Raw genomic sequence first — 57,671 nt, 5'->3', positions numbered from 1 at the left:
GAGGGGCTACAAAAGTCCTAAGTCCGTTAAGGGTCGTCCGTCTATTCTTGCGCCCAACCGTGTCAATCGTGAATTCACAGTTGACGCGCCAGACCGTGTATGGGTAACGGACATTACCTACATTCGAACATGGCAAGGTTGGCTGTATTTGGCAGTTGTATTAGATTTGCACTCGCGTGCAGTGGTTGGCTGGTCCATGAAACCTACGATTGCTAAAGAGCTGGTCTTGGATGCGTTGATGATGGCTGTATGGCGTCGCAAACCTAATCAGGAGGTGATCGTCCATTCAGATCAAGGTAGCCAATACGGCAGCGATGACTGGAAACGGTTTTGTGATGCCAATCAACTGTTGCCGAGTATGAGTCGTCGTGGCAATTGCTGGGACAACGCAGTGGCTGAGTCATTCTTCAGTTCTTTGAAAAAAGAACGAATTCGCAAGCGCATTTACAAAACCCGTGATCTGGCTCGGGCAGATGTATTTGATTACATAGAAGCTTTTTACAATCGAACCCGACGCCACAGCCATTTGGGTGGCGTTAGTCCAGAGGCGTTTGAACGCGCCTCAATTTGAGGCTTGAGTTTGTCTACAGTTGCGTGGGAAGTCCAAACACATGATTTAGGAGATAAGACCATGGCACAAGCAAAGACACTTACAACTACTGAAATTGATCGCTTGTTAACGTATATCAACACACGCAAGTACGCAGCTCGCAACAGATCAATGATGCTGCTAACACATTGGGCAGGTTTAAGAGTCGGCGAAGTGGCCTGCTTACGCTGGAGCGACGTCACAAAAAGCGATGGGCAGATTAAAGATGAGATCCGATTGCTGCCCGACATGACTAAAGGCCGTCATGCTCGCACTGTGTTTGTCAGCGTTAAACTAAAAGCAGAATTACAGGCCTACGCAGCACAAACAAAGTGTGTGGATCGCAACTACCCATTCTTTGCTAGCCAAAAAAGCATCAAGGCTGGCTTTAACGCGAACAGCTTGGCACAAACATTTGCCCTGCTCTACGAAGGTGCAGGACTTGAAGGCGCTAGCAGTCACAGCGGGCGAAGAACGTTTCTAACAAACCTGGCCAACAAAGGCACTGCTATCCACTTGCTCAAAACGCTAGCTGGCCATCGCAGTATTCAAACCACCGCCGCATATCTTTACAGCAGTCCTTCTCAACTCCGTGCTGTTGTAGAGTTAGTTTAAAATAAGTTAACTTTTGTAAGCTTAAAAGAGCAAGCTACAAAAACCAATAAGTAAGATCCCCTCTCCGATCTAGTTCAGACTTAATTCGTTATTTCCTGATTTGTCAAAACACCAGTCTGCTCTCGCCTGCGCATCATTTCATGCGACATGGCATCTAATTGATCGTTGCTAGACGCAAGCTTGGCCGCAGGATAAACATCCCACTCTTCTTGATTGATGTGTTCTTTGTAGGCCGCAGCAAAGGCATCTAGTGCTCCGTTATCGGCATCGTTGAACGCGTCCCAAGAGTTGACATCAGCATTCACCACCGACTCCAGTAATTGCTTCACGACGACCCAGCTTTTTTCCATTTCAATATGGTCTTGCTTGAGTCGAAGTACCAAAGCATCTAGCGAAGTGTCATTCAGGGCTAGGGCGACTGGGAACACATGCATCTCCTCGTCCAAGTGGTGATGCGGAGCCGCAATATCAAAATAACGAATGACGTCGGTGGCCGCCTTAGATGCGTGGCTGTCCCAGCCGTTTTCTAACAAATAGTGTCGTAGTGTGACGAGCAAAGCCAACATGCGTTCCACACGTTCGTGGCAAGCGCTGAGCATCTCAAACGGGGCTTCAAAACCAACGCTGGGGGATCGATGCCCAGGTAGACCAACGCCTACCGCAGCTGAATGAACCATGGTCAATCTCCCCAAACTTGAACGAATTGATGAGCCTCAGGCCGTGGCTTGAAAGGCTTACGCGAGCTCACGGTTCCGACATTTAAAAAACAAATCGCATGCTCGGAGCGATTGAGCTGCAAACCCGATCGGAACGATTGGGCCTTGAGCCCCTTACCGCTCGTCAGGCCCGTGCCGTAGCCCATGGCGTTGGCCAGCAGCATGAAGTTTTGCACCGCGCACCCGGCACTCAACACACGCTCATGCATGTCAATCTCTGGGTCGCCTTTGGCCGCATCCACGATCAACACCATCAGCAAGGGCGAGCGTCGCGCCTTGTCGCGGGCTTGTTCAAGTTGTTCATCGGTCGCGCTTGGATCGCGCTCACTGAGCGCTTGCACGAACAGCTCACCCAAGTCTTCTCTTTTGTGCGCAGGGATGACCAAGAATCGCCAAGGATTGATGAGGTCGTGGTCTGGTGCCGTCGACGCAGCCAAAAACAATTTTTCTATTTCTACAGCACTCGGCCCTGGCTCGATGAGCCGTTTTGGCAAGATGGTTTGTCGCGTGGCCATCACTTGGCTCACCATGAGCAGCTGATTCTCTTTCTCGACATCACTCATTCAAATGCTCCACATGTGGCGTAAAAGGACCCGTTCCGCTGTGAGTCGAACGCGATGCGGGCACAAAGTCGCCGCGCTGTACGTCGAACACATGGACCTCACCCTCTTCAATCACATAGTGCCAACCGTGCAGCTTCAAGCGCCCTGCCTCGACCTCGCGCCTGACCATCGGGTAGTCCATCAGCCGCTCCAGCTGCAACACCACCGACCGTTGCTCCGTGCGCAAGAGCGCCTCAGGGCAAGGTTGCACAGGTAACAAGGCTTCATCCACCAAGCGCAACCAGTTTTGCAATGCTTTGGCTTCTTCGGGTGCACCCTCGTAGGCTGTGCGTATGGCGCCGCAGTGGCTGTGGCCGCACACAATGATGCTTTTCACGTGCAGCATGAGGACAGCAAACTCAATCCCTGCCATGGTGCCGTGTAGACCATGCGAGCCGTCATAGGACGGGACCAATGCACCGACATTGCGCACGATGAACAACTCACCAGGCCCTGCCCCTGTCAGCAGATAGGGCACCAGCCGGGAATCAGAGCAGCCGATGAACAAAGTTTTGGGATGCTGTCCTTGCGCCACCAAGTCCTGAAACCGTTGTTGGTGCAACGGGAAATAGTCCGCGTGAAAACGCTGCAAGCGATGCAGCAGCTCATCAGAAGACTCCGGCGGCGCGGGTGGCATCATTGCACCAAGGACGAGGCGTCCCCATCCAGCTCAATCCCTGTGACATGCGCCAAGCCCACCAAGCGACGCATGTATTGCCCCAGCGCGGTGGCGCGGGACTGCCATTGCAAACGGGATGCAATTTGCGCCTTCAAGGTTTCAAAGTCTGGCAGATGCCCTAGGTTCACATCTAGCACATCGACAAGATGGAAACCAAACCGTGTGTGCACCAAGCGGGGGCGCAGACCGGTCCCTTGGCTGGACTCTTGCAGGTAGAACAGTTCTTTGGCGAACTCTGGCGCACAGTCGTTAGGGGTCAGCCAACCGAGTGCGCCGCCTTGCGCGCCCGTCGGGCAATTTGACAACTCGCCAGCCAACTGGGCAAAGCGCTCAGGGGCCACGTCTTTGTGCGACAACTCAAGCAAGGCAGCCTCTGCGCGTTGTGCCAACGCTTGCACATTCACACCGGGTGTGACGGCAAACAAAATGTGGCGTACCAAGCGCTCCTGACCCACGGTGAACTGGGCCTGATGTGCCTCGTAATACCGTTTGGCTTCTTCTTGTGTGGGTTGCGGCGAGACGACTTCGGTCTCAAGCATACGGTCCACGATGTCTTGCTGTTCAGCCAACAACGTCGGCGCCATCAAGCCCGTGTGCGGTGGCAAATGCCCGAGCCTGACCGCCTCTTGACGCAACAATTCGGAATAGGCCCGCTCACGCAAGGTTTCGTGATCCACGCTTTCGCCGGGCGCTTGCAAAGCAATGCCATTGATGCTGGCGATTGCGATCGCGGCAGCATCAACGCTCTGACAACCGCAAGAGCCACTGCCGCAGCCCTCTGACGTGTTGCTCTGGTTCTCATGGGAGGTATGAATCGTCATGGTGGAGTCCTGAATGTGTGGGGTGCGAAATTTCAACGACGGCTGAGTGGCACGCGGGGCGTCATGCCCATACGACGGCTGCGCACCAACTGGTACGGACGCACCACATAGGCTAAGGTACCAAAGCCACTCCAGACGTGCACCAGCCGCGTGAACGGGAAGATGAAGAAGATGCTCATGCCCAAGAACATGTGCGCCTTGAAGATCCAACTGGCTTCAGACAACAACTCCACCGCACCACCTCGGAAGGTGACGATGCGTTGCGCCCATTCAGCGAGCTTGAGCATCATGCCGCCATCCAGATGCTGTGCAGACAGCGGGATCGTGGCCAAGCCCAAAGCGAACTGAACCCACAGCAACACCAACAACACAATATCGCTCGGCTTGCTGTTCACACGGATGCGCACATCAAATAATCGGCGGTGCAACAGCACCGTTACCCCGATGAAACCCATCACGCCAAACACACCGCCAGAGACCATGGCCAACAGTTGCTTGTCGCCAGCCGTCACGAAGTGTTCATACATGAAGTGGGGCGTGAGCATGCCCACGCTGTGTCCGCCTAACAAAAACAACACGCCGACATGGAACAAGTTGCTACCCCAACGCAACTGACCGCTGCGCAGGAGTTGAGAAGAATCACTCTTCCATGTGTACTGATCGCGGTCGAAACGGATCAGACTTCCGAGCAAAAACACACTCAGTGCAATGTACGGGTAGAGGCCAAAAATGAAATGGTCAAAGTAGCTCATACTGAAACTCCCGGCGTGTGGCTGGATGCCTTTTTCACGAAATGAATGGGTTGGACATCACCCGGACGGGCCTGGCCACGCGTGCTACAGCCATCAAAGGCTTCGGGCTCGCTCCAGCTGTCGTCGAGTGACTCTTCCGCGGCTATCGCAACGGCTTGGGCTTTGTGACCTGCCAGCTCGAGCACGGCAGCCACCACCACGGCGTAGGGGCTTTCGCGTTTGAGCAAGGCACTGAAGATGGCGTTCAAGATGTGCGCCATTTCACCCAAGAATGCTTTGGCCACCTCAGGCGTTTGGGTTGAAGCGAACTCCAACACCACGCACAAATGGTCAGGCAACTCTTCAGGGGCAAGGAACAGGCCTGATTGCTCATACGTTTTGGTGAGATCGATCATGGCCGGACCACGGTCGCGAGAGTCGCCGTGCACATGTTCAAACAAGTGCAGACAAGTCGCACGGCCACGGTCGAAGGTCTCGACGTAGCGCGCCTCGGCATCCAATGTGTCGAGACGCAACAGGTGCGTGACCAAGGCTTGCAGTTCGGTGCGACGCGCCAAGCTAAGCGCGCCCTCTTCTTCGAGCACTGGCAACAGCAGGGGGAGTTGCTGACGCAGCTCAGCGTCCGGATACGACAGCAACTGCGACAACACGCGTAGGGAATAACGAATGGGTTTCATAGGAGCCTCGATTTAGACGACAGGTTGAATCGGAATCGTGCGGCGTTTGTCACCGCCAAACAAACTGGCATCGGACTGCCCATCAGAGCAACCATTGCCAAACGAGAAGCCGCAGCCACCACGCACATCAAAGGCGTTTTCTGCATATTCACGGTGCGAGCTTGGGATCACAAAGCGATCTTCGTAATTCGCGATGGCCATGATTTGGTACATCTCTTCGACTTGAGCGACGGTCAAACCGGTTTGCTCCAACACGGCATAGTTCTCGACACCATCCACATGTTTGCCGCGCTGGTAGGCGCGCATGGCCAACATGCGTTCGAGGGCACGGGTGACGGGGGCAATGTCGCCAGCGGTCAGCAAATTCGCCAAGTACTGGACGGGGATGCGCATTTGCGACACATCAGGCAACTCGCCGTTCATGCCGACATGGCCGGCATTGGCAGCCGCCGTGATGGGTGACAACGGTGGCACGTACCACACCATCGGGAGCGTCCGATATTCGGGGTGCAGTGGCAACGCGACTTTCCAATCAATCGCCATTTTGTAGACCGGACTGTTGCGCGCACCTTCGAGCCAAGACTCGGGGATGCCGTCTAAGCGGGCTTGCGCAATCACCTTGGGATCATGCGGGTTGAGGAAGATGTCGAGCTGGGCTTGGTACAAGTCCTTTTCGTTCTCCGTGCTCGCGGCTTCAGCGATGCGGTCTGCGTCATACAGCACCACACCGAGGTAGCGGATACGCCCCACGCAAGTTTCTGAACACACCGTGGGTTGACCCGCTTCGATGCGTGGAAAGCAGAAGATGCACTTCTCTGCCTTGCCACTTTGCCAGTTGTAATAAATCTTCTTGTAAGGGCAGCCGCTCACGCACATGCGCCAACCGCGACACTTGTCTTGGTCGATCAACACGATGCCGTCGTCTTCACGCTTGTAAATCGATCCTGACGGGCACGAGGCCACACAGGTCGGGTTCAAACAGTGTTCGCACAGGCGTGGCAAATACATCATGAAGGTGTTTTCAAACTGGCCGACCATCTCTTTTTGGACTTGGTCGAAGTTGGCGAGGTTGGCGTCTTTGCTACGCTTGCTAAATTCGCCGCCCAGAATCTCTTCCCAGTTAGGACCCCATTCGATCTTCTGCATGCGTTGACCTGTGATCAAGCTGCGTGGACGTGCCGTGGGGGTGGCCCTGGACTCGGGTGCACTTTGCAGGTGCTCGTAGTCATAAGTGAACGGTTCGTAGTAGTCGTCGATCTGAGGCATGTTTGGATTCGCAAAAATGCGCATCAACAGCTTCCACTTGCCACCCTGCTTGGGTTCGATCGAACCATCGGCCTTACGGGTCCAGCCACCATTCCATTTGTCTTGGTTTTCCCACTCTTTGGGGTAGCCAATGCCGGGCTTGGTCTCGACGTTGTTGAACCAAGCGTATTCCACGCCGGGACGGCTGGTCCACACGTTTTTACACGTGACCGAACAGGTGTGGCAACCGATGCATTTGTCCAGGTTCAGGACCATGGCAATTTGTGCGCGTATTTTCATATGTATCTCCTTCAAGCCTGAACCGTTGCAGGCGCTTCGTCATCTAACCAATCGACCTTGAGCATCTTGCGAACCACGACAAATTCGTCGCGGTTGGTGCCAATGGTTCCGTAGTAGTTGAAGCCGTAACTGAACTGGGCGTAGCCACCAATCATGTGGGTTGGCTTGGTCACGATGCGCGTCACTGAGTTGTGAATACCGCCCCGGATGCCGGTGATTTCCGAGCCCGGGGTGTTGATCGTTTTTTCCTGAGCGTGGTACATCATCACCATGCCACGATTGACACGTTGACTCACCACAGCACGGGCCGCAATCGCACCGTTGCTGTTGAACAATTCCACCCAGTCGTTGTCGACGATGCCTGCGCTCTTCGCATCATCTTCACTCAGCCAAATCACAGGCCCACCGCGGTTCAGCGTCAGCATGTGCAGGTTGTCGCTGTAGGTGCTGTGGATGCCCCACTTCTGGTGCGGTGTGATGAAGTTGAGTGAGATTTCCTTGTTGCCGTTGGGACGGCGATTGAGCATCTCGTCCACAGTTTTCAAGTCCACCGGTGGACGGTAGGTGGTCATGCCTTCACCAAAGGCCAACATCCAAGGATGGTCAAGATAGAACTGTTGACGACCCGTCAGCGTGCGCCATGGGATGTATTCGTGCACGTTGGTATAACCCGCGTTGTACGACACTTTTTCGCTCTCAAGTCCCGACCAAGTCGGCGAGCTGATGATCTTGCGCGGCTGCGCTTGGATATCGCGGAAACGAATTTTTTCGTCCTCGCGGTGCAAGGCCAAATGCGTGTGGTCACGCCCTGTGATCTTGCCCAACGCCTCCCAAGCCTTCACGGCGACATGGCCATTGGTCTCAGGCGCGAGTTGCAACACCACCTCACAGGCATCGATGTCGGTTTCGATCTTTGGCATACCCTGTGTCACGCCAGCGGCGCGAACCTTGCCATTGAGTTCACCCAGCTGATGCACTTCGTCGTCCGTGTTCCAACCAATGCCCTTGCCACCGTTGCCATGCTTCTCCAGCAGTGGCCCCAATGCGGTGAAGCGCTTGTAGGTGTTGGGGTAGTCGCGTTCGACGACATTGATCTGTGGCGCCGTCACGCCGGGGATCAGATCGCAATCGCCCTTGCTCCACTCTTGCACATCAAACGCTTGCGCCAATTCGGCAGGCGTGTCGTGCATGAGGGGGGTAAGCAGCAGCTCTTTTTCGACACCCAAATGACCGACGCACACTTCGCTGAAAGATTTGGCAAACCCTTTGTAGATCTCCCAATCGCTCTTGCTTTGCCACGCTGGATCCACCGCTGTCGACAAGGGGTGGATGAAGGGGTGCATGTCGCTGGTGTTGAGGTCGTTCTTTTCGTACCACGTGGCGGTGGGCAACACGATGTCTGAATACAAACAGGTGGTGCTCATGCGGAAGTCCAACGTGACCAGCAAGTCGAGTTTGCCTTCAGGCGCTTTGTCGTGCCAAATCACTTCGGTGGGTTTAGCCTCTTCAGCGCCCAAGTCTTTGCCCTGCACACCGTGTGAGGTGCCGAGCAGATGCTTGAGGAAATACTCATGGCCTTTGCCAGACGAACCCAAAATATTGGAACGCCACACAAACATGTTGCGCGGCCAGTTCAAGGGGTGGTCTGGGTCTTCGCAGCTCATCTTGAGACTGCCGTCTTTGAGCGATTTGACTGCGTACTCTTTGGGGTCCATGCCTTGGGCTTGGGCATCCTTGACCACCTGCATCGGGTTGGTTTGCAGTTGCGGTGCACTGGGCAACCAGCCCATGCGTTCAGCACGCACGTTGTAGTCGATCATGCTGCCGCCGAACTTGGTCTTGTCTGCCAAGGGCGACAAAATCTCCTCCACGCCAAGTCGTTCATAACGCCACTGGTCGGTGTGCGCGTAGAAGAAGCTGGTGCTGTTCATTTGGCGGGGTGGACGCACCCAATCCAAGGCGAACGCCAAAGCGGTCCAGCCAGTTTGAGGACGCAATTTTTCCTGACCCACGTAGTGCGCCCAACCGCCACCACTTTGACCGATACAGCCGCACATCATCAGCATGTTGATGATGCCGCGGTAGTTCATGTCACTGTGGTACCAATGGTTCATGGCCGCGCCGATGATGACCATGGACTTGCCGCGTGTCTTGTCCGCGTTGTCGGCAAACTGGCGTGCGACAGCGATCACTTGATCGCGTTTCACGCCAGTGATTTTTTCCTGCCATGCAGGTGTGTAAGGGGTATCGTCGTCGTAGCTGGCAGCTGCATCTTCGCCAGGCAGACCACGACCGACGCCGTAGTTGGCAGCCGTTAAGTCGAACACCGTGGCGACCAAGGCATAGCGCTCTTCACCGGCCTTGCCCAGTTTGATGCGACGCACGGGCACCTTGCGTACCAGCACATCGTCTACCGCGCTGGCTTGTTTGTTGGCGCTGAAGTTGGGGGTATCGATGCCGCCGAAATACGGGAAAGCGACCTCGCCCACTTCGTAGTCAGCGCCCTCACCTTCCATCAAGCTCAGTTTGAGCTTGACTTCATTGCCACCGCGCGCCTCTTTGTCCTCGAGGTTCCATTTACCTGCATCACTGCGGCCTTCGGCGCCCCAGCGGAAACCGATTGAACCGTTCGGCAAAACCATGCGGTCGGCCTGATCGAGTGCGACCGTTTTCCACTCGGGGTTGTTGTCTTGTCCGAGTTTGCCGTTGAAATCACTGGCTCGCAAATAGCGACCTGGCACCGTGACCTTGCGACCATCTGGCAGCGTGCGCTCTTCGAGTTGCACCAGGTTGGGCATGTCGGTGTAGCGACGCACGTAGTCGTCAAAATAAGCACTGCGCTTGTCAAAGTAGAACTCTTTGAGAATCACGTGGCCCATCGCCATAGCGATGGCAGCGTCGGTGCCTTGCTTGGGATGCATCCACAGATCGGCCAATTTGCTGATCTCGGCATAGTCGGGAGTGATAGCGACCGTCTTGGCACCTTTGTAGCGCACCTCGGTGAAGAAGTGAGCATCGGGCGTGCGCGTTTGCGGCACGTTGGAGCCCCACGCAATGATGAAAGTGGAGTTGTACCAATCTGCCGATTCAGGCACGTCGGTTTGCTCGCCCCAAACTTGGGGGCTGGAGGGCGGCAAATCGCAATACCAATCATAAAAGCTCATGCAAACGCCACCGATCAAAGACAGGTAACGGCTACCTGCGGCATAGCTGATCATGGACATAGCTGGGATCGGTGAAAAACCGATGATGCGGTCCGCGCCATATTGTTTGATGGTGTAGACGTTTGCGCTCGCGATGATCTGGTTGACCTCTTCCCACGTGCTGCGCACAAAGCCGCCCAAGCCACGCTGCTCTTGCCATTCAAGGCGAGCGTTGGGGTTTTCAACAATGCTGGTCCACGCATCAACCGGGCTCTTAGCCACGGCCAAAGCGGCACGCCAATGCTTGAGTAAGCGGGCACGGATCATGGGGTACTTAACGCGGTTAGCGCTGTACAAATACCAAGAATACGATGCGCCTCGGGCACAGCCGCGAGGCTCATGATTGGGTAGGTCTGGGCGTGTGCGTGGGTAATCGGTCTGTTGGGTTTCCCAAGTGACGATGCCGCCCTTGACATAGATCTTCCACGAACACGAACCGGTGCAGTTCACGCCGTGGGTGCTACGCACAATTTTGTCATGTGCCCAACGGTCACGGTAGGCGTCCTCCCATGTGCGGTCTTCGCCAGTGGTCACGCCGTGTCCACCAGAAAAAGCTTCCTTGGGGTTTGAAAAATAATTCAATCGATCCAGAAAATGACTCATAGGTTTCTCCAATACATTGGGGTCATGAACGACCCCTTTTCAAACAGCTTCAAGGGTTACGAATTTCGGCACCTGCACGCAGGTAGAACCACCAATTCAGGACAAGGCACAGCGTATAAAAAATAGCGAAGCCGTACATCGCGACTTCAGGCGTGCCCGCTTTGATCTGCTGACCAATCACCACCGGCGCGATGAAGGCGCCATAGGCAGCGATGGCCGATGTCCAGCCCAGCACAGGGCCGGCTTGTTGGCGGTCAAAGATCACAGCGATGGTGCGAAACGTCGAGCCGTTACCAATGCCACTGGCCGTGAACAGCAACACGAACAACAACATAAAGGTCAGAAAGTACTGCTCAGGCGATGCCGACTGGTAGGCCAACCACATCACATAGCCCACGCTGGCAGAGGCCACCACCATCACGGCCGAGATGATCTGCGTGACGATGGAACCACCCGTTTTGTCTGACAACCAACCACCAATAGGTCTGACCAAGGCGCCTACAAAAGGGCCAATCCAGGCATACGTCAGCGCGGAGGGGGCGTTGGGGTTTTTCAGGGTGTGCTGCAGCACGCCGCTGGCATCAGGCACATGGCTGATGCCGAAAATCACGGTGATGGAAAGAGGCAATGCCATCGAGAACCCAATGAAACTACCAAAGGTCACGATGTAGAGCACCGTCATAGACCACGTGTGTTTGTTCTTAAAAATAGCAAACTGTGCAGCGATGTTGTCCTTCATCGTGCCAAAGGCCGTGAGCTTCATCACCATCAACGTGCTCGCGATGATGAGCGGCATCGCCAGCCACATGTTGAGGATGCCCAAACCACTAGGGGCAGGCAGGTACAAATACAGACCGACACCAGCGGGGACAAACGACAAGGTATAGAGCCAGATAATTTTTAAGAAGGCAGGAATGGTGCCACCGATGTTGGGCGACACCGTGGTCAGGTTGTTCATGCCGAAATAGCAAGCCACCGACAACGGAACCAATGTCAAGACCCAAGCAAACCCTGCGTTTTGCACCCAAGTCGGCGTGCCAGCCACAATCTTGCCCAAGATCCAACCACTGTCTTTCACCAAGGTCATGGGCTCACCACCCAAGCTGCCGAACAAGCTCACCGTCATGACCAGCGGAATAACGATCTGCATGGTGGTCACGCCAAAGTTGCCCAAGCCGGCGTTCAATCCCAGTGCCGTGCCCTGCAAACGCTTAGGGAAGAAGGTACCGATGTTGGACATGGAGCTGGCAAAGTTGCCACCACCGACGCCAGACCAAAGTGCCATGAGCTGGAAGACCCACAACGGCCACTCGGGGTGCTGCAAGGCCATGCCCGTTCCCAACGCAGGCGCCAACAACATGGCAGTAGTCAAGAAAATAGTATTGCGGCCACCAGACAGACGGATCACGAACGACGCTGGAATGCGCATGGTGGCACCTGCCAAACCTGCAATCGCCGTGAGGCTGAATAGCTCAGCCTGCGTGAAAGGGAAACCCAAGTTAAGCATCTGCACCGTGATGATGCCCCACATGCCCCAGATGGCGAATCCGCACAAGAGCGCAGGCACCGAAATCCAAAGATTGCGGTAAGCAATGCGCTTGCCGGTGCTCTCCCAAAACGTCTCGTCTTCGGGACGCCAATCACTGATATCTGTGCCCTGAACGGCGTTGATGTTTTGTTTTGTGTTCATGTCCATCCTTGATAAATGAAGACTCAAGCCTGAAACGCAGACTCTGGATGGGGACGACCCATGACGCTAGTTTTGCGAACTTCCGTCCAATACATCCAGATGAGTGACACCCAGACCACGCCATACATCAACATGAAGGCGCTGCTGCGAATGCCTGTCAAATCAACCAACGCACCAAACAAAATTGGAAGGATGAAGCCACCCAAACCACCGGCCAGGCCCACGATGCCGCTGATGGCACCAATGTTGTGTGGATAGTCATCGGCGATGTACTTGAAAACACTGGCCTTGCCAAAGGCAAAGGCAATTCCGAGAATGAACATGATCGCGGTGAACATGTAGACGTTCAGGCCAAGTACGAACGTCTGTGGTCCTGTGACGGTGGCAATAGTGAATTCGGTTTGTGGATACGACAGCAAGAACAAACAGATCCAGCTAACCCAGAGCACCCACCAAGTCACAGCGTGCGCACCATACTTATCGCTGAGCACACCCCCCATCGCTCGCAGCACACCACCAGGGAGAGAGAAGCACGCAGCCAATAACGCCGCCACGCGAATGTCTAAACCGTATTCGCCGATGTAGTACTGCACCATCCACAAAGCCAACGCCACATACCCACCAAACACAATGCTGTAGTACTGGCAGTACTTGAGTACAACAGGGTCTTTGAGCGTTTTGAGTTGGTCTCTGAAAGACTCACGACTCGTCACCAAATGCGATGGTGCGCTGTAGCTAAATGACCAGAACACTACCACCGTACCAGCCATGATGGCGGCATACACCTGCGGAACCATCGTCCAACCAAAAGCAACCAGAATGACGGGAGCAATAAATTTATTAACAGCGGATCCAGAGTTGCCGGCGCCATACACACCCATGGCCATGCCTTGCTGCTTCTTAGGGAACCAACGCGCCACATAGGGTGTTCCCACAGAGAAAGAACCGCCGGCTAATCCGACAAACAACCCAATCACAAGAAACTGCCAATACGCCGTAGCGTAGGACATCAACCAAATCGCAGGGACTGTGGCCGACATCAACAAGGCCATGACGATACGACCACCATAACGGTCGGTCCAGATACCCAATGGCACCCGCACCAGCGAACCGGTCAGCACAGGCATCGCCATTAACAAGCCGAATTGGGTGGCATTGAGGTCCAGCATTTTTTTAATCGGGATGCCGATCACGCCGAACATCATCCACACCATGAAACAGACGGTAAAAGCCAAGGTGCTCACAATCAGCACCGACCATGCTTTGCGTTGTTGAATCAATTCATTTGTCATAACTACTCTCCAAACTCGTGCATGCAGTGTGGTTGTTTGGTGCAGTTTTGGGTATCCACCTGAAGACCACGTCACGCAAAGCAAAAGGAGGATGAAGGCCAAGCCCTCATCCTCCTTTAGGAGTATCGAAATTGATCTAGATCAACTCAAGCCATGCGTCGCTGCGAAGACTGCGATTTGTACGCGAGATGTCAGGTCCAGCTTCTTGAAAATGTGTTGGATATGAATCTTGACCGTGGTCTCTGCGATGTCTAAATCGCGGGCGATCTGTTTGTTACTGAGACTTTTTGCGATCAACAAAAAGATATCTTTCTCGCGTGGAGAAAGTTTGTCGAGCGACTGAATTGCTGCGGCCTTGCTGAAAGACATGATTCCGACAGCATCCGCCGTTGGATTCGCCGGATGGCGCATCGTTGATACCAATTTATTCAGCATCGAGGGGCTGATGACCGAATGTCCCTCGTGTACTTTGACAAGCGCATCACACAATTGGTCGGATTCAGATGTTTTGAGCAAATAGCCGTCGGCACCACTTTGCAAAGCCTTGGACAGATCTTCCTCGTCTTCACTCACGGTGAGCATCAAAATACGTAGATTGGGGCGATCCGATTTGAGTGATGCAATGGCGTCCACCCCTTTGACGCCTGGCAAATGGTTGTCAAGCAACAGCAAGTCCGGTTGCGTCTTAGCAAGCACCCGCAAAGCCTCGCCCACATCACCCGCCTCTCCGACGATTTCAAAACGATCATCTTGCGACAGCAATGCGATCAAGCCTCTGCGAAACAAAGGATGGTCATCGACCACGAGCAGTTGGATGGGTTCAGACATAAACATCACGACAGCGACGCTGTCTGTCCCTCTTTTAATTTTGAAGGCTTGGCGGCTGGCACACGCAGCGTCACGGTGGTGCCTTGGTCGACTTCAGAAACAACATCCACTTTGGCGCCAATCTGCTCGGCACGTTCACGCATGATTTTTAAACCCACCTGGAGTTCAGACCGGTTGTTACGTTCATCAAATCCAATGCCATCGTCTCGCACCACAAAACGCCATGGATCACCTTTGTGAATTTCAATCACAACGGCTTGAGCGTTGGCATGCTTACGGACGTTCGACAAGGCTTCTTGCAACACATGCAACACATGAATCTGTACATCTTGTGGCAGTGGTAGCCCGTCTCCAGACACCGTACGGCTCACCTGAAGACCGGTTTGGTGATGAAATTTTTGCAAGGTCTCCTGAACGGCGCGGTCGATGTCATCGGCTTGGGTACGCGTGCGGAAATGCAAGAGCAACTCCCGCACATCCGCAATGCTTTCCTTTAAGCCACTGTCGAGTTCGTTCAACGCAAAATCTGTTTTGTCACTGTTGTTTTTCGAAATAGCGGAACGGAGCAATTGAGCCTGAATCTTCAAAAATGCCAAGGACTGTGCAATCGAGTCATGCAACTCCCTTGCCAGCAATGACCGCTCACCTGCAATCGCGGCCTCGCGGTCCAAGGCCACCGCGCGCATCCCTTCGACAGCCGTGGCCAAGTGACTGGCCAGCGTGTCCATCAACTCGAACTCCTCTGCCGCCAAACTGACCTGGCTTTTATAGAACAAATTGATTTCACCCAACACCTTGTGGTGCATGCGCACAGGCACAGAGATCAAACTTTCATAACCGATGCGGGCGCAGTGTTGAAAGGGTGCGATGTCACTGTTGGTGATCGGGATCACCCGGGTACGGGCGTCTAGTTTTGGATTGCCACAGGCACAGGCGCCGGCCCTCAAACATTTCTCTTCCTCTTGCATAACCTGAGGGAATTGATCAGAAGCTAAGAGGAAAAATTTAGAAACATCTTCATCCGACCAGCGCAGAGCAATCGCATCCGCCTTCATCAATCGTCGCACGCGCTGCGCAAAGCCTTGTGTTAATTCACTGAGGTCGTTGGTTTGTGCAAGAAAAGCACTGACCCCATACAGACCTTCCAGCCGTTCTTTCTGCGCCGCGATGCGTTGGGTTTTGGCGATCACTTGGGCTTCGAGGTTGCCATACAAGGATTGCAAAGTGGCAGCCATGCGGTTAAAGCCAGAGGTGACTTGTCCAAATTCGTCGTTGGAAACCACATCCAGTCGCACTGAAAATTGTGCAGATTCAAGCTTTCGCAAGCCATCACGCAAATGGCTCAAAGGGTTGATGACGTACAAATAACCCGAGTAGAGCATGACAACCGCCCCAGCAATCGCCAACGCCATCATCACAATCTGAAACAAATTCAAAATCGCGGTCAAGCTTGACATCTGACTTTCGATCGACAACACAAAGCGATCAATCGCATTCAAAAAATTGACAGAATGTTCGACCAAGCGTTGGTGTTCCAAGGGCGGATGCACGGTAAAGCGCATCTTTTGATCGGACCACAGATGCGCTACTTCTGCGTAACGCGCATGCACAACGCTATCCCACGGAACAAACAACGGCCGAGCGGCATCACCGTTTTTGAGCACCGCCATGCTTTGGTCAAATTCACCGGTCAGTAACTGAATCTCTTGTTCTGGCAATTGAGCTTGCACAGCACTGGTCAGCCGCCAAGTTTGCATGCGCATGCGCCCTGCTTCGTTCAGCGCTGCTGCGCCCCCGCCCAGCTTCCAAGTCACCCACAGCGTAAGCCCGATGGAGATCAAGGCAATCACCAACAAGCCCGTGCCTATACGCACGAGTTTGGTTGACAGTGATGCGGTGTTTTTCATGCAGTTTTAACCGAAGCGCCCTTTTTTTTGCTTAATGAAAATCCCACGGTGCGAATCACCGCTGGTGGATCCTGTGCATCGGCCATCAAATCTGCCAGGGTCACGCTGTCCAGTTTTTCAAAAAAAACTTTCAAAGCATCTGCGAGAACATTTTTCAAACGACAACTGGGCATCAATGCACAGTGACTTACCCCATCTTGAATGCACTCAACGATCGAAAAATCACTCTCTGTTTTTCGAACAACTTCGCCAATCACGATCTCTGACGCAGGCCGCCCCAATCGAAGGCCACCGCCTCGCCCCCGACTGGTGATTAAATAGCCATCCGCCGCAAGCGTCATCACAATTTTGGTCAGATGACTTTTTGATATGTCATGTTGCTCTGCGATCTCCTGAATGGTTGCGGCGGTTTGCCGCGATTCGCTTTGTGCGCAGAACATCAGCACACGAAGACTGTAGTCGGTCCATTGGGTAAGTCGCATCGTTCAATAGTCCTAGTTCTTGAGGATGACCCCTCAAATATTCATTCTTAATGAATTTTATGCTGTGACCCGTTTTTAACCACACGAACCCAAGTAGCCACACTGCGTGCAATAGTCACAGCCATCCTTTCGAATCACTGCGTGCGCACCACAATCGGAACACTTTTTACCTTTCATGACGGTTTGGGGTGCCTCTGACGCAAACACGGTCGACGAGGTCGCCCCAACTTCGCCCAGTGCCGCAGGCAACGTGGACATTTCAGGGTGGGACACTCTCAGCGCCAAAATGTTCTGTACGGCGAAGGCAATGGCGGCCACTTCAGAGTCGTGCCAAAGCGGAATACGGGCGCCATCTTCACGCGTTTTGTGTCCATGACGTACCGGCCCTCTGTCCCATGCCACCTTGCACATGTCACTCAACGCGCGCTCTAGAAAACCACCACGTGCGGCAAGAGACAAAAGGCGCATGCTTGCTGTGATCCACTGTTGCGATTCACCGCTCTGACCCACAGGCATAAAAAACTCAATCGCGCGGTCCACGGTGCCATGGCCGTCTGCCCGCTTGACCGGTAGAAAGGACACGATGAGATACAGCGTCTTGTGCCCCTCATGGGTCCAATACTCGATTTTCTCAGCCACCGCACTCAACGCCCCTTTGGGACGGCTTTCGATCACGGTGCGCATCGGATCGGCGCCCAGGGCATCAACAGATGCAACGGGCTTGCTAGCTTCTGGCGCTGGCGTGAGTTCAAGCACAGAACCTAAGATGGCATTGGGTCGATACGTGGCTAATCCTTTGAGCCCAGCGCGCCAAGCTTGCAGATACAAGTCCTTGAAATCTTCATAGGGGTAATTGGCCGGCACATTCACCGTCTTAGAAATCGCAGTGTCTACAAAAGGTTGAACCGCTTCCATCATGGCGATGTGTTCATGGGCAGTCATCTCCAGCGCACCGACGAACTGTGCCGGTAAGTTATCCGTATCACCGCCCAGCGCACAGTACAAGCGCCAAGCATGATCCTGCACCTCGTATTCCGTGCGCGAGCCATCGGCTTCACGTTTTTTTCGTGTGTACATCCATGAAAACGCTGGCTCAATCCCATTCGATGCGTTGTCGGCGAAAGCCAAACTCACGGAGCCGGTGGGGGCAATCGACAACAAGTGGCTGTTGCGAATACCATGCTTGCGGATACTGGCTTTCAACGCATCGGGCAATCGACTCGCAAATGTCCCTTTGGCCAAATAAGTTGGCGCATCAAACAAGGCGAAGGCACCCTTCTCCCGCGCCAAGGCCACAGACGCTATGTAGGCCGCATCGCGCATGCACTCAGCGATACGTCGCGCCATGTCACGCCCTTCATCGGCGTTGTAGCGCAAGCCCAACATCACCAACGCATCACCCAAGCCAGTAAAACCCACGCCGATGCGGCGCTTGTCCTGCGCCTCTTGCTGTTGTTGCGGCAAGGGCCAGTGGGTCAGGTCCAAGACATTGTCCAAAGCCCGCACTTGCAAGGCCACGCTATTTGCAAAAGCTTCAAAGTCAAATTCTGCTTTGCCGCCGTGTCCGAATGGACGTCGAACAAACCGCGGCAGAATGACGGGGCCGAGGTCGCAACAACCGTAGGGCGGCAACGGTTGCTCACCACAAGGATTGGTGGCGCTGATGGACTCAATCGCTCGCAGGTTGTTATCTCGGTTGATCTGATCAAGAAACAAGATGCCAGGCTCCGCAAAGTCGTAGGCCGAGCACATGATCGTGTCCCAAAGCTCAGTCGCTCTTAAGGTCTGGTAGACCCACATCCCATCTTCACGTTGATGTGCGCCGTGTTGGCACAACTCTGCGCCGGGGTCTGCAATGTGCACCAAGTCCCAAGGGCCGTCATGCAGCACGGCGTCCATGAAGGTATCGCTCACCGCGACGGACACGTTGAAGTTGTTCCAACGACCCGGCGTCCGCTTGGCCGTGATGAACTCCATCACATCAGGATGGTCAATGCGCAGCACACCCATTTGCGCGCCGCGCCTCGCGCCCGCACTCTCTACAGTGGCGCATGAGTGGTCAAAAACATTGATATAGCTGCACGGCCCAGATGCCGTTGACGCCGTTCCCTTGACGCACGCCCCACGGGGTCGGATGCGAGAAAAGTCATACCCCACACCCCCGCCACGCCGCATGGTCTCTGCCGCCTCTCGCAGTGCTTCATAAATTCCGGGATAGCCGCTGCCGTCCACGCCTTGGATGCAATCGCCCACTGGCTGTACAAAACAGTTAATCAGTGTGGCTTGAATTCCTGTACCGGCCGCACTCATGATCCGGCCAGCACCAATGGCCCCTGCTTCTAGATTTTGACGGAATAAGACTTCAAATTCGGCACGGAGTTCCACCGGTTCTACGCTGGCCAACGCGCGGGCCACTCGGTCAAAGAGTTGACTGACGTTGTCCTCTCCTGGCTTGAGATATTTTTCTCGAAGCACATCCTTGCTGATCGGCTGTATCGGCATGGTAGAAATTGCATCCAACAAAACTTGGTGATCGACGTGACGGTTCATGCGTCCACTCCCTTCAGAGTTATATAACGGGTAATCAGTTGAAATAGGCATCCTGCGCACAAGACTAACGGGACATCGTTGATCTTGGCTTGCCATTGATCAAGCAACCATGCTTTACCAAGCAAATGTGTTTGCGCAAAATCTTTTCCGCCTCGCACCATGAGCCCCAGTTAGATCAAACAAACTTAGATTTTTAATTAAAACATTCATTAAACATGAATCTTATATGATAATAGATGCATTTCACATGAATCTTAAAGGATCTTTTATGACATCACAGACCACACAAAACTTTGCGAAGGCCGATCAGAGCTTGGGGCATCTGGCAATCCAAATTCCAGGTGCAACCGCCATTTTTAGAAAATTAAAGTTGGACTTTTGCTGCGGAGGGCAGCAGACATTAGCGAACGCTTGTGCTGAAAAGGGACTGAATACGAACCAGGTGTTAAGTGAAATCCAAGCACTCGAGCATCACGAGCTGCCACCCCTAACGTCCACATCCATCGAACTCATCGATCACATACTGGCGCGCTACCACGAGGTGCACCGACAACAACTGCCCGAGCTGATTCGCATGGCACGACGCGTGGAAGCCGTGCACCGTGAGCACCCACAAGTACCTACAGGTCTGGCGGATCAACTGGAGACCATGCAAGAAGAACTGCTAGAACACATGGCGAAAGAAGAGGCCATCCTGTTCCCACTTCTCAAATTAGGTCAGCACCCCATGGCCGTTAATCCCATCGGCATGATGCGCCTCGAACATATCAACCATGGCGCACAACTAGAAAAACTAGCCGAGCTCACCACACAGCATCAGCCACCAAGTGGCGCATGCAACACATGGCAGGCACTGTATGCAGGCACAGCAAGGTTGAACGAGGACCTGATCGAACACATCCACCTCGAAAACAACTATCTGTTTCCACAGTTTGAGCCAAGCGCCCAAACTAGCCATTGCGTATAAGCCCCCCATCACCGAGACCAATCTATGCCAAGTGAAGCAACTGACTGGATGAACTTAGCGCAGGCCGCTAGCTTGAAACCGTTAAAGATCAAAGGCCACACCCTTTTACCCATCGTTCAAGGCGGGATGGGCGTCGGTGTCTCCGCATCTGGACTGGCTTCAGCCGTCGCACGGATGGGCGGTATGGGCACCATCTCTGCGGTGGACCTACGTCGCCGCCATCCTGACTTGATGACGGAGACAAAGCACCTCGACAAAGAGCCAGATGCAGGCGAACGCATTGACAAGGTCAATCTGATTGCGCTCGACCGCGAAATAAAAATAGCCCACCAAAGTGCGAATGGCAAAGGCGCCATCGCCGTCAACATCATGAAAGCCTTGAGCGCCTATGAGGCCTACATCCACCAAGCATTAGACAGCGGTGCAGATGCGCTCGTCGTGGGTGCTGGCTTGCCTTTAGACCTTCCTGAGCTAGCACGTGACTACCCAAAAACTGCATTGATCCCCATCCTTTCCGATGCCCGTGGCGTTCAACTTCTGGTGCGCAAATGGGAAAAAAAAGGACGCTTGCCAGATGCCATCATCATCGAAAATCCACGACTGGCGGGTGGCCACCTAGGTGCCGCCAAAGTGGCTGACCTTGGGGATTCACGGTTTGATTTTGATGTGGTGATTCCCCAGGTACTTGAATTTTTCAAGACATCAGGGTTTGAACAAGAAATACCACTGATCGCAGCGGGCGGCGTCAACAGTCATGCACAAATTGCACAACTGCAAAGCTTAGGCGCCAGTGGCGTTCAACTTGGAACTGCATTTGCTGTCACAGAAGAATGTGATGCCTCGTTGGCTTTCAAAATGATTTTGGCCAAGGCGAAACCGCAAGACATCGTTGAATTTTTGAGCGTTGCAGGCTTGCCTGCCCGCGCGGTAAGGACGCCATGGTTGGACAAATACCTCCGCATATTGCCCATCCTGCAAGAGCGTGCACACGTCAAAGCGAAATGCAATATGTCGTTCGACTGCCTCCAGCACTGTGGCTTACGCGATGGCAATGGGAGCATAGGCCAGTTCTGCATTGATCAACAGTTGGGACATGCGCTTGACGGTGACACGCAACGTGGCCTCTTTTTCCGGGGTGCCGGTCTCTTGCCATTTGGTGAGCAAATACGAAGCGTGCCTGACCTCATTCGGCATTTGCTGACCCCGGTTGCCGTCGATCACACATGAAAATCATGGGGCTTTGACATGCGTCAACACCATCCATTTCAATTGACTAAAAAATAGTAGTTTTATAACTAGGAAAAAAAATGGGACATGCCTGCATACAAGTCATTTATGACGAGCACTCTTCAATCTCTGCCATTTTGAAATCGTTACGCATGATGATCAGACGCGGACCGCAAAATGAGCCAGAAATCTTCTTCGATGTGATGCGCGCCATGCTGTTTTATATTGATGAAGTACCTGAAAAGCAGCACCACCCCAAAGAAACGGCTTTCTTGTTTCCACCTGTGGCACAAAGATCACCGCAATGCGCCGAACTGATAGAACAGTTAGAAATGGATCATGAAAAAGGGGAAGCCTCGGTGCGTGAGCTTCAACACCTGCTGCTGGGTTGGGAAATATTAGGGGAATCACGTCGTCAAGCCTTCGAAGAAGCAACTTTGAAATTTGTAGACTTTTACAGTGAACATCTACTTCTTGAAGAGTCAATCATCATTCCTGAAGCCTTGTGGCATTCCCCCAAACCTCTAGACACTTTTCATAGCGCAGTTTGACGCTGCCGCTCGAACTCATAGGGGCTGAGTTGATCGAGGTGCTTATGGCGTCGAACTCGATTGTAGAAACCCTCGATGTAATCGAAGATGTCCGACTTAGCTTCAGCCCGAGTTTGGTAAATCCGCTTCTTGATTTGTTCGCTCTTCAAATTACTGAAGAACGATTCAGCAACCGCGTTATCCCAGCAGTTGCCTCGACGGCTCATGCTCGGGCTCAGTCGGTTGTCTTTGCACCAGCGGTTGAACTCATCGCTGCCAAATTGGCTACCCTGGTCAGAATGGATGATCACTGAGTCCTTTGGCCTTCTGCGCCACACCGCCATCGTCAATGCATCCAGCACCAAGCTCGTCTGCATGCGTGGGCCCATACTCCATCCCACCACCGCACGCGAATGCAAATCTAGTACAGCCGCCAAATACAGCCACCCTTCATGTGTGCGGATATACGTGATGTCCGTCACCCAAGCTTGGTCGGGTTCGTCGTGTTGGAACTGGCGCTGCAACTGGTTGGGCGCAACCAATGAAGGCTTGCCCACTTTGTACCTAGGGCGTTTGTAGCCTCGAACTGATTTGATTTGAGCCACACGCATCAGCCGCGCCACACGGTTTTCGCTACAAGCCACGCCAGCTTCACGCAGGTCACAGAAGATGCGCGGACTGCCGTAGATGCCCATGCTCTGGTCGTAGAACTCTTTGATCTTTGCCGTCAACACCTCATTGGCTCTTGCCCTTGCTGAGAGCGGCTCATGCAGCCAAGCGTAGTAGCCGCTGCGGTGAACTTTGAGAACGCGGCACATGCTGGTGAGTTTGAATTCGGATCGGTGGGCTTGAATAAATGCGTACTTCACCCGGACTGCTTTGCAAAGTACGCGGCGGCCTTTTTTAGGATATCGCGCTCCTCGGTAGTGCGTCTTAGCTCAGCCTTGAGCTTGGCCATCTCGGCTTGCAGCACCTTTAGATCGTTGGTAGATGGTTCATCAGCCTTTTTGAACTTACTGACCCACGTGTACAGAACACCTTCAGCAATGCCTAGTCGCTTGGCTACATCGACAACCGAGTGGCCTTTATCGATGACTTGTTTGACTGCCTCGTCTTTGAACTCAGGGGCATATTTCGCTCGTTGCATTTGCAATTCTCCATTTCAGTTTTGACATCATATTTGTCTACTGATTTGGGGGAATGCCAGTGGTCGCGATTAGCGCGAGCCAACATTTATTGACACTTCGGCAACCAACTAAAACGCCTGATCAAGAGGTTGAGTTCTTTTTCATCAAGACAGAACTACAGCCCGAAATTGAACCTTCGCGTGATCGGTCCATCACAAAGCAGGAGGCAGCAATCACCCAAGCAATTTCAGAAAAGCTACCCGCGACTATGGCTGCACCCTCTGCACCCACCGCTGAAGAATGGACATTTGCTTCCAAGTACACAAATAAAAACAGCAAAGGCTATCGCCATAGCTGGGGCCAGCAAGTTCGCAGCATGATGGGCACAGCTATTGAGGGACCTGATCAAGGTGAAGTGCGCTTTCGCATCGAGATAGCGCCAAACGGCACATTGGCAAAACTCGACACGCTATGGAGTACCTCAGCACATGCTGAAAAACTGGCTCGTAAAGCCATCCAAAACATGCCAGCATTGCCTCCTACTCCTACAGGCAAACCTTTGATTTTTGAGAAAACAATTTCGTTTTCCCCTTTTGCATCAGACGGCCCACCAACCTACAAAGACGACTGCCTGCCAGACACGCCTGCTTTTAAAAATCCGTTTGCTTGGGATGGCAAATCTGAGCAGGTGAAAGCTCAGCCCGCCCCCACAGAGCCTAAGCTTGACGCTCAGGCCATGGAAGAGTGCCTGCGACAGTTACCCAAAGACACATTGGAAGCCGAAATGGCGCGCGACCAACGCATCATGGACCAATGGGGCAGTAGCAAAACTGGCCGATGATGTGCTGATTAAACGCAGCAGGAATTTCCATCCTCTTTAATTCCTAGTGCCTTAAATATCTTCCCAGCTGGACAAAAGCCTGTAAATCCAGATTGAAACAAATTCAATCCAACAAATGCGCAAAGCCACAACCAGCTAGGCGAACTCAGATCAACTTGTCCATTTAAATGAGCAAGGGCTAAACCCAGGGTCACCATGAAGCCTGCCATGATGCTGATTAGTTTATTGACGGTCATTTTTCACTCCAATTAAAAATAAAACTATGCTCTCTAAAATTATTGAAGAGAGCGTCCCTCACCTTTTTCCTCAACCGTCTGTCCATCACGAATGTGATAGATGCGTTTGAAGGTTGGGATGATCTTTTCATCGTGTGTTACGACGATGATGGCTGTCTGTGCGAGACGGGCCATGTCATTCAGAATTCGAATCACAGAAAGAGCACGCTCGCTATCAAGAGGTGCTGTAGGCTCATCAGCCAGAATTACAGGCGGTTTGTTTGCCAACGCACGAGCAATAGACACTCGTTGCTGCTCACCACCAGATAGCTGAGATGGTTCAGCCTTTGCGCGGTGCAACACATCTAAAGATGTCAACAACTCAAGCGCCCGTTGCCTTGCAAGTTCATTGGGAACACCAGCCAACATTGGCAACAAAGCAACGTTATCTGTCACGTCCAAAAAAGGAATCAGATAAGGCGCTTGGAACACAAAACCAATACGATCGCGTCGCAAGGTTCGTAAATCTGGAATCTTCCATCCGTTGTCATAGATAACTTCATCGCCTAAAGTCATTCGCCCCGACGTGGGCTCAATGATGGCCCCCAAGCATTTGAGAAGCGTACTTTTACCTGAGCCAGAAGGGCCAACAAGTCCAACCACCTCACCCGCTGAAACTTGCATGTTGACGTTCTTCAAAGCCTCGACCGCAGTGTCTCCATGCCCATAGACTTTGCGTAGGTTTTCAATAAGGATGCCACCGGTTTTGTATGTCATTTCGTACACCTCAACTGATGGCCTGAGCCGGATCAACAAGTAAGGCAACACGAATAGCCATCGTGCTAGCCAATGCGCAGATTAGCATCGTGGCCCCAAAACCCACAATCGCATCTTGCGTCAGAAGCAAAACAAACTTAGGAAATACTGGCGCCCAAATCGTGGCAGCAACTTTGCCCACCACAAATCCAATCACACCTAAACCCAATGCTTGCTGCAAAATCATGGCCGCGATGGTGACGTTATGTGTACCGATCAATTTCAGAACAGCAATCTCTCGAATCTTCCCAAGTGTCATCGTGTAGATGATGAAAGCCACGATTGCGGCACTCACAACAGCAAGGATGACTAAAAACATACCAATTTGTTTGGCTGATGTTGCAATCAATTTTTCAATCAGGATTTCTTCCATGTCTGCGCGAGTGAATACGGTCAGATGCTTCCAGCGGCGAATAGGTTCAGCTACATGATCGGCAGACCACCCATCTGACACTCGCACTAAGACCGCATTGACATTACGACTACTGGTTTGTAAGTTTTGTACAGCTTCTAGCAAACCGGGTACTGCTGGCCTATTGAACGCACCATTTACGGCAGTTCGCACGCGGTCGTTCACGATTGCCTCGTTGTCTTTGAGGAACTGCGCTTCTTGCGCATCCTTAAGTGGAATGAAGACCATTGGGTCCCCGCCCGATGACACCATGCGACGTGTCAGTCCAACTACCTCATAGGTGTGGCGTCGGATCTCAACTTTGTCACCTATAGACAAACCACTTTTAATGTCGGCAACCGCCTCGTAGTGGCTAAGCATGAGGTGACGCCCAGCTAACAAATAGCTGGGTTGCCCCGGTAACCCCTTAGCTCCCGGCTCGATACCAACAACCATAGCTCTCGCCTCTTTACCGCCAACAGTTTTAACCTGCATGGTGAAGTAAGTGATGTTGGACGCCATGTCGACACCCGGCATTCCCGTGATGCTTCGAACCACATCGTCTTTGAGACTTGAGGCTTCTGCATATGGGCCTTGGGTGTCTTTTTGAACTACCCATAAATCAGCGCCGCTGTTGTTGAGCAGCGCCTGCGCATCATCAACCATGCCACGAAATACACCAGCCATTGTTAGCGTGACGCCAATCAGCAAGCCTAGACCTAGGCCTGTTAAAACAAACTTAGCCCAGCTGTGTTGAATGTCGCGTGCAGCGAGATTAATCATGGCTTAATCTTTTTAGCTAAAGCATCCACCACACGAAAGTTGGCACCTTCAGACAGTGCCTTTTCGCTATAAACAACCACGGTGTCACCTGAAGCCAGCCCTTGAATTGCCTGAACTCGACCATCAAGGCTGGCAGCGCCCCATTGGACTTGCACAAACTCAAGTCGGCCATCAATGACTCGCCAGACACCTGAACGACCTTGATAAGTTTGCACACTGGCTTGCGGTATGGCTAAGGCGTCCGTTGCTTCCTTTAAGTTAAGTGTGACTTCAGCCATTTCACCAATAGATAAAGATGGCGGCATTTGCTCAAAGGCAACCTGAGCAATTCGCTCTTCAGTTACAGCGTCAGCTTGTAGTTCCACCCGTTCAACCTTACCTAGGAGCGAGTGTTGAGGACTAGATCTCAGTACGATCTGCGCAGGCAACCCAACTTCAAGACCAGATGATCGCCCTTGGTCTACACGCAACTTGATCCATAAACTGGATGGATTAGCCAACCTAAGAACAGGTTGCCCAGCGACAACCGTGCTGCCCGATTCAGCATCTCTGCTAATTACGACGGCATCAGCTGGTGCTACCAATTTGGTGTTTTGCTTTTGCAAAGCAACCGCAGTTCGTTCAGCCTGCAAACGCAGGGTTTCTTGCTTAGCGGCTTGCAGGTTAGCTTGAGCAGCTTGATACGCCGCATCCGCAGATTGCAGCTCTTGATCTCGTCCCTCTAAAGCCGCAGAACTGATGAAATTTTGCTTTGCTAATTCTTCATAACGCTTCAAATTTGCGTTCGCAAGTTCTCGTCTTGCCTTGGTGTCAGCGACTTGAGCTTTACCAGCTATCTCCACGCTAGATGCTTTCGATAAAGCAGCTTCTTGTGCATTCAAGCGTTGGTCTAGATCGACTGGGTCCATTTCTGCCAGCAACTGACCTGCTTTTACCGCCTGACCCACATCCACGTGTACTCGCAACACACGACCAGCTACGGTTGGCCCCATAAGCCAACTTTGACGAGCCTCCACACTGCCGATTCCAAACACAGAGGGGGTTAGGCTCTCTTTTTTAACTTGGATGACAGTAACTTTTGTTGGTGCTAACGGTCCCATGCGAAAAGCCATGAAACCAATCGTGATTAGCACTAGACCAGTTGCTGCAACCATTACGACCTGTTGCTTGCTTAATTTTGGAATTTTCATTTGGACGTACCTGCTTTTTTCACGGAAGAAGCAAGAAGTCCCGCCTCATAAATGCTGAACACTGTTTTTGCTTGCTGTTTTATCTTTTCGAGACTGCCAGTAATTAGTGACTGCATCACCAGGCCTTGGATTGCGCCAATAAACAGAACCACAGCTGCTTGCAAATCAGCTTCAGGTGAAATCTCAGCATCCTTGCGAGCTTGTGCCAGGAGTCCAGAAATCAATTGCCGGTAGTCAGCCATAAGCAGCTGAACCCTCTCTTTAAGCAGGGTCTGCTCGGGATGCTGAAGCTCCTGAAAGATCAACCTAGGAACGCCTGGATATTGCTGAACAAAGCCGATATGAGCCATGAACACAGCTCTTAGGGACTTAAAGGCCGTTTGATTTCTTACTTTGGCTTCCAGCATCAATTTTTTCATTAGATCTTGATGCGCCCACTCAATTGCAGCAAGCCAGATGGCCTCTTTACTGTCAAAGTGCTTAAACACACCGCCTTGAGTGATTCCAATGACATTTGCCAAGTCACCTGTAGTAATTTCACTGGGACTCTTAGTTGCAGCCAAAAGCAAAGCAGCGGCTACTAACTCGGCTTGCCGATCTTCAGTTTTAAGCTTAGGTCGCAAAAGTCACCCCTCATTAATTAAGTAATTGATGAATTACTTTAACACGTATTGGTTTAATGTGTGTCTATAAGAATTCATGTTCAAAACTGATCAACTTTGACAAGTTGCAGCAATCACTGATGTCGCTGAAAATACTCGAACTCACTCACCTCTTCTAGCTGAATAAACATTACAAATGACTACTTTTGTTAATCAACTCAAATCTGAAATCGCTCGTATTGCCAAGAAAGAAATTCGTGCCGAGACCCAGCAACTCAAGAAAGCATCTGCGCAGTACCGATCGGATATTGCTGCGTTGAAGCGGCACATCGTTGCGCTTGAAGCAACTGTGAAAAAGCTTTCAAAGGGTCAACTAAAGCCTGTGCTAAAAGTTGACAAAGAATCATCAACCCCCCTTCGCTTTCGAGCTAGTGGTTTTGCAACCCTTCGCAAGAAGCTGGATTTATCCGCAGAACAGATGGGAAAGTTGATTGGCGTTTCAGCGCAATCGGTCTATCACTGGGAAGCGGAGAAATCGCGGCCTCGTACGAGCCAACTCCCATCAATTGCGGCTGCACGCAAGCTGACGAAGAAAGAGGCTTGGGCGAAGTTAGGTCTCTGATCAAACATGCGTGAACGGCATAACGTCTCCTTTTCCTACATTTATTTATCCGTTGCCATAAATAAATGCATGCGAATATTTGAGCTTGCCAAACCAAAATCACCAGAGCAACTGAGACTCGATCAATTGAAAGCCTCAAGCAAACGTGCAAATAATGCGTTGAAAGTTGAACGTCAAAGACAAAAGGCACAACGCGCACAAAAGGCTTTGAGTCAACTACTCAAACCTAAATCGAACACGATCAAACCAATTCAACCAATCAAACCCAGATAGCCAAAAGAAAGCCGACGCTAAGGCCGGCTTGTTGAACATCAATGTGTTTAATTGGCTTTGGCGGGCAACTTCAAAGTAGCTCGTTTGCTTGAAGTAGCTTCTATGTCAAAGCCTGCTTTGACCAGTCCGCTATTCACCCTGAAGACTATGTATTCATGACGCAGGCAAAGTCACGTGACAACGCAATCAAATCGCTAGGCCGTCAATTCGACATCGTGCTTGATGTCACAGGGATGAAAGTTAGTAACGTTGGCGAGCCTCGAAGTCTGTACAGCCTGCGTCACAGCAGCATCATGTTCCGATTGATGTTTGGTCGAGCTGTGGACACACTGACACTGGCAAGAAACGCGCGAACAAGTCCCGAGATGATTGATCGCTTCTATGCTGCCCCACTACAAGGCGAGATGAATATTGGCGAGTTGCAGAGTAAGCGTAGACCACGGCCTTGGGAATTGGGCCAAGCAAAATAGAAGCTAAAGCCGTGGGTACCGAGTAAAAATCACCAGCTTGATTTGAAAAGTACTTCACCTAAATTTTTCGTAGCCCAAATTTTTACGGGTGCAGGACCCAATTCAGGCCCCCTTAAAGGCGTCAAAAAAGCCCTACAGCGCGTTTTTTAAAGTGCCCGTAGGGCTGAGTAGCTGAACTCAAATCAAAACAAACGTAGCGTTTAATTCCTTAACGGAAATTTAGCCCGAGGCTCAAGCACTCAACGAATGTGCGATGCGCAGTACAGCTTGAAACGCTGCGCGTGGAGATTGATTTGTTGTTGGTTCATAGTTCGAAAATCTAAGGAAAGACTTCGAAAAATCTATGAAGAGTAGTATGGTCTATCTATACTACTTTTAGACGTAAAAAAAGCACTAAGAATCGCTTCTAAGTGCTTGATTTCATTACGGCAAAAATGGTGGGCGATGCAAGTTTCGAACTTGCGACCCCCACAGTGTGAATGTGGTGCTCTACCCCTGAGCTAATCGCCCATTTTTACCGTCTTTCCATCTCTGGAAAGACCGTGATTATGCCACAGAATTTTGTAGATTTCGCCAAACTGTTTTTCCACCGCTGGATTTATCCAACTGGGTCAGTACATCGTCGTGTTGACTCATCTCTTGTTCCGTCGCCACGATCACCGGTAACTGATAGCTGCTGAGGTCCACACGCTCTGTCGTGCGGCTTTGTTCGTCGTTGCTCTCCACTTCCATCAGCAAGGCGTCTTGGCCGCGCGTCATGTTGATGTAGACATCGGCCAACAGCTCGGCATCGAGCAAGGCGCCGTGCAGCGTACGGCCCGAGTTATCTACTTCTAAGCGGTCGCACAAGGAATCGAGCGAGTTGCGCTTGCCCGGGAACATTTCCTTAGCCATCACCAAGGTGTCGGTGATGCCATCGACAAACGTGGTGAAACGCGGGCGACCTTGCAGCTCTAGCTCTTTGTTCAAAAAGCCAATGTCGAACGGCGCGTTGTGGATGATGACTTCTGCGCCTTCGATGTATTCCAGAAACTGGTCCACCACTTCGCCGAATTTGGGTTTGTCTTTCAAGAACTCGTTGGTGATGCCGTGAACGCGCAAGGCGTCTTCGTGGCTGTCACGCTCAGGGTTCAAATAAAAATGCAAGTTGTTGCCCGTGAGCTTACGGTGCAGCAGCTCGACGCAACCAATCTCAATGACGCGGTCACCGTTCTCGGCCGAGAGGCCGGTGGTTTCAGTATCTAGAAAAATCTGGCGCATGGTCAGTGGTTTTCTTTGGCGTGGTTGATGGTGTATTTGGGGATTTCCACCACCAAGTTTTGCTGCGCCACGATGGCTTGGCAACTCAGACGTGAATTGGGCTCCAAGCCCCAAGCACGGTCAAGCAAGTCGTCTTCGTTTTCATCGGCTTCGTTGAGCGACTTGAACCCCTCGCGCACGATGACGTGGCAGGTGGTGCAAGCGCAGCTCATGTCGCAGGCATGCTCGATGTTGATGTGGTTTTCCAACAGCACTTCGCAGATGGTGCTGCCAGCGGCAGCTTGCAGCTCGGCGCCCTGAGGGCAGAGTTCAGCGTGGGGCAAAATTTTGATGACGGGCATTTAGATATTCTCGATGTTTTGTCCGGCCAAGGCGTGTTGAATGCCTCGGTTCATGCGTTGAGCGGCGAAGGCTTCGGTGCCTTTGGCCAGCGCTTCCGTGATGGCTTCGATGACAGCTGCGTCTTCGAGCTTTTTGGCGTCTAGTGTGGCCACCATCAACGCGTCGATGCGCGCACGGTCTTCGGCAGACAACAAATCGCCATCGGCTTGCAAGGCACTTTGCGTGGCCAACCACATGCGGTCAGCATCCACACGGGCTTCGACCAACGCACGGGCTTTGATGTCTTGCTCGGCGGTCTTGAAGCTGTCTTGCAGCATGGCGGCAATTTGGTCGTCCGACAAACCATACGAGGGCTTGACGGTGATGTTGGCTGTGACGCCGCTGAGCTGCTCTAACGCGCCCACGCTCACCATGCCATCGGCATCGACCGTGAAGGTCACGCGAATGCGCGCAGCGCCTGCGGCCATGGGCGGAATGCCACGCAACTCAAAGCGTGCCAAACTGCGGCAGTCGGACACCATGTCACGCTCACCCTGCACCACGTGCAAAGCCAAGGCGGTTTGGCCGTCTTGGTAGGTGGTGAAGTCTTGCGCCATCGCGGTGGGAATGGTTTGGTTGCGCGGCACGATGCGCTCCACCAACCCGCCCATGGTTTCAATGCCCAGCGACAACGGAATCACGTCCAACAACAGCAACTCACCATCGGGGTTGTTGCCTGCGAGTTGGTTGGCTTGAATAGAGGCACCGAGTGCCACCACTTCGTCAGGGTTGAGGTTGTTCAGGGGTGCGCAGCCCAACAGATCAGCCACGGATTGCTGCACTTGCGGCATGCGGGTGGAGCCGCCCACCATGACCACGCCTTGGATGTCGTCTTTGCTGAGCTTGGCATCACGCAAGGCTTTGCGCACAGCAGACAAGGTGCGCTGGGTCAACGCGGCCGTGGCGGCTTCAAACTCGGTGCGTGTGACGGTGTGGCGCAATGCGCCGCTCGACAAAGCCACTTCAAACGTGGCGCTATCAGCCGCGGACAAAGCTTCTTTGCAAGCACGCGCAGCCACCAACACGTTCGATTTATCAGCGGGCGTGGCAATGACGCAGCCGGTTTGGGCTTGCACCCAATCGACCAAAGCGCGGTCGTAATCGTCGCCGCCCAAAGCGGAATCGCCACCGGTGGCCAACACTTCAAACACGCCGCGTGTCAAACGCAACACAGAGATATCAAACGTGCCGCCGCCTAGGTCGTACACGGCGTACACGCCTTCGCTGGCTTGGTCTAAACCGTAAGCAATGGCCGCAGCGGTGGGTTCGTTGATGAGGCGCAGCACGTTGATGCCTGCGAGTTGCGCAGCGTCTTTGGTGGCTTGGCGTTGGGCATCGTCAAAGTACGCGGGCACGGTGATGACCGCGCCGTACAAATCGTCGTTGAACGTGTCTTCGGCGCGAAAGCGCAAAGTGGCCAAAATTTCGGCACTCACCTCGACCGGGGACTTCTCACCCACACGGGTTTGGATGGCCAACATGCCAGGCTTGTCGACAAACACATAAGGCAGTTGGTCGCGGTTGGCAATGTCGGCCACGCCACGCCCCATGAAGCGCTTCACAGACACCAAGGTGTTTTGTGGGTCTTGGGCTTGTGAAGCCAACGCGGCGCGGCCAATTTGGCGGCCATCGCTCTCAAGGTAGCGCACCGCCGACGGCAAGATGACATGCCCTTCAGCATCGGGCAAGCACTCAGCCACGCCGTTGCGCATAGCCGCGACGAGCGAGTGGGTGGTGCCCAAGTCAATGCCCACCGCGATGCGTCGCTGGTGTGGGTCTGGGGCTTGGCCAGGTTCGGAAATTTGTAACAACGCCATAGGTGTGTATTGTCGCTTTCAGGAGGCGTCTAGTTGGTCAATTCGGGCTTCGATGTCGCGCAAAAACTTCTCGATGAACATCAGCCCCCTCACCTGCTGCGCGGCTGCGGGCAGGTCGTGTGCGGTGTCAATGAGCTGGGCGCATTGCTGCAAAGCAGCCTTGTGGGCTTGCTGCACTTCGTCAAACAAGGCTTCGAGCGCGGCCACATCTGCTGAGTCATCCATGGCCTCGCGCCATTCCATGTGCTGCATCAAAAATGCGGCGGGCATGGCGGTGTTGTTCTCGGCTTGAATGGGTGCACCGCCCAGCTCGCACAAATAGGCGGCGCGGCGCATCGGGTCTTTGAGGCGTTGGTACGCCTCGTTGATGCGCACCGACCACTGCATGGCCACGCGTTGTGCGGCTGTGCCTTGAGAGGCAAATTTGTCGGGGTGGGCTTCGCGTTGTAGGTCTTTCCAACGTGCATCAAGTTGGGCACGATCTTGTGCAAACTGCACGGGCACACCAAAGAGTTCAAAGTCGCTGACCGCGAGCTGCGCCGACAACGGCTTGGCCGATTCGTTCACGTGGCGCCCCGCTTTAAGCTATTGAGATTTAAATACGGAACGATTCGCCGCAACCGCAACGGTCACGTTCGTTCGGGTTCAAAAACTTGAAGCCCTCGTTCAGGCCTTCGCGCACGAAGTCGAGTTGCGTGCCGTCGATGTAGGCCAAGCTCTTGGGGTCGATCAACACCTTCACGCCGTGGTCTTCAAAGACCACGTCTTCCGGTTCTTGGTCGTCCACGTACTCCAGCTTGTAAGCCAAGCCCGAACAGCCCGTGGTCTTGACGCCCAAGCGCACGCCCACGCCCTTGCCGCGTTTGGCAAGGTAGCGGGTCACGTGTCGTGCCGCGGCTTCAGTCAATGTGATGGCCATGGTGTTCTTCTTGGGTTAGGCGGTAGCGTGTTTCTTTTTGTAATCATCCACAGCGGCCTTGATGGCGTCTTCAGCCAAGATGGAGCAGTGAATTTTCACAGGTGGCAGCGCCAGCTCTTCAGCGATTTCGCTGTTTTTCAAAGCTGCTGCTTCGTCCAAAGTTTTACCCTTGACCCACTCGGTCACGAGTGAGCTGGAAGCGATGGCAGAGCCGCAACCGTAGGTTTTGAAACGTGCATCTTCAATCACGCCCGTGACGGGGTTGACCTTGATTTGCAACTTCATCACGTCACCGCAAGCGGGCGCGCCCACCATGCCGGTGCCCACAGAGTCGTCGCCCTTGTCAAAGGAGCCCACGTTGCGGGGGTTTTCGTAGTGGTCAACCACTTTTTCAGAATAAGCCATGGTGAATCTCCTAAATTAGTGAGCAGCCCATTGGATGGTGCTGATGTCGATGCCTTCTTTGTACATGTCCCACAAGGGGCTCAGTTCACGCAGCTTGGCCACGTTGAGGCGGATGGTTTCAATGGCGTAATCGATTTCTTCTTCGGTGCTGAAGCGGCCAATCGTCATGCGCAAGCTGCTGTGCGCCAACTCGTCGCTGCGGCCCAAGGCGCGCAACACATAGCTGGGCTCCAAACTGGCCGACGTGCAGGCAGAGCCCGACGACACGGCCAAGCCCTTGATGCCCATGATGAGCGACTCGCCTTCCACGTAGTTGAAACTGATGTTCAAGTTGTGGGGCACACGGTGCTCCATGTTGCCGTTGATGAAGACTTGCTCCATATCCTTGAAGCCGTCGAGCAAACGCTGTTGCAAAGCTTTGGCTTTGGCCAAGTCTTTGGCCATGTCTTCTTTGGCAATGCGAAAAGCTTCACCCATGCCCACGCACTGGTGCGTTGGCAAAGTGCCGCTGCGCATGCCGCGCTCATGACCGCCACCGTGCATTTGCGCTTCGAGGCGCACGCGAGGTTTGCGGCGCACATACAAAGCACCAATGCCTTTGGGGCCGTAGGTTTTGTGAGAGGCCAAGCTCATCAAGTCAACAGGCAAGGTGGTCAGGTCGATCTCCACTTTGCCCGTCGCTTGTGCAGCGTCAACGTGGAAGATGATGCCTTTTTCGCGGCACATCGCGCCGATGCCAGCGATGTCTTGGATCACACCGATTTCGTTGTTCACGAACATCACGCTGATCAAAATGGTGTCGGGGCGAATGGCGGCTTTGAGCGCGTCCATGCTCAGCATGCCGTCTTCTTGCACGTCGAGGTAGGTCACATCGAACCCTTGGCGCTCCAGCTCACGCATGGTGTCGAGCACGGCTTTGTGCTCTGTCTTCACGGTGATGAGGTGCTTGCCCTTGGACTTGTAGAAGTGCGCCGCGCCTTTGATGGCGAGGTTGTTGGACTCAGTCGCGCCCGAAGTCCACACGATTTCGCGGGGGTCAGCACCGATCAACGAGGCCACATCTTCACGGGCTTTTTCAACCGCGGCTTCTGCTTCCCAGCCCCACGCATGGCTGCGGGAAGCGGGATTGCCAAAGTGCTCGCGCAGCCAAGGAATCATGGCATCCACGACGCGTGGGTCGCACGGATTGGTCGCACCGTAGTCGAGGTAAATGGGGAAATGGGGTGTCATGTCCATGATGGGTCCGTAAAAATTAAAGAGGCTTGGCGAAGGCGTTGCCCAAAGCAAACACCGAATTAGGTGCGTTCACACGAATGGGTTTGACCACGGGCATGGGTTGGATGGCACGTTTCAAAGTGGGCTTGTTTTCAATCTCAACGCCCTTGGCGATTTGCTCGTCCACCAGCTTTTGCAGGGTGACCGAGTCCAAAAATTCCACCATGCGTTGGTTGAGTGAGGCCCACAGCTCGTGCGTCATGCAACGACCGGTTTCGCCCAAACAGTTTTCTTTGCCGCCGCAATGGGTGGCGTCGATCGGTTCGTCCACAGACACAATGATGTCAGCCACGGTGATGTCTGCGGCTTTGCGCCCCAGCGAGTAACCGCCGCCGGGGCCACGGGTGGACTCCACCAAGTCGTGACGACGCAACTTACCAAACAGCTGTTCGAGGTAAGACAACGAGATTTGTTGGCGCTGGCTGATGGCAGCCAAGGTGACGGGGCCTGTGTTTTGACGCAGGGCCAAATCAATCATGGCAGTGACCGCAAAACGGCCTTTGGTGGTGAGACGCATGGCAAGCTCCTCTCTGTGGTTGGGCTTTGTCGACTAATTAGGTCAAGTATAGCCTAATCCCCACGGATTTGCTCGGGTACTCTCGGTAATGACCCTATTTGTCGATGACAAGAGTCAAGGGTTGGCAATCAAAGTTTTTGCGCCAGCACCGACACGTTGTCGTGCCCTGCCCCACCAAAAGCTTGTTCGCGCAAAACGGCCAGTTGATCGCGCACGCGTGCGGCGTTTTCGAACTCGAGATTGCGGGCATGTTCCATCATCAGCTTCTCTAAGCGTTTGATTTCTTTGGCCACATCGCGTTCGCTCATGTCTTCGATGGCGGCGCGTTGCAGCTCGCGCTCTTGCGCTTCTTTGCCCGCCTTCTCGCTGTAAACGCCATCGATCAAATCGCGAATCCCCTTGACCACACCGCGAGGCGTGATGCCCATTTCTAAGTTGTGCGCGATTTGCTTGGTGCGTCGACGCTCGGTTTCGCCAATCGCTTTTTTCATCGACTCGGTCATGCGGTCGGCGTACAAAATGGCTTTGCCACTCAGGTTACGCGCCGCACGGCCAATGGTTTGAATCAAGCTGCGCTCAGAGCGTAAGAAGCCTTCTTTGTCAGCATCCAAAATGGCCACCAACGACACCTCAGGCAAGTCAATACCCTCGCGCAGCAAGTTGATGCCCACCAGCACGTCAAACGTGCCCAAGCGCAAGTCGCGCAATATTTCCACACGCTCCACCGTGTCCACATCGCTGTGGATGTAGCGCACTTTCACGCCGTTGTCGGTGAGGTAATCGGTCAGCTGCTCGGCCATGCGCTTGGTCAGCGTGGTGATGAGCACGCGTTCGTTCAGCTCCACGCGGATGCGGATTTCTTGCAGCACATCGTCCACTTGATGCGTCGCAGGGCGCACTTCCACCAAGGGGTCCACCAAGCCTGTGGGGCGCACCAACTGCTCCACCACTTTGCTGGCGTGCGTTTTTTCATAGTCAGCGGGCGTGGCAGACACAAACACCACTTGGCGCATGCGCTTTTCAAACTCATCCAGCTTCAAGGGCCGGTTATCCAAGGCGCTGGGCAAACGGAAACCATATTCCACCAGTGTGGTTTTGCGCGCACGGTCACCGTTGTACATGCCGCCGAGTTGGCCAATCATGACGTGGCTTTCATCCAAAAACATCACTGAGTCTTTGGGCATGTAGTCGGTCAAGGTGCTGGGTGGCGCGCCGGGAGGCGCACCCGACAAATGGCGCGTGTAGTTCTCAATGCCTTTGCAGTGGCCCACTTCGCTAAGCATTTCCAAGTCAAAGCGCGTGCGTTGCTCTAAGCGCTGGGCTTCGACCAGCTTGTTCATGCCCACCAGCTCTTTCAAGCGTTCGGCCAATTCCACCTTGATGGTCTCCACCGCCGCCAACACGCGGTCACGCGGTGTGACGTAGTGGCTAGATGGGTAAATGGTGAAGCGCGGAATCTTTTGGCGAATGCGGCCCGTGAGGGGGTCAAACAGTTGCAGGCTTTCAATCTCGTCATCGAACAACTCGATGCGAATGGCCAGCTCAGAGTGCTCGGCGGGAAACACATCAATCGTGTCGCCGCGCACGCGGAATTTGCCGCGTGAAAAATCTTGGTCGTTGCGCTCGTACTGCATGCGCACCAACTGAGCAATGGCGTCACGCTGGCCCACTTTGTCGCCAGCACGCAGGGTCATGATCATCTGGTGGTAGCTCTCGGGCTCACCGATACCGTAGATGGCCGACACCGTGGCCACCACGATCACATCGCGGCGCTCCAAGATGCTCTTGGTACACGAGAGTCGCATTTGCTCGATGTGCTCGTTGATGGCGCTGTCTTTCTCGATGAACAAATCGCGCTGGGGCACATAGGCCTCGGGCTGGTAGTAGTCGTAGTAACTGACGAAGTACTCCACCGCGTTGTTCGGGAAAAACTCACGGAACTCGCTGTAGAGCTGCGCCGCCAAGGTTTTGTTGGGTGCAAAGATGATGGCAGGCCGCCCCAACTGAGCGATCACATTGGCCATGGTGAAGGTTTTGCCCGAGCCCGTCACACCCAACAGGGTTTGAAACACCTCGCCGTCGTTGACGCCCTCTATCAACTGGGCAATGGCCGTGGGCTGGTCGCCTGCAGGCGGGTAAGGCTGAAACAGCTCAAACGGCGAACCGGGGTAGCTGACCATCGTGCCCTTGGGCGCATCTACGGCGGCTGGCAATGTGTCAGGAAGTGTTGCTGCGGTGTCAGACATGATGGGTAAAAACTGTATAGCTCGAAAAAAACGTACGGTTCTAAAAACCCTGCGGGTTGACCCTTAAAATTTAGGCCGAACACGCAAGCCTACCGCAGACTGCGCTTGTTTACCTAACCTCCTCTCTTTATCCGTGATCAAGGACTGACGATGTCAATGTTTACCGCTGTCGAAATGGCACCCCGCGACCCCATCTTGGGCCTCAACGAGCAATACAACGCCGACACCAACCCCAACAAGGTCAACCTCGGCGTGGGTGTGTACTTCGACGACAACGGCAAACTGCCCCTGCTGCAATGCGTGCAAGCCGCTGAAAAAACCATGATGGCCACGCCCACGGCGCGCGGCTACTTGCCCATCGACGGCATCGTGGCGTATGACGCTGCTGTTAAAAGCTTGGTCTTCGGTGCTGACTCTGAGCCCGTCACCTCTGGCCGCGTGGCCACCGTGCAAGGCATTGGCGGCACAGGCGGCTTGAAAATCGGTGCTGACTTTTTGAAGCGCTTGAGCCCCAACGCCACCGTGTTGATTTCTGACCCCAGCTGGGAAAACCACCGCGCTTTGTTCACCAACGCCGGTTTCAAGGTCGATACCTACGCTTACTACGATGCTGAAAAACGCGGCGTGAACTTTGAAGGCATGTTGGCTTCGTTGAACGCAGCTGCCGCTGGCACCGTGGTGGTGTTGCACGCTTGCTGCCACAACCCCACCGGCTACGACATCACCGCCGCCCAATGGGACCAAGTGGTGGCCGTGGTCAAGGCCAAAAACCTCACCGCCTTCTTGGACATGGCTTACCAAGGCTTTGGCCATGGCATTGCCGAAGACGGCGCTGTGATTCAAAAGTTTGTGGACGCTGGCCTGTGTTTCTTCGTGTCCACCTCGTTCTCCAAGAGCTTCAGCCTGTACGGCGAGCGCGTGGGTGCGTTGAGCGTGTTGTGCGCCGACAAAGAAGAGTGCAGCCGCGTGTTGTCTCAGCTCAAAATCGTGATTCGCACCAACTACTCCAACCCACCCATCCACGGCGGTGCTGTGGTGGCTGCGGTGTTGAACAACCCAGAGCTGCGCGCTTTGTGGGAAAAAGAACTGGGCGAAATGCGCGTGCGCATCAAAGCCATGCGTCAAAAGCTGGTTGACGGCCTCAAAGCCGCTGGCGTGAAGCAAGACATGAGCTTCATCACCACCCAAATCGGCATGTTCAGCTACTCAGGCTTGAGCAAAGACCAAATGGTGCGTTTGCGCTCTGAGTTTGGCGTGTACGGCACCGACACAGGCCGCATGTGCGTGGCTGCGTTGAACAGCAAAAACATCGACTACGTGTGCCAAGCCATCGCGAAAGTGATGTAACACCACACGGCTTGCACGCTTGACGTGCAACCAAAAAAAGGGCCTTCACAGGCCCTTTTTTCATGGTGCCGCGCACCTCAGCGTTTGCGAAGCGCAGCCCACATTCAACTGGACTGAACTCAACCCCAAATCACCGATCGCATGGCGATGGACGCCAGCTGATAGCCCTCGTTGAAGAACTCAACCGGCTCGCCCGCTTCTGCTGCACCTGCAGCGTAGAGCAAAGGCAAAAAATGGTCGTAGCTGGGATGCGACATCTTCGCGGTGTCGCCTTGGGCCTGAAAGTCCACCAAAGCCTCTAAGTGGCCCGAGGTGATTTGCTCAGTCACCCATTGGTCAAACGCAATCGCCCAGTCATAGGCTTGGTTGTCGGCGGCTGAGCGATTCATGGTGCGCAGGTTGTGCACGGTGTTGCCACTGGCCAGGATGAGCACGCCCTGCTCTCGCAAGGCGCGCAGTTGTTGGCCCAGCGCAAAGTGCTCTGCCGGTGGACGGTGGTAATCCATGCTCAGTTGCACCACGGGAATATCCGCCGCAGGAAACATGGGTTTGAGCACGCTCCATGCGCCATGGTCCAAGCCCCACTCGGTCAAATCCACGCCCACAGGCTGACCGCTGTGTGGCTGACGCAATTGCTGCGCAGTTTGTGCCACCCACTCGGGGGCACCGGGTGCCGGGTATTGCTGGTCAAACAGTTCTTGCGGAAAACCACCAAAGTCATGGATCGTTTTGGGCTGGGCCATGCCCGTCATCCACCAGCCAGGTGTGATCCAGTGCGCAGAGATGCACAAAATAAGTTTGGGTTTGGGCCAACGGGAGCCAAACTCGGCCCCCAAAGCTTGCCATGCACGGCGGAAAGGACTGTCCTCAATCACGTTCATGGGACTGCCGTGCCCCACAAAAAGAACGGGCATACGAGAGACTGGTGTGGAAGTGGTCATCAAGGTCTAGGACAAATGGTTGTCAAAAGTAAATTGGGGGACAGACTCCATTTTCAACCCATTAACAGCTGCTATATTGCGCTGCAACATTATTAAGACAAAACCATGCTTTACCAAATCTTCGAAACACAACGTAGCCTGATGGAGCCGTTCGCAGACTTTGCGCAGGCCGCTTCCAAGCTTTATGGTCAAACCAACTCGCCCATGGCCCAGAACCCTATGGCGCAGCGTGTGTCCGCCGGTTATGACTTGCTCTATCGCCTGGGAAAAGACTACGAAAAGCCGCAATTTGGCATCAAATCTGTGCAGGTTGAAGGCATGGACGTGGCCATCCACGAACGCATCGAAATGGACAAGCCTTTCTGTGAGCTGCGCCGTTTCAAACGTTTCACCGACGACGCGGCCACGCTGACCAAACTCAAAGCACAACCTGTGGTGTTGATCGTGGCGCCTTTGTCTGGCCACTACGCCACCTTGTTGCGCGACACCGTGCGCACCATGCTCAAAGACCACAAGGTCTATGTCACCGATTGGAAAAACGCACGCTTGGTACCCCTGAGCGAAGGTGAATTCCACCTCGACGACTATGTGAACTACGTGCAAGAGTTCATCCGTGATTTGCAATCCAAGTACGGCAACTGCCACATCATGAGCGTGTGCCAGCCCACCGTGCCGGTGTTGGCTGCTGTGTCACTGATGGCCAGCCGTGGTGAGAAAACACCCATCACCATGACCATGATGGGTGGCCCGATTGACGCGACCAAATCCCCCACAGCCGTGAACAACTTGGCCATGAACAAGAGCCACAGCTGGTTTGAAAACAACGTGATCTACCGCGTGCCAGACAGCTTTCCAGGTGCAGGCCGCCGTGTGTACCCCGGCTTCTTGCAACACACCGGCTTCGTGGCCATGAACCCCGATCGCCACTTGAAGAGCCATTACGACTACTTCAAAGACTTGATCAAAGGTGACAACTCCAGCGTTGACTCACACCGCGATTTTTATGACGAGTACAACGCCGTGCTCGACATGGACGCTGATTACTACTTGGAAACCATCAACACGGTGTTCCAAGATTTCAAGCTGGTGCGCGGCACATGGGAAATTAAAAATCCACAAGGCAAGCTTGAGTTGGTGCGCCCGCAAGACATTCGCACCACGGCACTGTTGACCGTGGAAGGTGAGTTGGACGACATCTCTGGCTCCGGCCAAACCGAAGCCGCACACAAGCTGTGCAGTGGCATCGTTCGCCAAGAGCATCACCACTTGGAAGCCAAAGGTGCCGGTCACTACGGCATCTTCAGTGGTCGCCGTTGGCGCGAAGTGGTGTACCCACACGTCAAGAGCTTCATCTTGGAGCACAACAAGGGCCAAGGCAAATCGACCGCCAAGCCCAAAGCTAAAGTTGTAGCCAAGAAAGCACCCCCCGTTGCGAAGAAGGCCGCCCCCGTCAAAGCGACGGCCAAGCCTGCAGCTAAAAAAGCCGCTACTGCTAAAAAGTGAGTCTGGTCGAACAGCTCAACAACGCCCTGCCACAAACGCAATGCACGCGCTGTGGCTACCCTGACTGTCAGCGCTACGCCGAGGCGATCGTCCAAGGCGAGGCTGACATCAACCAGTGCCCACCAGGCGGCACCGAAGGCGTTGAACGGCTGGCTGCCCTCACCGGCAAGCCCGCCCTTCCCCTGAATCCAGAAAACGGCTTAGAAGGCCCACGCACCATCGCCATCATTGACGAGGCGTGGTGCATTGGCTGCACGCTGTGCATTGCGGTATGCCCAACCGATGCAATCATCGGCGCCAACAAGCGCATGCACACCGTGGTGGAAAGTTATTGCACGGGCTGCGAGCTCTGCATTCCTGCTTGCCCTGTGGACTGCATCTCACTCGAACCCATCGACATCAACCTCAGCGGTTGGGCCTCATGGCCGCAAGAACTGGCTAACCTCGCGCGTCAGCGCTACGACACACGCCTTGCCCGTTTGAAGCGTGAGGCAGTAGAACATGACGAGCGCTTGCAAGCCAAAGCTGTGAAAAAACTTGCCGACCTGCCCGCACACACCAAAGGGACCGAGCACGCACCCGAGGTCGATCGCAAACGTGCGATCATTGAGGCCGCACTCGCCAAAGCCAAAGCCCGCCAAGCCACCAAAGCTTGACTGACACAGCGGCAAGGGCACCTTCTGCCCTCCCCGCGATACCTGACATTTCAATGCACACCCAACTCACTGCACGCAGAGAACTTCTGCTTCTTTTGTCGCTCGCCGGCATTCAGTTCACACACATCGTGGACTTCATGATCATGATGCCGCTCGGCCCACAGCTGACCAGCTTGTTTGCCATCAGCTTCGCTGAGTTTGGTTTGTTGGTCTCGGCCTACACCGTGGCGGCGGGCCTGTCTGGCTTGTTTGCCACCACTTTCATTGACCGCTTTGACCGCAAGCGTTTGTTGCTCACGCTCTATGTGTTGTTCGCCCTCACCACCGTGGCCTGCGGCATTGCACCCACCTATGGCTGGCTGATGGCCGCACGCATTGCCTCTGGCTTTTTTGGAGGCGTGCTGTCCACCATGACGCAAACCATCATTGGTGATGTGGTGCCGTTCGAGCGTCGTGGTCGCGCCACCGGCATTGTGATGACGTCGTTCTCTGTGGCCACCGTGGCCGGCGTCCCTGCGGGCTTGTTGTTTGCCAACCTCTGGGGCTGGCACACCGCCTTCTTTGGAATTGGTGTGATGTGCATCGCTGTGGGCGTGTTGGCCAACTACAGCGTGCCCAAGTTAGATGCCCATGTGGCCCACGCCAAAGACAAACATGTGTTGCACGCCATGGGCCAAGTGCTGAGCGAGCCCAACCAACGCATGGCCTTGCTGTTATCAGCCACCATGATGTTTGCCGCCTTCACCATCATTCCGTACATCACGCTGTATTTGCAAAACAACCAGGTGATGGCCCCCAACGAAATTCCGTGGCTGTACTTTTGTGGCGGCGTGGTCACCCTATTCAGCGGCCGCTGGGTGGGCGGCGTCACAGACCGCTTGGGCAAGCGTGAAACGTTTCAACGCGCAGTGCTGTTCTCGATCATTCCGATGTTTGCCATCACGCTGATCGAGCCTGTGCCGCTGTATGTGGTGTTGCTGGTCACCAGCACTTTGTTCTTTGCCATGAACGCACGCATGATTCCGGGCATGGCTTTGCTCACCTCGGCAGCCAATCCTAAATTTCGTGGCACCTTCATGTCACTCAACGGTGCGGTGCAATCGTTCGCCATGGGTGTAGCGGCCTGGGTTGGCGGCATGCTGCTGCAGAACGAACCGAGCGGACAAGTCACGCACTATTGGCTGTGTGCCGTCGTGGCAACCTGCGCGTCTTTGCTGGCGTATGTGTTGGCCAAGCGGGTATCTATGCACGAATAATTCAACTAGATTGATAGCAAGTGACATAAAAAAGCCGTGACAACGTCACGGCTTTTTTTGTTAGTACATCGCAAGTGCATGCCAAGCTAGGAAAGCAGCGCTATCACCATAAGCGTATGCCTCGCGTTACGCGTGCGAAGCTGCCAAGGCCGCGAAAGCCTTCACCACTTCAGGCGGGGCTTGCACCAACTCAATCAACACACCTTCGCCACCGATGGGGAACTCGTCATTCGCCTTGGGGTGCATGAAGGTGATATCAAAGCCAGCAGCGCCCTTGCGGATGCCGCCCGGCGCAAAGCGCACGCCTTGTGCCGTGAGCCACTCCACAGCCACGGGCAGGTCATCGATCCACAAACCGATGTGGTTCAACGGCGTGGCGTGAACCGCAGGCTTTTTCTCGATGTCCATGGGTTGCATCAAATCGACTTCGACCTTGAAGGGGCCAACGCCAATCGCGCAAATGTCTTCGTCCACGTTCTCGCGTTCGCTCTGAAACGTGCCCGTGACTTCGAGGCCAAACATGTCAACCCAAAGCTTCTTCAAACGGCCCTTGTCAGGGCCGCCGATGGCGATTTGTTGAATGCCGAGTACTTTGAATGGGCGGCTTGCGGCGCTCATTTATTCGAACTCCACAATCATTTGGTCAACCGTGAGTGACTCGCCTTTGGCGGCCACCACTTGTTTGACCACGCCGTCTTGCGCAGCGAACAATACGTTTTCCATCTTCATGGCTTCGATCACAGCCACGCGCTCACCCGCTTGCACTTTTTGGCCAGGTGTCACGGACACTTCGACCAACAAGCCCGGCATGGGCGACAACACATAGCGGCTCAAATCAGGTGGTGCTTTGAATGGCATCAACTTGTGCAACTCGGCCATGCGTGGAGACATCACCAAAGCTTCAATGCGGGTGCCGTTGTGTTGCACTTGCAAAGCCAATGGATTCTTCAAGGTGCCGCGTTCGATTTGTGCCGTGAACGGTTTGCCGTTGCAAGTGCCTTCGATGCGGATGTCGTTCAAGCGTGACTTGCTTTCAATCGCGTAGGTTTTGCCACCGATGGTGATTTGCGCCACACCCGGCTTGCCCACGAACTCGTCCACGTGCACTTGCACGTAACGGTTGTCACCGCCTTGGCCCAACTCAACCACAGCGTAGTCTTGACCAATCTGCACGTCGTAGCCAGGCAACTGGCCGCTCAGATTGGCAGCGCGTTGGCGTGACTTGCGACGCACGAATGCAGCCAAAGCAGCCAAAAAGTCGTGGTCGTCATGCGGCACGTCTTCGGCGCGGAAACCTTTGCTGTATTGCTCAGCAATGAAGCCCGTGTTGAAGTCGCCCGACACAAACTTGGGATGCGCCAACAAAGCGGCTTGGAACGGGATGTTCGAGCTGATGCCGCGAATCACAAAACCGTTCAAGGCTTCGCGCATTTTGGCAATCGCGTCGTTGCGGTCTTTGCCGTGCACGATGAGCTTGGCGATCATCGAGTCATAGAACATCGGAATTTCACCGCCATCTTGCACACCCGTGTCTACACGCACACCAAGCAAGTCAGCCGTATTACCTTGGAACATGGTTTGTTTGGGCGTTTGGAAACGCACCAAGCGGCCTGTCGATGGCAAGAAATTGCGGAACGGGTCTTCGGCGTTGATACGACATTCAATGGACCAGCCATTGCGTTGCACATCTTTTTGCGCGATTGGCAATTTCTCACCAGCTGCCACGCGAATCATCATCTCGACCAAATCGAGGCCCGTGATGGCTTCGGTCACGGGATGCTCCACCTGCAAACGGGTGTTCATCTCGAGGAAGTAGAAGTCTTGGTCTTTGCCGACCACGAATTCGACCGTACCGGCAGATTGGTACTTCACAGCTTTGGCCAAGGCCACGGCTTGTTCGCCCATGGCTTTGCGGGTGGCTTCGCTGATGAACGGCGATGGCGCCTCTTCAATCACTTTTTGGTGACGGCGTTGGATCGAGCACTCGCGCTCGTTCAAATACACCACGTTGCCATGGCTGTCACCCAACACTTGAATCTCAATGTGACGAGGCTCGAGCACGTATTTTTCGATGAACACGCGGTCATCGCCAAAACTGTTGCGTGCTTCATTGCGGCAAGACGTGAAACCTTCAAGCGCTTCTTTGTCGTTGAAGGCCACACGCAAGCCCTTGCCACCGCCGCCGGCCGAGGCCTTGATCATCACGGGGTAACCAATGCCTTTGGCAATCTCGACCGCTTGTTCGGCGGTGTCGATGGCATCGTTGTAGCCAGGAATACAGCTCACGCCAGCAGCACCAGCTAACTTTTTAGATTCGATCTTGTCGCCCATGGCGGCGATCGAGAAGTGGCGTGGGCCGATGAAGGCGATGCCTTCGTCTTCGCAGCGCTTGGAGAACTCGGCGTTCTCGCTCAAGAAGCCGTAGCCGGGGTGAATCGCTTGCGCGCCGGTGGCTTTGGCGGCAGCGATGATTTTGTCGGCCACCAGGTACGACTCACGCGAAGCTGCAGGGCCAATCAACACGGCTTCGTCGGCCAGCATCACATGGCGTGCTTCTTTGTCGGCTTCAGAATAAACGGCCACGGTTTTGATGCCCATCTTTTGGGCAGTGGCGATGACGCGGCAGGCAATTTCGCCACGGTTGGCAATCAGGATTTTGGTAAACATGTTCTTCTTCTCCTTCGGGCTTAAAGCGGAATGTTCCCGTGCTTGCGCCATGGGTTTTCAATCTTCTTGTCTTTGAGCATGACCAGCGAGCGGCAGATGCGCTTGCGTGTCTCGTGCGGCTGGATCACGTCGTCGATGAAGCCGCGTGCGCCGGCCACAAACGGGTTGGCAAAACGGGCTTTGTATTCGGCTTCTTTGGCCGCCAGTTTTTCGGGGTCGCCCTTGTCTTCGCGGAAGATGATTTCCACCGCACCCTTGGCACCCATGACCGCGATCTCGGCGTTGGGCCAGGCAAAGTTCACGTCGCCGCGCAAGTGCTTGGAAGCCATCACGTCGTACGCGCCGCCGTAGGCCTTGCGGGTGATGACGGTGATTTTTGGCACTGTGCACTCAGCGTACGCGTACAGCAACTTGGCGCCGTGCTTGATAATGCCGCCGTACTCTTGTGAGGTGCCGGGCATGAAGCCGGGCACGTCCACAAACGTCACCACAGGGATATTGAACGCATCGCAAAAGCGCACAAAGCGGGCGGCCTTGATGGAGCTCTTGATGTCCAGGCATCCGGCCAGCACCAAAGGCTGGTTGGCCACGATGCCCACGGTCTGGCCTTCCATGCGGGCAAAGCCGATCAGGATGTTCTTGGCGTAGTCGGGTTGCAGCTCAAAAAAGTCGCCATCGTCCACGGTTTTGACGATGAGTTCCTTCATGTCATACGCTTTGTTGGGGTTCTCGGGCACCAAGGTGTCGAGGCTCATGTCCAAGCGGCCGGAGGGGTCACCACTCGCACGCACGGGTGCTTTTTCGCGGTTGTTCAGGGGCAGGTAGTTGTAGAGGCGACGCAACATCAACAAAGCTTCGACGTCGTTCTCAAAGGCCATGTCGGCCACACCACTCTTGGTGGTGTGGGTCAACGCGCCGCCGAGTTCTTCAGCCGTCACTTCTTCGTGGGTCACGGTTTTGACCACTTCGGGGCCGGTCACGAACATGTAAGACGTGTCTTTGACCATGAAGATGAAGTCAGTCAGCGCGGGCGAATAAACCGCGCCACCAGCCGATGGGCCCATGATCATGCTGATCTGGGGAACCACACCGCTGGCCATCACGTTGCGCTGGAACACTTCGGCGTAACCGCCGAGTGACGCCACGCCTTCTTGAATACGGGCACCGCCCGAGTCGTTCAAACCGATCACGGGAGCGCCGACTTTCATGGCTTGGTCCATGATTTTGCAAATCTTCTCGGCGTGTGTTTCAGACAAAGCGCCACCGTACACGGTGAAGTCCTGGCTGAACACAAACACCAAACGGCCGTTGATCATGCCGTAGCCGGTGACCACGCCGTCGCCAGGAATTTTGTTGTCTTCCATGCCGAAGTCGGTGCAACGGTGTTCGACGAACATGTCCCACTCTTCGAAGGTGCCTTCGTCGAGCAAGACTTCGATGCGCTCGCGGGCCGTGAGCTTGCCTTTGGCGTGCTGCGCATCAATGCGCTTTTGCCCGCCGCCCAAGCGGGCCGCAGCGCGCTTTTTTTCCAGTTGTTCAATGATGTCTTGCATGGTGGCTCTCTTTTCTCCAGGAAGATTTCAAATTAACCCAGCGCTTTGACTTTTCGTTTCATAAGCGCCGAGCAGTTGACGGGCAGCCGTCGACGCGGCCAATTGGCCCGTAGCGACTTGCTGGCTGAGTTGGGGCAGCAGCGTTTGCACACGCGGCTGCGCCCGGAAGTTTTGTTTCAGACCGGCGTCGATGCGCTCCCACATCCACGACAAGGCTTGGTGTTGGCGGCGCTCTGCAAAGCGGCCGTTCTGGGTTTGCAAGGCTTTGAACTCGCACACGGCGGCCCAAAACGCATCCACCCCTTGGTTCAGCAAAGCGCTGAGCTGCACCACTTTCGGGTGCCACACCTCGGTGTTGCGGTGCGCATGGCCAGCGCCACCGTGCATGCCCAGCAATTGCAAGGCACTGGTGATTTGCAGTTGCGCGCGCGTGGCTGCGGTGGCGTCGATGTCGGCTTTGTTGATGACCACCAAATCGGCAATCTCCATCACGCCTTTTTTGATGGCTTGCAAGTCGTCGCCCGCATTGGGCAATTGCAACAACACAAACATGTCGGTCATGTTGGCCACAGCGGTTTCACTTTGGCCCACGCCCACAGTTTCGACAATGACCACGTCGTAACCAGCGGCTTCGCAGACCAGCATGGACTCACGCGTTTTTTCGGCCACACCACCCAGAGTGCCACTCGATGGACTGGGGCGAATGTAGGCTTGGTCGTGCACGCTTAAAAACTCCATGCGGGTTTTGTCACCCAAGATGGAGCCGCCAGACACGGTCGAAGACGGGTCAATGGTCAGCACCGCCACACGATGGCCCTGAGCAATCAAGTAAAGGCCGAGCGCCTCAATGAAGGTGGACTTGCCCACGCCCGGCACACCACTGATGCCCAATCGAAACGACTTGCCCGTGTGCGGCAGCATGGCCGTGAGCAAGTCATCGGCCAAGGCTCGGTGATCGGTGCGGGTCGATTCTAAAAGCGTGATGGCTTTGGCCATGGCACGCCGCTGCGCGGCAGCGTTGCCGCGCAGCAAACCGTCGAGCAACTGCTCAGGTGTCACCCGATGGCCTTTTTGATTTGTTCCAAAACGTCTTTGGCGCTGACGGGAATGGGGGTGCCTGGGCCGTAAATGCCTTTGACGCCCGCTTCGTACAAGAAGTCGTAGTCTTGGCGTGGAATCACGCCGCCCACGAACACGATGATGTCGTCCGCGCCCTGCTTCTTCAGCTCGGCAATGATGGCGGGCACCAAGGTTTTGTGGCCCGCTGCGAGGGTGGACACACCCACGGCGTGCACGTCGTTTTCAATCGCTTGGCGAGCGCACTCTTCTGGCGTTTGGAACAAGGGGCCCATGTCCACGTCGTAGCCGAGGTCAGCAAACGCGGTGGCCACCACTTTGGCGCCACGGTCGTGACCGTCTTGGCCCAGCTTAGAAATCATCACGCGAGGACGGCGGCCTTCTTTGTCAGCGAATGCGGCGATGTCGGCTTTGAGCTGGTTCCAATATTCCATGGTGTCTCCCACGTTTTCGCCATCGTCGTACGCAGCCGCGTACACGCCGGTGACCTTTTGCGTGTCAGCGCGGTGACGACCAAATACTTTTTCAAGCGCATCGCTCACCTCGCCCACTGTGGCGCGCAGGCGAATGGCCTTGATGGACAAATCGAGCAAGTTGCCTTCGCCGCTTTCGGCAGAGGCAGTCAACGCGTCCAACGCTGCTTGCACTTTCGCTGAGTCGCGTGTAGCTTTGATTTTTTGCAAACGTTCAATCTGACCGTCGCGCACACGCACGTTGTCGATGGACAAGGTTTCGATCGGGTCTTCTTTGGCGAGCTTGTATTTGTTCACGCCCACGATGACGTCTTTACCAGAGTCGATGCGCGCTTGCTTTTCAGCAGCAGCCGCTTCGATCTTGAGCTTGGCCCAGCCGCTGTCAACGGCTTTGGTCATGCCGCCCATGGTTTCGACTTCTTCGATGATGGCCCACGCTTTGTCGGCCATCTCTTGAGTGAGCGATTCCATCATGTACGAGCCAGCCCATGGGTCGATCACGTTGGTGATGTGGGTCTCTTCTTGAATGATGAGCTGTGTGTTGCGGGCAATGCGCGAGGAAAACTCAGTCGGCAAAGCAATCGCTTCGTCAAACGAGTTGGTGTGCAGCGACTGCGTGCCACCAAACACCGCAGCCATGGCTTCGATGGTGGTGCGCACCACGTTGTTGTAAGGGTCTTGCTCGGTGAGTGACCAGCCAGAAGTTTGGCTGTGCGTGCGCAGCATCAAGCTCTTGGGGTTCTTGGCGTCAAAACCCTTCATGATGCGGCACCACAGCAAACGGGCGGCGCGCATTTTGGCGATTTCCAAATAGAAGTTCATGCCCACCGCCCAGAAGAACGACAAGCGGCCAGCGAAGGCATCCACGTCCAAACCGGAGGCAATGGCCGTCTTCACATACTCTTTGCCGTCGGCCAAGGTGAAGGCCAATTCCAAGGCTTGGTTGGCACCCGCCTCTTGCATGTGGTAACCCGAAATCGAGATCGAGTTGAACTTGGGCATGTGCTTGGCGGTGTAGCCAATGATGTCGCCAATGATCTTCATCGACGGCTCGGGCGGGTAGATGTAGGTGTTGCGCACCATGAACTCTTTCAGAATGTCATTCTGAATCGTGCCGCTCAGCAACTCTTGGCTCACACCCTGCTCTTCGGCGGCCACCACGTAGCCAGCCAACACGGGTAGCACCGCGCCGTTCATGGTCATGGAGACCGACACTTTGTCCAACGGAATTTCGTTGAACAAAATCTTCATGTCTTCCACCGAGTCAATCGCTACACCGGCCTTGCCCACGTCGCCTGTCACACGGGGGTGGTCTGAGTCATAGCCACGGTGGGTGGCCAAGTCAAACGCGACCGACACGCCTTGACCACCGGCGGCCAAAGCCTTGCGGTAGAACGCGTTGGATTCTTCAGCGGTCGAGAAGCCTGCGTATTGGCGAATCGTCCAAGGGCGGACCGAATACATAGTGGCTTGTGGGCCACGCAAGTACGGCTCAAAGCCAGGCAAGGTGTTGGCGTAGGGAAGGTTTTGGGTATCTTCGGCGGTGTACAGCGGTTTGACGCTGATCCCGTCCAAGGTCTTCCAATTCAAGGCGCTGACGTCGCCACCAGGGGCTGATTTAGCCGCGGCACGCAGCCACGATTCGTGGCTGCTTTCAGAAAATTTTGGCCATGCTTCTGCGTTGGCACTTTTGAATTCGGTCGGCTTTTGGCTCATGGCAAATCACTCGTGAAAGGTGTTTTCAGCTATCAAACAAACCCAAGGTTAACCCCATGGGCTATGTGCTTTAGGCATCATATCATTCATAATTATTGATGCAAAATCTTATTTAGTCTTACAATTCAAGCCCATGTCCGCCGTCACCCTCACGCCTCGCGCCCTGTATGAAGAAGTAGCCGAACTGCTTCGTCAGCGCATTTTTGCGAGCGAGTTAGAGCCAGGAAGCTGGATTGACGAGATGCGCTTGGCCGAGGAATACGGCATCAGCCGCACCCCCATGCGCGAAGCCCTCAAGGTGCTCGCCGCCGAAGGCTTGGTCACCATGAAGGTGCGCCGCGGTGCCTACGTGACCGAGGTGAATGAAAAAGATCAACGCGATGTGTACCACCTGCTCTCTTTACTAGAGTCAGATGCCGCAGGCGTGGTGGCCAAGGATGCAACGCCTGAACAACTGCAAGATTTGCAAGCCCTGCACGCCGAATTGACCGCCGCCGTGGCTGACCGCGAAAAGTTCTTTGAAATCAACGAACGCTTTCACATGCGATTGCTGGAAATTGCCAACAACCGTTGGCGTGACCAAATGGTGGCTGACTTGCGCAAGGTGATGAAGCTCAACCGCCACAACTCACTGCTCAAGACTGGCCGTTTGGAAGAGTCGTTGAAAGAGCACCAAGCCATCATGGATGCGCTGATGGCGCGCAATGTGGCCATGAGTGTGCAGTGCATGAACGCGCACTTTGCCAACGGCTTGGAAGCCGCGAGCTAACTCAGCCTTCGCGGCCGTCTTGGCGACTTAAGACGCCCTGCACGGCCATGACCAAAGCCACGCCAGACAAAATCAACACACCGCCAGTCAAGTGGTGTAACCCCAAAGGCTCGTCAAGCACCAGCCAGGCCACCGCAGCGGTATAAAGCGGTCCAAGGTACAAGGTCATTGCCACACGACTGGCACCCAAAATCTTTTGTGTCCAGCCATAAATCCAATAAGCGCCCACACCAGGGAACAAAGCGGTGGCGACCATCATCCACAAGGCATGTGCACCAACTTCTGGTGTACTGGCTTGATATAGCTCCCACACCGCAAACGGCAACAACACCGCCACACCGCCTATACAAGCAGCTGCCAACTGGGCCGTTGAACCCAGCGGACTAGGCCAGCGTTTTTGCAACAACGCATAGGCCGCCCATGACACAGAAGTAGCCACGATCCACAAATCGCCAGGCACTAAGTGCACGTTCGACAAATGCACCCACTCACCTTTCACCACCACATGCACCACACCCGTCATGGCCAGAATGACACCGAGGATTTGACGCTTAGAAAATCGCTCACCCAACCAAATCACAGAACCCAACGCGATCAACACTGGCGAAGATGCATAAATGAGCGAAATATTCATCCCCACCGTGCTCTCACCCGCCAGGTACACCCAAGCCCCGCAAATCCACATGCCGCACCCGCCCAAGGTCACATAGCGCCAGCGGTGTTGCCAAACATAAGCACGCTGCGCCCACAGCTCACGGTAACTGAACGCCGCCAAGATGGCGCCAGCAATTCCCCAACGGCCCAAAGCCAACACATGGGCTGACACGACACCCGGCGCCTGTCGCGCCACCACGATGTTGACCGTCCACAGCAAAGGAATGAGCCAAATCAACGCCACCGCCCAACGGCGCATGCGCACCGTGCCCAACTCAGACGGCATCGTGTGGCATCTCGTTGGGCTTTTCTGCGCCGCGGGCCAGGGCCTCACGTGCAATATTCAACACGTCGCGCGGCGGCAAAGGTTTGAGCTTGTGGTTGCTCCACACCTGACGCCATAAACGCGCACCACGTTGACCGTGGTACAGGCCTAGCATGTGGCGGGCAATGGGATACCAAGGGCAACCGTCTTCGGCGTTGGCCCGCTCCATGTAGGCGACCATGGCCTCCTCTACCGCTTCGCGGGTGGGGGTGTCATGAGGATCGCTGTAAAACTCGGCATCCCATGTGGTCAGAAGCCAAGGGTTGTAATACGCCTCACGCCCCAACATCACGCCATCCACATGCCGCAAGTGCTCGGTCATTTGGGCATTGGTGGTGATGCCGCCGTTGATCGCAATGACCAAATTCGGAAAGTCTTTTTTCAGCTGATAGCCCAGCTCGTAGCGCAGGGGTGGAATTTCCCGGTTTTCTTTGGGGCTTAAACCATCGAGCCACGCGTTGCGCGCATGCACGATGAACACCTTGCAACCGGCATCACTGACCGTGCCCACAAAGTCGCGCACAAAGTCGTAGCTTTCAATGCGATCAATGCCAATGCGGTGCTTGACGGTCACGGGCACGCTCACCACATCCATCATGGCCTTCACACCGTCGGCCACGGTGTGTGGTTCGTTCATCAAGCACGCACCAAATGCGCCGCGCTGCACCCGGTCAGACGGGCAGCCGCAGTTGAGGTTGATTTCGTCGTAGCCCCACTGCTCGCCCAGCTTGGCGCCGTGCGCCAAATCAGCCGCGTCGCTGCCGCCGAGCTGCAAAGCCATGGGATGCTCTTCGGTATTGAAACGCAAATGTCGCTGCGTGTCTCCGTGACGCAGCGCGCCGGTGGTGACCATTTCTGTGTAGAGCAAGGTGTTGCGGCTGAGCAAGCGGTGAAAGTAACGGCAGTGGCGATCCGTCCAATCCATCATGGGGGCAACCGAGGTGCGCCAAAACGCGGCATCAGGAAAATTCATGCCGCAATTATCCCGCGCCGCCGCAGCCAGATTGGGCACAATGGCGATGTACCGAAAAACATTCATTTCAAAGGCCTTGACGATGGATAACCCAACCCTATGGTGGCTCGTCTCAGGTGGTCTCGTGGTGGCTGAGCTGCTAACGGGCACGTTTTACTTGCTCATGCTTTCGCTAGGCGCGACCGCCGCTGCACTGGCAGCCTATGCAGGTGGCTCACTCACCGTGCAAATCGTGACGGCAGCCGCGGTCGGAGGTGCGGCCGTTGTGCTGTGGAACGTGAAGCAAACACCGCGCAACGATGCGCAAGACAGCAACATCCATCTGGACATTGGCGAAACTGTCACGGTCGAAGCATGGGACACGCAAGGCCAAGCCCAAGTCAAACACCGAGGCACGCAATGGGCGGCTGTTTGCGCGCAAAACATCACACCCGAACCGGGCTTGCACCGCATCATCGAGATGCAAGGCAACCGCTTGGTGCTTGAAAAAATCTAACTTCTCCAAAGGTCACACATGGAAATCGCTCTCCTCCTTTTAGCCATCGCCGTTTTATTCGTTGTTAAAACCGTCAAGGTCGTTCCCCAACAAAACGCGTGGGTGGTCGAACGGCTAGGCAAGTACCACGCCAGCCTCACCCCCGGCTTGAACTTTGTGGTGCCCTTCATCGACAACGTGATTCAAAAGCACAGCCTCAAAGAAATTCCACTCGATGTGCCCAGCCAAATTTGCATCACACGCGACAACACGCAGTTGCAGGTCGACGGCATTTTGTATTTCCAAGTGACCGACCCGCGCTTGGCCAGCTACGGCTCGTCGAACTACATCATGGCGGTCACACAGTTGGCACAAACCAGTTTGCGCAGCGTGATTGGCAAACTCGAACTCGACAAGACCTTTGAAGAGCGCGACATCATCAATGCGCAAGTGGTGGCCGCCATTGACGAAGCCGCGCTCAACTGGGGCGTGAAAGTGCTGCGCTACGAGATCAAAGACCTCACGCCTCCCAAAGAAATCTTGCACGCCATGCAATCGCAAATCACGGCGGAGCGTGAAAAACGCGCACTCATTGCGGCCTCTGAAGGCCGCCGCCAAGAGCAAATCAACATTGCCACCGGCGAGCGCGAGGCCTTCATCGCCCGCTCGGAAGGCGAGAAGCAAGCTGCCATCAACAAAGCCCAAGGCGAAGCCGCCTCCATCACGGCTGTGGCCGATGCCACGGCGCAGGCGATTGAGCGCATTGCCGCCGCCATTCGCCAGCCCGGTGGCGAGCAAGCTGTGCAGCTCAAAGTAGCTGAGCAGGCGGTACAGGCTTATGGCAAAGTGGCCTCCGACGCCAAAACCACGCTCATCGTGCCCAGCAACATGACCGAGGTGTCTGGCCTGATTGCCTCGGCCATGCAAATGGTGAAGTTGAACAAATAAACGGTTCAACCCGACGTGAAAAAGCCCGCTTTCAAAGCGGGCTTTTTCATGGGTTCCGCACAGGCTTAGCCCATGTGCAAACCGCCGTTCACCGCAAAGTCAGCGCCGGTGGTGTAGCCACCGTCTTCGCTGGCCATCCACGCAATGATGGACGCGATTTCGGCGGGCTTGCCCAAACGCTTGACAGGCACAGTGGCCACAATCTTTTCCAACACGTCAGGACGGATGGCGTTGACCATGTCTGTACCGATATAGCCAGGCGACACGGTGTTGACCGTCACGCCTTTGGTGGCCAGCTCTTGGGCCAAAGCCATGGAGAAACCGTGCATACCGGCCTTGGCAGCCGAGTAGTTGGTTTGACCCGCTTGGCCTTTTTCACCGTTCACCGATGAGATGTTGATGATGCGGCCCCAGCCACGTTCGACCATGTCTGGCACCACTTGCTTGGTGACGTTGAACATCGAATCGAGGTTGGTGTTCATCACTGCATCCCAATCTTCGCGTGTCATCTTCAAGAACATACGGTCCTTGGTGATCCCGGCGTTGTTCACCAACACGTCTATCGGGCCGTGCTCTGCTTTGGCTTTGGTGAAAGCTTCGACAGTGGAATCCCAATCACCCACGTTGCCCACAGAGGCGTAGAAGGTGTAACCCAAAGCTTTTTGCTCATCCAACCATTTGTTGAAGTCACGTGTTGGGCCGCAACCGGCGATCACTGTGAAGCCTTCCTTGTGCAAACGTTGGCAGATTGCGGTTCCGATGCCACCCATGCCACCTGTGACGTACGCTACTTTTTTGCTCATTTTTTGTCTCCTGATTTATGAGTTTTTAGTGAAAGAAATCTGAATTCGAGTGAAGTGCGAATCAACGCTGCATCAACGCTCGAGTGCCAACGACACACCCATGCCGCCACCGATACACAGCGCCGCCAAGCCCTTCTTGGCATTGGTGCGTTGCATTTCATGCAGCAAGGTCACCAAAATGCGGCAGCCTGATGCGCCGATGGGGTGACCAATGGCAATCGCGCCACCGTTGACGTTGACCTTGGCTGGGTCGATGTCCAACTGCTGATTCACCGCGCAAGCTTGTGCAGCGAATGCTTCGTTGAGTTCGAACAAGTCAATGTCAGAGGCTTTCCAGCCTGCACGTTGCAAAGCTTTGCGTGAAGCCGACACAGGGCCCATGCCCATGATTTTTGGGTCCAAACCGCTGGTGCCAAAAGCGGCAATGCGTGCCAAAGGTGTGAGGCCCAAAGCCGCCGCTTTCTTCGCCGTCATCACCACCACAGCGGCAGCGCCGTCGTTGATGCCAGATGCGTTACCTGCGGTCACAGAACCTGTTTTGTCGAAAGCTGGGCGCAAACCTGCCAAAACTTCAGCGGTGGTTTTTTTATTGATGTATTCGTCGGCATTGAACACCACAGGGTCGCCCTTGCGTTGTGGGATGTTGACCGAGACGATTTCATCTTTGAATTTGCCAGCATCTTGTGCAGCAGACGCTTTTTGTTGGCTCGCCAAAGCCAAAGCGTCTTGCATGTCACGGGTGATGTGAAATTCTTTGGCCACGTTCTCAGCCGTGATGCCCATGTGGTACTGGTTATAAACGTCCCACAAACCGTCCACGATCATGGTGTCAATCATGTTCCAGTTGCCCATGCGTTGGCCATCACGTGAACCCAACAGCACATGGCCTGAAGCGCTCATGTTTTCTTGACCGCCAGCCACCACGATGTCGCTGTCGCCATAAGCGACAGCCTGTGCCGCCAACATGACAGCCTTGAGGCCAGAACCACAGACCGCGTTGATGGTCAAAGCCGGTACTGCGTTAGGAATGCCCGACTTCATGAGGGCTTGGCGGGCTGGGTTTTGCCCTGCACCAGCAGCCAACACTTGACCCATGATCACTTCGCCTAC

53 protein-coding genes and 1 tRNA gene (2 of these 54 running past the window's edge) are annotated in these 57,671 nt (G+C 54.5%); 14 read left to right on the top strand and 40 right to left on the bottom strand.

Going from position 1 to position 57,671, the window contains the following annotated elements; genetic code table 11:
* The gene (locus tag B9Z44_RS12735; protein WP_211308706.1) for an IS3 family transposase occupies positions 1-571 on the top strand (it extends 565 nt beyond the left edge of the window). Within the gene, positions 1-571 belong to an annotated coding region that runs on past the window's edge; the region does not span the whole gene.
* Positions 572-631: 60 nt separating this feature from the next.
* The gene (locus tag B9Z44_RS12730) at positions 632-1,204 is read left to right on the top strand and encodes a tyrosine-type recombinase/integrase (RefSeq protein WP_108402607.1); all 573 of its coding nucleotides are present in this window, start codon (positions 632-634) and stop codon (positions 1,202-1,204) included.
* An 80-nt stretch (positions 1,205-1,284) separates the two neighbouring features.
* Here the strand turns inward: B9Z44_RS12730 and B9Z44_RS12725 are convergent, their stop codons facing one another.
* The 14 genes from B9Z44_RS12725 to B9Z44_RS12660 all read right to left on the bottom strand — a co-directional run bounded on the left by B9Z44_RS12725 (position 1,285) and on the right by B9Z44_RS12660 (position 19,551).
* Positions 1,285-1,881 (bottom strand): hemerythrin domain-containing protein, encoded by a 597-nt coding sequence (locus B9Z44_RS12725; protein ID WP_245912819.1) that lies wholly within the window; start codon positions 1,879-1,881, stop codon positions 1,285-1,287.
* Between the two features lie 2 nt (positions 1,882-1,883).
* Entirely contained in the window at positions 1,884-2,483 is a 600-nt protein-coding gene (locus B9Z44_RS12720; RefSeq protein WP_108402606.1) for a nitroreductase family protein, read from the bottom strand.
* Positions 2,476-3,159 carry a carbonic anhydrase gene (locus B9Z44_RS12715; protein WP_108402918.1) on the bottom strand — a complete coding sequence of 228 codons (684 nt, stop codon included), beginning with the start codon at positions 3,157-3,159 and terminating at the stop codon, positions 2,476-2,478. The genes B9Z44_RS12720 and B9Z44_RS12715 overlap by 8 nt, the downstream gene beginning before the upstream one ends.
* On the bottom strand, positions 3,159-4,022 hold the full coding sequence (locus B9Z44_RS12710; protein WP_108402605.1) for a peptidylprolyl isomerase: 864 nt from the start codon (positions 4,020-4,022) through the stop codon (positions 3,159-3,161). Before B9Z44_RS12710 ends, B9Z44_RS12715 begins: the two co-directional genes overlap by 1 nt.
* A gap of 32 nt (positions 4,023-4,054) precedes the next feature.
* Positions 4,055-4,774, bottom strand: a complete 720-nt coding sequence (gene narI / locus B9Z44_RS12705) for a respiratory nitrate reductase subunit gamma (protein ID WP_108402604.1) — start codon at positions 4,772-4,774, stop codon at positions 4,055-4,057.
* Positions 4,771-5,451 carry a nitrate reductase molybdenum cofactor assembly chaperone gene (narJ, locus tag B9Z44_RS12700; RefSeq protein WP_108402603.1) on the bottom strand — a complete coding sequence of 227 codons (681 nt, stop codon included), beginning with the start codon at positions 5,449-5,451 and terminating at the stop codon, positions 4,771-4,773. Before narJ ends, narI begins: the two co-directional genes overlap by 4 nt.
* Positions 5,452-5,463: 12 nt before the next feature.
* On the bottom strand, positions 5,464-6,996 hold the full coding sequence (gene narH, locus B9Z44_RS12695; protein WP_108402602.1) for a nitrate reductase subunit beta: 1,533 nt from the start codon (positions 6,994-6,996) through the stop codon (positions 5,464-5,466).
* Between the two features lie 11 nt (positions 6,997-7,007).
* Positions 7,008-10,802, bottom strand: a complete 3,795-nt coding sequence (locus tag B9Z44_RS12690) for a nitrate reductase subunit alpha (RefSeq protein WP_108402601.1) — start codon at positions 10,800-10,802, stop codon at positions 7,008-7,010.
* 49 nt (positions 10,803-10,851) lie between these two features.
* Positions 10,852-12,492, bottom strand: coding sequence for an MFS transporter (locus B9Z44_RS12685; protein WP_104801198.1), 1,641 nt, complete (start codon positions 12,490-12,492; stop codon positions 10,852-10,854).
* 23 nt (positions 12,493-12,515) lie between these two features.
* Positions 12,516-13,784, bottom strand: a complete 1,269-nt coding sequence (locus tag B9Z44_RS12680; protein WP_104801066.1) for an MFS transporter — start codon at positions 13,782-13,784, stop codon at positions 12,516-12,518.
* Positions 13,785-13,925: 141 nt separating this feature from the next.
* Positions 13,926-14,618 (bottom strand): response regulator, encoded by a 693-nt coding sequence (locus B9Z44_RS12675; protein WP_104801065.1) that lies wholly within the window; start codon positions 14,616-14,618, stop codon positions 13,926-13,928.
* Positions 14,618-16,519 carry a type IV pili methyl-accepting chemotaxis transducer N-terminal domain-containing protein gene (locus B9Z44_RS12670; protein WP_108402600.1) on the bottom strand — a complete coding sequence of 634 codons (1,902 nt, stop codon included), beginning with the start codon at positions 16,517-16,519 and terminating at the stop codon, positions 14,618-14,620. The genes B9Z44_RS12675 and B9Z44_RS12670 overlap by 1 nt, the downstream gene beginning before the upstream one ends.
* On the bottom strand, positions 16,516-17,001 hold the full coding sequence (locus B9Z44_RS12665) for an RrF2 family transcriptional regulator (RefSeq protein WP_104801063.1): 486 nt from the start codon (positions 16,999-17,001) through the stop codon (positions 16,516-16,518). Before B9Z44_RS12665 ends, B9Z44_RS12670 begins: the two co-directional genes overlap by 4 nt.
* 75 nt (positions 17,002-17,076) lie before the next feature.
* Positions 17,077-19,551 carry an adenosylcobalamin-dependent ribonucleoside-diphosphate reductase gene (locus tag B9Z44_RS12660; protein ID WP_108402599.1) on the bottom strand — a complete coding sequence of 825 codons (2,475 nt, stop codon included), beginning with the start codon at positions 19,549-19,551 and terminating at the stop codon, positions 17,077-17,079.
* A gap of 268 nt (positions 19,552-19,819) precedes the next feature.
* Here B9Z44_RS12660 and ytfE point away from each other — a divergent pair, with 268 nt between their 5' ends.
* The 3 genes from ytfE to B9Z44_RS12645 all read left to right on the top strand — a co-directional run bounded on the left by ytfE (position 19,820) and on the right by B9Z44_RS12645 (position 22,296).
* Positions 19,820-20,518 (top strand): iron-sulfur cluster repair protein YtfE, encoded by a 699-nt coding sequence (gene ytfE / locus B9Z44_RS12655; RefSeq protein WP_108402917.1) that lies wholly within the window; start codon positions 19,820-19,822, stop codon positions 20,516-20,518.
* Between the two features lie 24 nt (positions 20,519-20,542).
* The gene (locus B9Z44_RS12650; protein WP_108402598.1) at positions 20,543-21,745 is read left to right on the top strand and encodes an NAD(P)H-dependent flavin oxidoreductase; all 1,203 of its coding nucleotides are present in this window, start codon (positions 20,543-20,545) and stop codon (positions 21,743-21,745) included.
* Positions 21,746-21,825: 80 nt separating this feature from the next.
* Entirely contained in the window at positions 21,826-22,296 is a 471-nt protein-coding gene (locus B9Z44_RS12645) for a hemerythrin domain-containing protein (RefSeq protein ID WP_108402597.1), read from the top strand.
* Here the strand turns inward: B9Z44_RS12645 and B9Z44_RS12640 are convergent.
* Positions 22,281-23,422, bottom strand: a protein-coding gene (locus tag B9Z44_RS12640; RefSeq protein WP_211308669.1) for an IS3 family transposase whose coding sequence is annotated in 2 segments (ribosomal slippage) — positions 22,281-23,176 and positions 23,176-23,422 — 1,143 coding nt in all. Because the reading frame shifts where the segments join, the coding sequence is not laid out codon by codon here. The two genes, B9Z44_RS12645 and B9Z44_RS12640, sit on opposite strands and share 16 nt — an antisense overlap.
* A gap of 248 nt (positions 23,423-23,670) precedes the next feature.
* Between B9Z44_RS12640 and B9Z44_RS12635 the strand changes: the two genes are divergently transcribed.
* Positions 23,671-24,243, top strand: coding sequence for an energy transducer TonB (locus tag B9Z44_RS12635; RefSeq protein ID WP_245912818.1), 573 nt, complete (start codon positions 23,671-23,673; stop codon positions 24,241-24,243).
* An 8-nt stretch (positions 24,244-24,251) separates the two neighbouring features.
* Here B9Z44_RS12635 and B9Z44_RS12630 read toward each other — a convergent pair whose 3' ends face one another.
* The 5 genes from B9Z44_RS12630 to B9Z44_RS12610 are packed head-to-tail and all read right to left on the bottom strand — an operon-like array spanning position 24,252 to position 28,261.
* Positions 24,252-24,479, bottom strand: a complete 228-nt coding sequence (locus B9Z44_RS12630; RefSeq protein WP_108360041.1) for a YgaP family membrane protein — start codon at positions 24,477-24,479, stop codon at positions 24,252-24,254.
* A 39-nt stretch (positions 24,480-24,518) separates the two neighbouring features.
* On the bottom strand, positions 24,519-25,235 hold the full coding sequence (locus B9Z44_RS12625) for an ABC transporter ATP-binding protein (RefSeq protein ID WP_108402916.1): 717 nt from the start codon (positions 25,233-25,235) through the stop codon (positions 24,519-24,521).
* 10 nt (positions 25,236-25,245) lie between these two features.
* Positions 25,246-26,448: an ABC transporter permease gene (locus B9Z44_RS12620; protein WP_104801411.1), complete on the bottom strand. Its 1,203-nt coding sequence runs from the start codon at positions 26,446-26,448 to the stop codon at positions 25,246-25,248.
* Positions 26,445-27,638: an efflux RND transporter periplasmic adaptor subunit gene (locus tag B9Z44_RS12615; protein ID WP_108402595.1), complete on the bottom strand. Its 1,194-nt coding sequence runs from the start codon at positions 27,636-27,638 to the stop codon at positions 26,445-26,447. The genes B9Z44_RS12620 and B9Z44_RS12615 overlap by 4 nt, the downstream gene beginning before the upstream one ends.
* Complete coding sequence (locus B9Z44_RS12610) at positions 27,635-28,261, bottom strand: TetR/AcrR family transcriptional regulator (RefSeq protein WP_108358918.1); 627 nt, start codon at positions 28,259-28,261, stop codon at positions 27,635-27,637. The genes B9Z44_RS12615 and B9Z44_RS12610 overlap by 4 nt, the downstream gene beginning before the upstream one ends.
* Before the next feature lie 175 nt (positions 28,262-28,436).
* On the opposite strand from B9Z44_RS12610, the gene B9Z44_RS12605 reads away from it, so the two are divergent.
* Positions 28,437-28,862: a helix-turn-helix transcriptional regulator gene (locus B9Z44_RS12605; RefSeq protein WP_108358919.1), complete on the top strand. Its 426-nt coding sequence runs from the start codon at positions 28,437-28,439 to the stop codon at positions 28,860-28,862.
* 1,178 nt (positions 28,863-30,040) lie between these two features.
* On the opposite strand, the gene B9Z44_RS12595 is transcribed toward B9Z44_RS12605, so the two are convergent.
* From B9Z44_RS12595 to uvrB, 10 genes are all read right to left on the bottom strand, one after another.
* Positions 30,041-30,115: transfer RNA gene (locus B9Z44_RS12595), tRNA-Val, on the bottom strand.
* Positions 30,116-30,151: 36 nt separating this feature from the next.
* The gene (dnaQ, locus tag B9Z44_RS12590; protein WP_108402594.1) at positions 30,152-30,865 is read right to left on the bottom strand and encodes a DNA polymerase III subunit epsilon; all 714 of its coding nucleotides are present in this window, start codon (positions 30,863-30,865) and stop codon (positions 30,152-30,154) included.
* Between the two features lie 2 nt (positions 30,866-30,867).
* Entirely contained in the window at positions 30,868-31,206 is a 339-nt protein-coding gene (gene fdx / locus B9Z44_RS12585) for an ISC system 2Fe-2S type ferredoxin (protein WP_108358922.1), read from the bottom strand.
* Positions 31,207-33,063 (bottom strand): Fe-S protein assembly chaperone HscA, encoded by a 1,857-nt coding sequence (hscA, locus tag B9Z44_RS12580; RefSeq protein ID WP_108402593.1) that lies wholly within the window; start codon positions 33,061-33,063, stop codon positions 31,207-31,209.
* An 18-nt stretch (positions 33,064-33,081) separates the two neighbouring features.
* The gene (gene hscB / locus B9Z44_RS12575) at positions 33,082-33,630 is read right to left on the bottom strand and encodes a Fe-S protein assembly co-chaperone HscB (protein WP_245912817.1); all 549 of its coding nucleotides are present in this window, start codon (positions 33,628-33,630) and stop codon (positions 33,082-33,084) included.
* 28 nt (positions 33,631-33,658) lie between these two features.
* Positions 33,659-33,982 (bottom strand): iron-sulfur cluster assembly protein IscA, encoded by a 324-nt coding sequence (gene iscA / locus B9Z44_RS12570; protein WP_108402592.1) that lies wholly within the window; start codon positions 33,980-33,982, stop codon positions 33,659-33,661.
* 15 nt (positions 33,983-33,997) lie between these two features.
* Entirely contained in the window at positions 33,998-34,387 is a 390-nt protein-coding gene (gene iscU, locus B9Z44_RS12565) for a Fe-S cluster assembly scaffold IscU (RefSeq protein ID WP_104800239.1), read from the bottom strand.
* A gap of 15 nt (positions 34,388-34,402) precedes the next feature.
* Positions 34,403-35,623 carry an IscS subfamily cysteine desulfurase gene (locus B9Z44_RS12560; protein ID WP_108358924.1) on the bottom strand — a complete coding sequence of 407 codons (1,221 nt, stop codon included), beginning with the start codon at positions 35,621-35,623 and terminating at the stop codon, positions 34,403-34,405.
* A 16-nt stretch (positions 35,624-35,639) separates the two neighbouring features.
* Positions 35,640-36,179, bottom strand: coding sequence for a Fe-S cluster assembly transcriptional regulator IscR (gene iscR, locus B9Z44_RS12555; protein ID WP_108358925.1), 540 nt, complete (start codon positions 36,177-36,179; stop codon positions 35,640-35,642).
* A 128-nt stretch (positions 36,180-36,307) separates the two neighbouring features.
* Positions 36,308-38,359 carry an excinuclease ABC subunit UvrB gene (uvrB, locus tag B9Z44_RS12550; protein ID WP_146180627.1) on the bottom strand — a complete coding sequence of 684 codons (2,052 nt, stop codon included), beginning with the start codon at positions 38,357-38,359 and terminating at the stop codon, positions 36,308-36,310.
* Positions 38,360-38,575: 216 nt separating this feature from the next.
* Between uvrB and B9Z44_RS12545 the strand changes: the two genes are divergently transcribed.
* Positions 38,576-39,772: an amino acid aminotransferase gene (locus tag B9Z44_RS12545; RefSeq protein WP_108402590.1), complete on the top strand. Its 1,197-nt coding sequence runs from the start codon at positions 38,576-38,578 to the stop codon at positions 39,770-39,772.
* Positions 39,773-39,891: 119 nt separating this feature from the next.
* On the opposite strand, the gene ygiD is transcribed toward B9Z44_RS12545, so the two are convergent.
* Positions 39,892-40,713 carry a 4,5-DOPA-extradiol-dioxygenase gene (ygiD, locus tag B9Z44_RS12540; protein WP_108358928.1) on the bottom strand — a complete coding sequence of 274 codons (822 nt, stop codon included), beginning with the start codon at positions 40,711-40,713 and terminating at the stop codon, positions 39,892-39,894.
* A gap of 105 nt (positions 40,714-40,818) precedes the next feature.
* On the opposite strand from ygiD, the gene B9Z44_RS12535 reads away from it, so the two are divergent.
* Genes B9Z44_RS12535 through B9Z44_RS12525 form a run of 3 tightly spaced genes read left to right on the top strand, consistent with a single transcriptional unit; the run spans position 40,819 to position 44,128 of the window.
* Positions 40,819-42,216 (top strand): polyhydroxyalkanoate depolymerase, encoded by a 1,398-nt coding sequence (locus B9Z44_RS12535; protein ID WP_108358929.1) that lies wholly within the window; start codon positions 40,819-40,821, stop codon positions 42,214-42,216.
* Positions 42,213-42,872: an electron transport complex subunit RsxB gene (rsxB, locus tag B9Z44_RS12530; RefSeq protein WP_108358930.1), complete on the top strand. Its 660-nt coding sequence runs from the start codon at positions 42,213-42,215 to the stop codon at positions 42,870-42,872. Before B9Z44_RS12535 ends, rsxB begins: the two co-directional genes overlap by 4 nt.
* A gap of 53 nt (positions 42,873-42,925) precedes the next feature.
* Positions 42,926-44,128, top strand: a complete 1,203-nt coding sequence (locus tag B9Z44_RS12525) for an MFS transporter (RefSeq protein ID WP_108358931.1) — start codon at positions 42,926-42,928, stop codon at positions 44,126-44,128.
* A 126-nt stretch (positions 44,129-44,254) separates the two neighbouring features.
* Here the strand turns inward: B9Z44_RS12525 and B9Z44_RS12520 are convergent, their stop codons facing one another.
* The 5 genes from B9Z44_RS12520 to scpA are packed head-to-tail and all read right to left on the bottom strand — an operon-like array spanning position 44,255 to position 51,614.
* A complete protein-coding gene (locus B9Z44_RS12520; protein ID WP_108358932.1) occupies positions 44,255-44,746 on the bottom strand; it encodes a VOC family protein in 492 nt (163 codons plus the stop codon).
* On the bottom strand, positions 44,747-46,795 hold the full coding sequence (locus B9Z44_RS12515; RefSeq protein ID WP_108402589.1) for an acetyl-CoA carboxylase biotin carboxylase subunit: 2,049 nt from the start codon (positions 46,793-46,795) through the stop codon (positions 44,747-44,749).
* Positions 46,796-46,815: 20 nt separating this feature from the next.
* Positions 46,816-48,348: an acyl-CoA carboxylase subunit beta gene (locus B9Z44_RS12510; protein ID WP_108402588.1), complete on the bottom strand. Its 1,533-nt coding sequence runs from the start codon at positions 48,346-48,348 to the stop codon at positions 46,816-46,818.
* A 27-nt stretch (positions 48,349-48,375) separates the two neighbouring features.
* A complete protein-coding gene (gene meaB, locus B9Z44_RS12505) occupies positions 48,376-49,407 on the bottom strand; it encodes a methylmalonyl Co-A mutase-associated GTPase MeaB (RefSeq protein WP_108402587.1) in 1,032 nt (343 codons plus the stop codon).
* Complete coding sequence (gene scpA / locus B9Z44_RS12500; protein ID WP_108402586.1) at positions 49,404-51,614, bottom strand: methylmalonyl-CoA mutase; 2,211 nt, start codon at positions 51,612-51,614, stop codon at positions 49,404-49,406. Before scpA ends, meaB begins: the two co-directional genes overlap by 4 nt.
* Before the next feature lie 133 nt (positions 51,615-51,747).
* Here scpA and B9Z44_RS12495 point away from each other — a divergent pair, with 133 nt between their 5' ends.
* The gene (locus B9Z44_RS12495; RefSeq protein WP_108402585.1) at positions 51,748-52,383 is read left to right on the top strand and encodes a GntR family transcriptional regulator; all 636 of its coding nucleotides are present in this window, start codon (positions 51,748-51,750) and stop codon (positions 52,381-52,383) included.
* Position 52,384: 1 nt separating this feature from the next.
* Here B9Z44_RS12495 and B9Z44_RS12490 read toward each other — a convergent pair whose 3' ends face one another.
* Together B9Z44_RS12490 and dusA are read right to left on the bottom strand one after the other, a co-directional pair.
* A complete protein-coding gene (locus B9Z44_RS12490) occupies positions 52,385-53,323 on the bottom strand; it encodes a DMT family transporter (protein ID WP_108402584.1) in 939 nt (312 codons plus the stop codon).
* Positions 53,313-54,335: a tRNA dihydrouridine(20/20a) synthase DusA gene (gene dusA / locus B9Z44_RS12485; protein WP_108402583.1), complete on the bottom strand. Its 1,023-nt coding sequence runs from the start codon at positions 54,333-54,335 to the stop codon at positions 53,313-53,315. The genes B9Z44_RS12490 and dusA overlap by 11 nt, the downstream gene beginning before the upstream one ends.
* Before the next feature lie 82 nt (positions 54,336-54,417).
* Here dusA and B9Z44_RS12480 point away from each other — a divergent pair, with 82 nt between their 5' ends.
* Together B9Z44_RS12480 and B9Z44_RS12475 are read left to right on the top strand one after the other, a co-directional pair.
* Positions 54,418-54,831, top strand: a complete 414-nt coding sequence (locus B9Z44_RS12480) for an NfeD family protein (RefSeq protein WP_108358939.1) — start codon at positions 54,418-54,420, stop codon at positions 54,829-54,831.
* A gap of 18 nt (positions 54,832-54,849) precedes the next feature.
* The gene (locus tag B9Z44_RS12475) at positions 54,850-55,758 is read left to right on the top strand and encodes an SPFH domain-containing protein (RefSeq protein WP_108358940.1); all 909 of its coding nucleotides are present in this window, start codon (positions 54,850-54,852) and stop codon (positions 55,756-55,758) included.
* Positions 55,759-55,823: 65 nt separating this feature from the next.
* On the opposite strand, the gene phbB is transcribed toward B9Z44_RS12475, so the two are convergent.
* Complete coding sequence (gene phbB / locus B9Z44_RS12470; protein ID WP_108358941.1) at positions 55,824-56,561, bottom strand: acetoacetyl-CoA reductase; 738 nt, start codon at positions 56,559-56,561, stop codon at positions 55,824-55,826.
* Positions 56,562-56,633: 72 nt separating this feature from the next.
* Positions 56,634-57,671 carry the 3' portion of an acetyl-CoA C-acetyltransferase gene (locus B9Z44_RS12465; protein WP_108358942.1) on the bottom strand. 141 nt of this gene lie beyond the right edge of the window, so 1,038 of the gene's 1,179 nt are visible here — the last part of the coding sequence; its start codon lies beyond the right edge, outside the window — the gene reads right to left on this strand; it ends in the stop codon at positions 56,634-56,636.

Origin of the sequence: Limnohabitans curvus, assembly GCF_003063475.1 — a bacterium.
Taxonomy (GTDB): domain Bacteria; phylum Pseudomonadota; class Gammaproteobacteria; order Burkholderiales; family Burkholderiaceae_C; genus Limnohabitans; species Limnohabitans curvus.
The sequence above is the reverse complement of the archived record's forward strand: the minus strand, read 5'-3'. Positions and strand labels throughout refer to the sequence as shown.

Coding starts and splice junctions, on each gene's coding strand:
- B9Z44_RS12730 (WP_108402607.1), top strand. CDS start 632: ATGGCACAAGCAAAGACACTTACAACTACTGAAATTGATCGCTTGTTA.
- B9Z44_RS12725 (WP_245912819.1), bottom strand. CDS start 1,881: ATGGTTCATTCAGCTGCGGTAGGCGTTGGTCTACCTGGGCATCGATCC.
- B9Z44_RS12720 (WP_108402606.1), bottom strand. CDS start 2,483: ATGAGTGATGTCGAGAAAGAGAATCAGCTGCTCATGGTGAGCCAAGTG.
- B9Z44_RS12715 (WP_108402918.1), bottom strand. CDS start 3,159: ATGCCACCCGCGCCGCCGGAGTCTTCTGATGAGCTGCTGCATCGCTTG.
- B9Z44_RS12710 (WP_108402605.1), bottom strand. CDS start 4,022: ATGACGATTCATACCTCCCATGAGAACCAGAGCAACACGTCAGAGGGC.
- narI (WP_108402604.1), bottom strand. CDS start 4,774: ATGAGCTACTTTGACCATTTCATTTTTGGCCTCTACCCGTACATTGCA.
- narJ (WP_108402603.1), bottom strand. CDS start 5,451: ATGAAACCCATTCGTTATTCCCTACGCGTGTTGTCGCAGTTGCTGTCG.
- narH (WP_108402602.1), bottom strand. CDS start 6,996: ATGAAAATACGCGCACAAATTGCCATGGTCCTGAACCTGGACAAATGC.
- B9Z44_RS12690 (WP_108402601.1), bottom strand. CDS start 10,802: ATGAGTCATTTTCTGGATCGATTGAATTATTTTTCAAACCCCAAGGAA.
- B9Z44_RS12685 (WP_104801198.1), bottom strand. CDS start 12,492: ATGAACACAAAACAAAACATCAACGCCGTTCAGGGCACAGATATCAGT.
- B9Z44_RS12680 (WP_104801066.1), bottom strand. CDS start 13,784: ATGACAAATGAATTGATTCAACAACGCAAAGCATGGTCGGTGCTGATT.
- B9Z44_RS12675 (WP_104801065.1), bottom strand. CDS start 14,618: ATGTTTATGTCTGAACCCATCCAACTGCTCGTGGTCGATGACCATCCT.
- B9Z44_RS12670 (WP_108402600.1), bottom strand. CDS start 16,519: ATGAAAAACACCGCATCACTGTCAACCAAACTCGTGCGTATAGGCACG.
- B9Z44_RS12665 (WP_104801063.1), bottom strand. CDS start 17,001: ATGCGACTTACCCAATGGACCGACTACAGTCTTCGTGTGCTGATGTTC.
- B9Z44_RS12660 (WP_108402599.1), bottom strand. CDS start 19,551: ATGAACCGTCACGTCGATCACCAAGTTTTGTTGGATGCAATTTCTACC.
- ytfE (WP_108402917.1), top strand. CDS start 19,820: ATGACATCACAGACCACACAAAACTTTGCGAAGGCCGATCAGAGCTTG.
- B9Z44_RS12650 (WP_108402598.1), top strand. CDS start 20,543: ATGCCAAGTGAAGCAACTGACTGGATGAACTTAGCGCAGGCCGCTAGC.
- B9Z44_RS12645 (WP_108402597.1), top strand. CDS start 21,826: ATGGGACATGCCTGCATACAAGTCATTTATGACGAGCACTCTTCAATC.
- B9Z44_RS12635 (WP_245912818.1), top strand. CDS start 23,671: ATGGCTGCACCCTCTGCACCCACCGCTGAAGAATGGACATTTGCTTCC.
- B9Z44_RS12630 (WP_108360041.1), bottom strand. CDS start 24,479: ATGACCGTCAATAAACTAATCAGCATCATGGCAGGCTTCATGGTGACC.
- B9Z44_RS12625 (WP_108402916.1), bottom strand. CDS start 25,235: ATGACATACAAAACCGGTGGCATCCTTATTGAAAACCTACGCAAAGTC.
- B9Z44_RS12620 (WP_104801411.1), bottom strand. CDS start 26,448: ATGATTAATCTCGCTGCACGCGACATTCAACACAGCTGGGCTAAGTTT.
- B9Z44_RS12615 (WP_108402595.1), bottom strand. CDS start 27,638: ATGAAAATTCCAAAATTAAGCAAGCAACAGGTCGTAATGGTTGCAGCA.
- B9Z44_RS12605 (WP_108358919.1), top strand. CDS start 28,437: ATGACTACTTTTGTTAATCAACTCAAATCTGAAATCGCTCGTATTGCC.
- dnaQ (WP_108402594.1), bottom strand. CDS start 30,865: ATGCGCCAGATTTTTCTAGATACTGAAACCACCGGCCTCTCGGCCGAG.
- fdx (WP_108358922.1), bottom strand. CDS start 31,206: ATGCCCGTCATCAAAATTTTGCCCCACGCTGAACTCTGCCCTCAGGGC.
- hscA (WP_108402593.1), bottom strand. CDS start 33,063: ATGGCGTTGTTACAAATTTCCGAACCTGGCCAAGCCCCAGACCCACAC.
- iscA (WP_108402592.1), bottom strand. CDS start 33,982: ATGGCCATCACATTGACTGAAGCCGCGGCACGACACGTGACCCGCTAC.
- iscU (WP_104800239.1), bottom strand. CDS start 34,387: ATGGCTTATTCTGAAAAAGTGGTTGACCACTACGAAAACCCCCGCAAC.
- B9Z44_RS12560 (WP_108358924.1), bottom strand. CDS start 35,623: ATGGACATGACACCCCATTTCCCCATTTACCTCGACTACGGTGCGACC.
- iscR (WP_108358925.1), bottom strand. CDS start 36,179: ATGCGTCTCACCACCAAAGGCCGTTTTGCGGTCACTGCCATGATTGAT.
- uvrB (WP_146180627.1), bottom strand. CDS start 38,359: ATGGTCAGCTACCCCGGTTCGCCGTTTGAGCTGTTTCAGCCTTACCCG.
- B9Z44_RS12545 (WP_108402590.1), top strand. CDS start 38,576: ATGTCAATGTTTACCGCTGTCGAAATGGCACCCCGCGACCCCATCTTG.
- ygiD (WP_108358928.1), bottom strand. CDS start 40,713: ATGACCACTTCCACACCAGTCTCTCGTATGCCCGTTCTTTTTGTGGGG.
- B9Z44_RS12535 (WP_108358929.1), top strand. CDS start 40,819: ATGCTTTACCAAATCTTCGAAACACAACGTAGCCTGATGGAGCCGTTC.
- B9Z44_RS12525 (WP_108358931.1), top strand. CDS start 42,926: ATGCACACCCAACTCACTGCACGCAGAGAACTTCTGCTTCTTTTGTCG.
- B9Z44_RS12520 (WP_108358932.1), bottom strand. CDS start 44,746: ATGAGCGCCGCAAGCCGCCCATTCAAAGTACTCGGCATTCAACAAATC.
- B9Z44_RS12515 (WP_108402589.1), bottom strand. CDS start 46,795: ATGTTTACCAAAATCCTGATTGCCAACCGTGGCGAAATTGCCTGCCGC.
- B9Z44_RS12510 (WP_108402588.1), bottom strand. CDS start 48,348: ATGCAAGACATCATTGAACAACTGGAAAAAAAGCGCGCTGCGGCCCGC.
- scpA (WP_108402586.1), bottom strand. CDS start 51,614: ATGAGCCAAAAGCCGACCGAATTCAAAAGTGCCAACGCAGAAGCATGG.
- B9Z44_RS12495 (WP_108402585.1), top strand. CDS start 51,748: ATGTCCGCCGTCACCCTCACGCCTCGCGCCCTGTATGAAGAAGTAGCC.
- B9Z44_RS12490 (WP_108402584.1), bottom strand. CDS start 53,323: ATGCCGTCTGAGTTGGGCACGGTGCGCATGCGCCGTTGGGCGGTGGCG.
- dusA (WP_108402583.1), bottom strand. CDS start 54,335: ATGAATTTTCCTGATGCCGCGTTTTGGCGCACCTCGGTTGCCCCCATG.
- B9Z44_RS12480 (WP_108358939.1), top strand. CDS start 54,418: ATGGATAACCCAACCCTATGGTGGCTCGTCTCAGGTGGTCTCGTGGTG.
- B9Z44_RS12475 (WP_108358940.1), top strand. CDS start 54,850: ATGGAAATCGCTCTCCTCCTTTTAGCCATCGCCGTTTTATTCGTTGTT.
- phbB (WP_108358941.1), bottom strand. CDS start 56,561: ATGAGCAAAAAAGTAGCGTACGTCACAGGTGGCATGGGTGGCATCGGA.